General features: G+C 73.6%; 41 protein-coding genes. 27 read left to right on the forward strand and 14 right to left on the reverse strand.

From position 1 onward, the window contains the following. Positions 1 to 154: 154 nt before the first annotated feature. Genes QOZ86_RS13300 through QOZ86_RS13325 form a run of 6 tightly spaced genes read left to right on the forward strand, consistent with a single transcriptional unit; the run spans position 155 to position 5,430 of the window. Positions 155 to 1,078, forward strand: a complete 924-nt coding sequence (locus QOZ86_RS13300) for an ABC transporter permease (RefSeq protein WP_284492453.1) — start codon at positions 155 to 157, stop codon at positions 1,076 to 1,078. After that, positions 1,071 to 2,063, forward strand: a complete 993-nt coding sequence (locus QOZ86_RS13305; RefSeq protein WP_284492454.1) for an ABC transporter permease — start codon at positions 1,071 to 1,073, stop codon at positions 2,061 to 2,063. The genes QOZ86_RS13300 and QOZ86_RS13305 overlap by 8 nt, the downstream gene beginning before the upstream one ends. Continuing rightward, the gene (locus QOZ86_RS13310) at positions 2,063 to 3,091 is read left to right on the forward strand and encodes an ABC transporter ATP-binding protein (RefSeq protein ID WP_284492455.1); all 1,029 of its coding nucleotides are present in this window, start codon (positions 2,063 to 2,065) and stop codon (positions 3,089 to 3,091) included. The genes QOZ86_RS13305 and QOZ86_RS13310 overlap by 1 nt, the downstream gene beginning before the upstream one ends. Next, entirely contained in the window at positions 3,084 to 4,112 is a 1,029-nt protein-coding gene (locus QOZ86_RS13315) for an ABC transporter ATP-binding protein (RefSeq protein ID WP_284492456.1), read from the forward strand. Before QOZ86_RS13310 ends, QOZ86_RS13315 begins: the two co-directional genes overlap by 8 nt. Next, a complete protein-coding gene (mshB, locus tag QOZ86_RS13320) occupies positions 4,109 to 5,005 on the forward strand; it encodes an N-acetyl-1-D-myo-inositol-2-amino-2-deoxy-alpha-D-glucopyranoside deacetylase (RefSeq protein ID WP_284492457.1) in 897 nt (298 codons plus the stop codon). The genes QOZ86_RS13315 and mshB overlap by 4 nt, the downstream gene beginning before the upstream one ends. After that, positions 5,002 to 5,430: a hypothetical protein gene (locus QOZ86_RS13325; RefSeq protein ID WP_284492458.1), complete on the forward strand. Its 429-nt coding sequence runs from the start codon at positions 5,002 to 5,004 to the stop codon at positions 5,428 to 5,430. Before mshB ends, QOZ86_RS13325 begins: the two co-directional genes overlap by 4 nt. Before the next feature lie 46 nt (positions 5,431 to 5,476). On the opposite strand, the gene QOZ86_RS13330 is transcribed toward QOZ86_RS13325, so the two are convergent. Continuing rightward, positions 5,477 to 8,320, reverse strand: a complete 2,844-nt coding sequence (locus QOZ86_RS13330) for a bifunctional diguanylate cyclase/phosphodiesterase (RefSeq protein ID WP_284492459.1) — start codon at positions 8,318 to 8,320, stop codon at positions 5,477 to 5,479. 221 nt (positions 8,321 to 8,541) lie between these two features. Here QOZ86_RS13330 and fdxA point away from each other — a divergent pair, with 221 nt between their 5' ends. After that, entirely contained in the window at positions 8,542 to 8,868 is a 327-nt protein-coding gene (gene fdxA / locus QOZ86_RS13335; protein WP_284492460.1) for a ferredoxin, read from the forward strand. 11 nt (positions 8,869 to 8,879) lie between these two features. Further along, entirely contained in the window at positions 8,880 to 9,986 is a 1,107-nt protein-coding gene (gene dapC / locus QOZ86_RS13340) for a succinyldiaminopimelate transaminase (RefSeq protein ID WP_284492461.1), read from the forward strand. Between the two features lie 24 nt (positions 9,987 to 10,010). Here dapC and QOZ86_RS13345 read toward each other — a convergent pair whose 3' ends face one another. Both QOZ86_RS13345 and dapD read right to left on the reverse strand, forming a co-directional pair. Beyond that, positions 10,011 to 10,691, reverse strand: a complete 681-nt coding sequence (locus QOZ86_RS13345; RefSeq protein ID WP_284492462.1) for a hypothetical protein — start codon at positions 10,689 to 10,691, stop codon at positions 10,011 to 10,013. Positions 10,692 to 10,791: 100 nt separating this feature from the next. Continuing rightward, positions 10,792 to 11,772 (reverse strand): 2,3,4,5-tetrahydropyridine-2,6-dicarboxylate N-succinyltransferase, encoded by a 981-nt coding sequence (gene dapD, locus QOZ86_RS13350; RefSeq protein WP_284492463.1) that lies wholly within the window; start codon positions 11,770 to 11,772, stop codon positions 10,792 to 10,794. Between the two features lie 202 nt (positions 11,773 to 11,974). Here dapD and dapE point away from each other — a divergent pair, with 202 nt between their 5' ends. From dapE to QOZ86_RS13375, 5 genes are all read left to right on the forward strand, one after another. Then, positions 11,975 to 13,087, forward strand: coding sequence for a succinyl-diaminopimelate desuccinylase (dapE, locus tag QOZ86_RS13355; RefSeq protein ID WP_284492464.1), 1,113 nt, complete (start codon positions 11,975 to 11,977; stop codon positions 13,085 to 13,087). Beyond that, the gene (locus tag QOZ86_RS13360) at positions 13,084 to 13,911 is read left to right on the forward strand and encodes an LOG family protein (protein ID WP_284492465.1); all 828 of its coding nucleotides are present in this window, start codon (positions 13,084 to 13,086) and stop codon (positions 13,909 to 13,911) included. Before dapE ends, QOZ86_RS13360 begins: the two co-directional genes overlap by 4 nt. A 1-nt stretch (position 13,912) precedes the next feature. Continuing rightward, positions 13,913 to 14,281 carry a DivIVA domain-containing protein gene (locus QOZ86_RS13365; RefSeq protein ID WP_284492466.1) on the forward strand — a complete coding sequence of 123 codons (369 nt, stop codon included), beginning with the start codon at positions 13,913 to 13,915 and terminating at the stop codon, positions 14,279 to 14,281. Then, complete coding sequence (locus tag QOZ86_RS13370) at positions 14,274 to 14,726, forward strand: SRPBCC family protein (RefSeq protein ID WP_284492467.1); 453 nt, start codon at positions 14,274 to 14,276, stop codon at positions 14,724 to 14,726. Before QOZ86_RS13365 ends, QOZ86_RS13370 begins: the two co-directional genes overlap by 8 nt. A 301-nt stretch (positions 14,727 to 15,027) precedes the next feature. Continuing rightward, on the forward strand, positions 15,028 to 15,930 hold the full coding sequence (locus QOZ86_RS13375) for a DMT family transporter (RefSeq protein WP_284492468.1): 903 nt from the start codon (positions 15,028 to 15,030) through the stop codon (positions 15,928 to 15,930). A gap of 108 nt (positions 15,931 to 16,038) precedes the next feature. Here the strand turns inward: QOZ86_RS13375 and QOZ86_RS13380 are convergent, their stop codons facing one another. Genes QOZ86_RS13380 through QOZ86_RS13395 form a run of 4 tightly spaced genes read right to left on the reverse strand, consistent with a single transcriptional unit; the run spans position 16,039 to position 19,110 of the window. Beyond that, positions 16,039 to 16,557, reverse strand: a complete 519-nt coding sequence (locus tag QOZ86_RS13380; protein WP_284492469.1) for a hypothetical protein — start codon at positions 16,555 to 16,557, stop codon at positions 16,039 to 16,041. Next, positions 16,554 to 17,792 carry a molybdopterin-dependent oxidoreductase gene (locus QOZ86_RS13385; RefSeq protein WP_284492470.1) on the reverse strand — a complete coding sequence of 413 codons (1,239 nt, stop codon included), beginning with the start codon at positions 17,790 to 17,792 and terminating at the stop codon, positions 16,554 to 16,556. Before QOZ86_RS13385 ends, QOZ86_RS13380 begins: the two co-directional genes overlap by 4 nt. Beyond that, the gene (locus tag QOZ86_RS13390) at positions 17,789 to 18,460 is read right to left on the reverse strand and encodes a TIGR04282 family arsenosugar biosynthesis glycosyltransferase (protein ID WP_284492471.1); all 672 of its coding nucleotides are present in this window, start codon (positions 18,458 to 18,460) and stop codon (positions 17,789 to 17,791) included. Before QOZ86_RS13390 ends, QOZ86_RS13385 begins: the two co-directional genes overlap by 4 nt. Then, positions 18,457 to 19,110 carry a glycosyltransferase family 2 protein gene (locus tag QOZ86_RS13395; RefSeq protein ID WP_284492472.1) on the reverse strand — a complete coding sequence of 218 codons (654 nt, stop codon included), beginning with the start codon at positions 19,108 to 19,110 and terminating at the stop codon, positions 18,457 to 18,459. The genes QOZ86_RS13390 and QOZ86_RS13395 overlap by 4 nt, the downstream gene beginning before the upstream one ends. Before the next feature lie 107 nt (positions 19,111 to 19,217). On the opposite strand from QOZ86_RS13395, the gene QOZ86_RS13400 reads away from it, so the two are divergent. Beyond that, positions 19,218 to 20,585, forward strand: coding sequence for a hypothetical protein (locus QOZ86_RS13400; RefSeq protein ID WP_284492473.1), 1,368 nt, complete (start codon positions 19,218 to 19,220; stop codon positions 20,583 to 20,585). A 10-nt stretch (positions 20,586 to 20,595) separates the two neighbouring features. Here the strand turns inward: QOZ86_RS13400 and QOZ86_RS13405 are convergent, their stop codons facing one another. Further along, the gene (locus QOZ86_RS13405) at positions 20,596 to 21,660 is read right to left on the reverse strand and encodes an NAD-dependent epimerase/dehydratase family protein (protein ID WP_284492474.1); all 1,065 of its coding nucleotides are present in this window, start codon (positions 21,658 to 21,660) and stop codon (positions 20,596 to 20,598) included. A 129-nt stretch (positions 21,661 to 21,789) separates the two neighbouring features. Here QOZ86_RS13405 and QOZ86_RS13410 point away from each other — a divergent pair, with 129 nt between their 5' ends. Both QOZ86_RS13410 and QOZ86_RS13415 read left to right on the forward strand, forming a co-directional pair. After that, a complete protein-coding gene (locus QOZ86_RS13410; protein ID WP_284492475.1) occupies positions 21,790 to 22,344 on the forward strand; it encodes a DNA-3-methyladenine glycosylase I in 555 nt (184 codons plus the stop codon). 346 nt (positions 22,345 to 22,690) lie between these two features. Then, positions 22,691 to 22,858, forward strand: a complete 168-nt coding sequence (locus QOZ86_RS13415; protein ID WP_012947303.1) for a DUF3117 domain-containing protein — start codon at positions 22,691 to 22,693, stop codon at positions 22,856 to 22,858. 231 nt (positions 22,859 to 23,089) lie between these two features. Here the strand turns inward: QOZ86_RS13415 and QOZ86_RS13420 are convergent, their stop codons facing one another. Beyond that, positions 23,090 to 23,770, reverse strand: coding sequence for a class I SAM-dependent methyltransferase (locus tag QOZ86_RS13420; protein WP_284492476.1), 681 nt, complete (start codon positions 23,768 to 23,770; stop codon positions 23,090 to 23,092). Positions 23,771 to 23,948: 178 nt separating this feature from the next. Here QOZ86_RS13420 and QOZ86_RS13425 point away from each other — a divergent pair, with 178 nt between their 5' ends. Both QOZ86_RS13425 and QOZ86_RS13430 read left to right on the forward strand, forming a co-directional pair. Beyond that, positions 23,949 to 25,415, forward strand: a complete 1,467-nt coding sequence (locus QOZ86_RS13425; RefSeq protein ID WP_284492477.1) for a hypothetical protein — start codon at positions 23,949 to 23,951, stop codon at positions 25,413 to 25,415. Between the two features lie 34 nt (positions 25,416 to 25,449). Next, on the forward strand, positions 25,450 to 26,214 hold the full coding sequence (locus tag QOZ86_RS13430; protein ID WP_284492478.1) for a class I SAM-dependent methyltransferase: 765 nt from the start codon (positions 25,450 to 25,452) through the stop codon (positions 26,212 to 26,214). Here the strand turns inward: QOZ86_RS13430 and QOZ86_RS13435 are convergent. The 3 genes from QOZ86_RS13435 to QOZ86_RS13445 form a co-directional block, all read right to left on the reverse strand. Further along, entirely contained in the window at positions 26,158 to 27,660 is a 1,503-nt protein-coding gene (locus QOZ86_RS13435) for a phytoene desaturase family protein (protein WP_284492479.1), read from the reverse strand. The genes QOZ86_RS13430 and QOZ86_RS13435 overlap by 57 nt on opposite strands. A 53-nt stretch (positions 27,661 to 27,713) precedes the next feature. Further along, entirely contained in the window at positions 27,714 to 29,375 is a 1,662-nt protein-coding gene (locus QOZ86_RS13440; RefSeq protein WP_284492480.1) for a SpoIIE family protein phosphatase, read from the reverse strand. Positions 29,376 to 29,522: 147 nt separating this feature from the next. Next, positions 29,523 to 30,641: a spore photoproduct lyase family protein gene (locus tag QOZ86_RS13445; RefSeq protein ID WP_284492481.1), complete on the reverse strand. Its 1,119-nt coding sequence runs from the start codon at positions 30,639 to 30,641 to the stop codon at positions 29,523 to 29,525. A gap of 52 nt (positions 30,642 to 30,693) precedes the next feature. Here QOZ86_RS13445 and QOZ86_RS13450 point away from each other — a divergent pair, with 52 nt between their 5' ends. Further along, a complete protein-coding gene (locus tag QOZ86_RS13450) occupies positions 30,694 to 31,470 on the forward strand; it encodes a LamB/YcsF family protein (RefSeq protein WP_284492482.1) in 777 nt (258 codons plus the stop codon). A gap of 4 nt (positions 31,471 to 31,474) precedes the next feature. Here the strand turns inward: QOZ86_RS13450 and QOZ86_RS13455 are convergent, their stop codons facing one another. Continuing rightward, positions 31,475 to 32,203 carry a GAF domain-containing protein gene (locus QOZ86_RS13455; RefSeq protein WP_284492483.1) on the reverse strand — a complete coding sequence of 243 codons (729 nt, stop codon included), beginning with the start codon at positions 32,201 to 32,203 and terminating at the stop codon, positions 31,475 to 31,477. Positions 32,204 to 32,312: 109 nt separating this feature from the next. Between QOZ86_RS13455 and QOZ86_RS13460 the strand changes: the two genes are divergently transcribed. Both QOZ86_RS13460 and QOZ86_RS13465 read left to right on the forward strand, forming a co-directional pair. Then, positions 32,313 to 32,942 carry a 5-oxoprolinase subunit B family protein gene (locus QOZ86_RS13460; protein ID WP_284492484.1) on the forward strand — a complete coding sequence of 210 codons (630 nt, stop codon included), beginning with the start codon at positions 32,313 to 32,315 and terminating at the stop codon, positions 32,940 to 32,942. Then, positions 32,943 to 33,794 carry a 5-oxoprolinase subunit C family protein gene (locus QOZ86_RS13465; RefSeq protein ID WP_284492485.1) on the forward strand — a complete coding sequence of 284 codons (852 nt, stop codon included), beginning with the start codon at positions 32,943 to 32,945 and terminating at the stop codon, positions 33,792 to 33,794. Positions 33,795 to 33,855: 61 nt separating this feature from the next. Here the strand turns inward: QOZ86_RS13465 and glgA are convergent, their stop codons facing one another. Beyond that, a complete protein-coding gene (glgA, locus tag QOZ86_RS13470; protein WP_284492486.1) occupies positions 33,856 to 35,046 on the reverse strand; it encodes a glycogen synthase in 1,191 nt (396 codons plus the stop codon). Between the two features lie 73 nt (positions 35,047 to 35,119). Here glgA and glgC point away from each other — a divergent pair, with 73 nt between their 5' ends. The 6 genes from glgC to QOZ86_RS13500 form a co-directional block, all read left to right on the forward strand. Continuing rightward, positions 35,120 to 36,340, forward strand: coding sequence for a glucose-1-phosphate adenylyltransferase (gene glgC, locus QOZ86_RS13475; protein ID WP_284492487.1), 1,221 nt, complete (start codon positions 35,120 to 35,122; stop codon positions 36,338 to 36,340). 262 nt (positions 36,341 to 36,602) lie between these two features. After that, a complete protein-coding gene (locus tag QOZ86_RS13480) occupies positions 36,603 to 44,516 on the forward strand; it encodes a DNRLRE domain-containing protein (protein ID WP_284492488.1) in 7,914 nt (2,637 codons plus the stop codon). Next, positions 44,516 to 45,334, forward strand: coding sequence for a hypothetical protein (locus QOZ86_RS13485; protein WP_284492489.1), 819 nt, complete (start codon positions 44,516 to 44,518; stop codon positions 45,332 to 45,334). Before QOZ86_RS13480 ends, QOZ86_RS13485 begins: the two co-directional genes overlap by 1 nt. Positions 45,335 to 45,555: 221 nt before the next feature. Next, entirely contained in the window at positions 45,556 to 45,705 is a 150-nt protein-coding gene (locus QOZ86_RS13490; protein WP_284492490.1) for a hypothetical protein, read from the forward strand. A 174-nt stretch (positions 45,706 to 45,879) separates the two neighbouring features. Next, entirely contained in the window at positions 45,880 to 46,479 is a 600-nt protein-coding gene (locus QOZ86_RS13495) for a hypothetical protein (RefSeq protein ID WP_284492491.1), read from the forward strand. 245 nt (positions 46,480 to 46,724) lie between these two features. Beyond that, a partial coding sequence (locus QOZ86_RS13500) for an IS1634 family transposase (RefSeq protein ID WP_431521219.1) occupies positions 46,725 to 47,472 on the forward strand: 748 nt, incomplete at its 3' end.

A 47,472-nucleotide genomic window follows, 5' to 3' on the forward strand; every position in this document is an offset into this window, starting at 1 on the left:
CCCTCCGCCCCCGCGCCCCCCCCCCCCCCCCCGGCCCCCCCCGCCGCCCCCCCCCCCCCCCCCCCCCCCCCCCCCACCGCCGTGTCCGGGGTCCCTAGGCTTTCCCCGCGCCTCACCCGTCCCCGAGGCCCTTCCACGAATCAGGAGGCAGCGCATGGGCCGCTTCGTCGCCCGACGCCTGCTGCTCACCATCCCGGTGCTCATCGGCGCGTCGTTCCTCATCTTCGCGATGGTCTACGCGCTGCCCGGTGACCCCATCCGCGCGCTGGCCGGTGACCGGCCGCTGTCGCCGGCGGTCCAGGCGGCGCTGCGCGACGAGTACAACCTCGACGACCCGCTGTGGCTGCAGTACGTCAAGTACGTCAGCGGCCTGCTGCAGGGTGACTTCGGCACGGATTTCTCCGGCCGCGAGGTGCAGGACACGATCCTCCAGCGGCTGCCCGTCACCGCCAAGCTGGCGCTCGTGGCGGTTATCTTCGAGGCCGTCATCGGCCTGGTGGCCGGCATCCTCGCCGGGATCCGGCGGGGCTCCTTCTTCGACAACCTGGTGCTGATCTCGACGACCCTCATCGTCTCGATCCCGGTGTTCGTGCTGGGCTTCATCGCCCAGTTCCTGTTCGGGCTCAAGCTCGGCCTCTTCCCGACGTCCGGCATCAACGACGGCTGGTTCAGCTACGTCCTGCCCGGTCTGGTGCTCGCCAGCCTGTCGCTGGCCTACGTGGCCCGACTGACGAGGACCAGCCTCGCGGAGAACCTCCGGCAGGACTACGTCCGGACGGCGCGGGCCAAGGGGCTCAAGCCGTCGGTGGTGATCGGCAAGCACACCCTGCGCAACAGCATGATCCCGGTGGTGACCTTCATCGGCGCCGACATCGGGGCGCTGATGGGTGGCGCCATCGTGACCGAGTCGATCTTCAACATCCCCGGCCTGGGACGAGCGGTCTACGACGCGGTCCTCCGCCAGGAGGGTGCCGTCGTCGTCGGCATCGTGACGCTGTTCGTCTTCTTCTACATCTTCTTCAACCTGCTGGTGGACGTCCTGTACGCCCTCCTCGACCCGAGGATCCGTTATGACTGACAAGTCCTCCGACGCCGCGCGGCGGGCCGGGGAGCTGGACCACGGGCCGGAGCCGATCGGCAGCCGGTCGGGAACCGTCCAGCGGACCGACGAGTGGGCGGACACGACGTTCGAGGCCAAGGCCGCCGGTCCGGAGATCGGCGAGGCCAGCCTCTGGTCGGACGCCTGGAAGAGCCTCCGCCGGAACCCGTTCTTCATCGTCGGCGCGGTCCTGCTCACCGTCTTCCTGGTCATGGCGCTGTTCCCGCAGCTGTTCACCAATGCCGACCCGCGGGACTGCGACCTGTCGCGGTCGGCGCAGGGCCCCAGCGCGGCGGCGTGGTTCGGCTTCGACGTGCAGGGCTGCGACTACTACGCCAACGTCGTCTACGGTGCCCGCATCTCGGTGGCGATCGGCTTCCTGGCGATGCTCGGCACCCTGGTCATCGGTGTCGTCGTCGGGGCGCTGGCCGGCTACTACGGCGGCTGGATCGACGGCCTGCTGGCCCGGATCACCGACATCTTCTACGGGCTCCCGCTCATCCTCGGTGCCTTCATCCTGCTGGCGGTCCTGCCCGACCGGGGGATCAAGGAGGTGGCGCTGGCGCTGGTGGTGTTCGGCTGGATGACGGCGATGCGGTTGGTCCGCTCGACCGTGGTGTCGGTGAAGGAGGCCGACTACGTGCAGGCAGCGCGGGCGCTGGGCGCCTCCACCCCGCGCATCCTGCTCCGCCACATCCTGCCCAACGCGATCGCTCCGGTGCTCGTCTACTCGACGATCTTCATCGGGACGCTCATCGCGGCCGAGGCGACGCTGACCTTCCTGGGCATCGGCCTGCAGCTGCCGGAGATCTCCTGGGGGCTGCAGATCAACTCGGCGCAGAACCGGCTGCGGGACGCCGCGCACCTCATCTTCTTCCCGAGTGCGTTCCTGTCCCTGACCGTCCTGTCCTTCATCCTCATCGGCGACGCCCTGCGCGACGCCCTCGACCCGAAGCTCCGGTGATGACAGCAGTCGCGGCGACGTCCGCCAACCCCGTTCTCCAGGTCGACGACCTCACCGTCGAGTTCCGCACGCCCAAGGGCGTGGTGAACGCCGTCAACGGCATCAGCTACGAGGTCCACCGCGGTGAGACCGTCGCCATCCTCGGCGAGTCGGGGTCCGGCAAGAGCGTCAGCGTGCAGGCGGTGATGGGCATCCTCGACTCGCCGCCCGGCTTCGTCACCGGTGGCCGCGTGCTGTTCGAGGGGCGGGACCTGCTGACCGCCTCGGCGGAGGAGCAGCGCGCCGTCCGCGGTCCGGGCGTGGCGATGATCTTCCAGGACGCGCTGTCCTCGCTGAACCCCGTCTTCACCGTCGGCCACCAGATCGCGGAGATGTTCCGCGCCCACCGCGGCGCCAGCCGCAAGGAGGGGAAGGCGGCCGCCGTCGAGCTGCTGGACCGGGTCAACATCCCCGAGGCCCGCCAGCGGGCGAACGCCTTCCCGCACCAGTTCTCCGGCGGCATGCGCCAGCGCGTGATGATCGCCATGGCCCTCGCGCTCGATCCCAAGCTGCTCATCGCCGACGAGCCGACGACGGCGCTCGACGTGACCGTCCAGGCGCAGATCATGGAGCTGCTGAAGGACCTGCAGCGGGAGACCGGCATGGGGCTGCTGCTGATCACCCACGACCTCGGCGTGGTCAACGAGGTCGCCGATCGCGTGGTGGTCATGTACGCCGGCAGCGTGGTGGAGACCGGCACGGTCGACCAGGTCTTCACCCGGCCCTCGCACCCCTACACCGAGGGCCTGATGGCCTCGATCCCGTCGGTGGAGAGCAAGGGCACCCGCCTGCGCCCCATCGTCGGGACCCCGCCGGACCTGTCCCGCATCCCGGCCGGCTGCTCCTTCCACCCCCGCTGCCCGCGCCGGGTGCTCGAGAACGCGCCGCCCGGCAAGAACTGCCGGGACGACGTGCCGCTGCTGCTGCCGGTCCGGATCCCCGGCCGGGACAGCGCCTGCCACTACCGCGAGGAGGTTCTCGGTGCCTGACGTGGTCCGGACCCAGGGCGAGGCGCCCCTGCTCGAGGTCGACGGCCTCGTCAAGCACTTCCCGCTGACCTCGGGGATCATCGCCCGCCGCGTCGTCGGCCACGTGCACGCCGTCGACGGGGTGAACCTGGTCCTGGAGCGGGGGGAGACCCTCGGGCTGGTCGGCGAGTCCGGCTGCGGCAAGTCCACCGTGGCGAAGCTGCTGATGGGCCTCGAGAAGCCGACGGCCGGGCAGATCCGCTTCCACGGCAAGGACGTCGCGGCCATGAGCGCGCGGCAGCTCAAGGACTACCGCCGGCGGGTCCAGATCATCTTCCAGGACCCCTACTCGTCGCTCAACCCGCGCATGACGGTCGGTGACATCGTCGCCGAGGGCTGGGACGTGCACCGCGACATCGTCCCGGCCAAGCAGCGGCGCGCCGAGGCGCGGGCGCTGCTGGAGCGGGTCGGCCTCAACCCCGACTACGTCAACCGCTACCCCCACCAGTTCTCCGGCGGGCAGCGGCAGCGCATCGGTATCGCCCGGGCCCTCGCGCTGCGCCCGGAGATCATCGTGTGCGACGAGCCCGTCTCGGCGCTCGACGTCTCCGTCCAGGCGCAGGTGGTGAACCTGCTGGAGGACCTGCAGAAGGAGATGGGGCTCTCCTACATCTTCATCGCCCACGACCTGTCCGTCGTCCGGCACATCTCCGACCGGGTGTCGGTGATGTACCTGGGCAGCGTCGTGGAGGAGGGCACCCACGAGGAGGTCTACGGATCGCCCTCGCACCCCTACACCCAGGCGCTGCTGTCCTCGGTCCCGGTGCACGAGCCGCACCTGCGCGGGCAGAAGGAGCGGATCCTCCTGCAGGGCGACCTGCCCAGCCCCGCCAATCCGCCTTCGGGCTGCCGGTTCCGCACCCGCTGCTGGAAGGCCGAGGACATCTGCGCGCAGGAGCCGCCGGCGCTGGTGGACCGCGGGCAGGGTCACCCGTCGGCGTGCCACTTCGCCGAGGCACGCCACGTGGTTCCCACGGAATGACGGGGGTGTCCCGGCGGCTGCTCCTCGTCCACGCGCACCCGGACGACGAGACGATCACGACCGGGGCCACGATGGCGCGCTACGTCGCCGAGGGTGCTGCGGTCACGCTGCTCACCTGCACGCTGGGCGAGGAGGGCGAGATCATCGTCCCGGAGCTGGCCCGGCTGGCGGCCGACCAGGCCGACCAGCTGGGCGGCTACCGGATCGGCGAACTGCGTGCCGCGATGGGCGAACTCGGTGTCGAGGACGTCCGGTTCCTCGGCGGCGCCGGTCGGTACCGCGACTCAGGGATGATCGGGACGCCGGCCAACGACCACCCGCGCGCCTTCTGGAACGCCGACCCGACCGAGGCGGTCGGGCACGCGGTCGCGGTCGTCCGCGAGATGCGACCGCAGGTGGTGGTCACCTACGACCCCGACGGCGGCTACGGGCATCCCGACCACATCCAGGCCCACCGCGTCGCCATGCGCGCGGTGGAGGCCGCCGCCGACCCGGCGTTCCGGCCCCACCTGGGTGCGCCCTGGGAGGTCGCCAAGGTGTACTGGTCCTGCGTCCCGCGGTCGGTCGTCCGGGAGGGGGCCCGGGCGCTGGCCGCCGCGGGGGAGCAGGTGCCGTTCCAGCGCTCCGACGCCGTGGAAGACGCGCCGTTCGCGGTGCCCGACGAGCAGGTGACGACGGCGGTGGACGCCGATCAGCACGTCGGGCGGAAGGCCGCCGCCATGCGGGCGCATGCCACGCAGATCACCGTCGACGGGAAGTTCTTCGCCCTGTCGAACGACCTGGGGCAGCAGATCCTCGGCACCGAGTACTACCGGCTGGTCCACGGGGTGCCCGGGCCGGCCGGGACCGGGCACGGCTGGGAGGACGACCTGTTCGCCGGGCTTCCTGGATGACCGGAGCGCGGTGGGCGGTGGCCGGCTGGGGGCTCTGCGCCGTTGCCGTCTCCTCCTGGCTGGCGCTGGTGGAGGTCTTCTGGCTCCCCCTCCGGGTGGGGGGAGTGCTGGTGCCGGTGTCGGTGGCCGCCGCCGTGGTGGGGAACCTGCTGCTGGTCTCCGCGGCCCTGAGGCTGTCCGGATCGAAGGTGGCCGCCGTCCTCCCCGCCGCGAGCTGGCTGTTCGTGGTGGTGGCCGCGATGGTGCGCCGGCCCGAGGGGGACCTCCTGCTGGTCGCCGGGGGTGCCACCGGGATGGTCAACACGGCCTTCCTGCTCCTGGGGGTGCTGGCCGCCGCCTTCGGTGTGGGTCTGGTCCTCGGGGCCCCGCGGCGGCCGGCTCGGGTGACGGCGCCGTCCGGTAGCGGTAGCGGCGGTGCCCGGTGAAGCACGCCCGGGCGTAGCGCCAGGGACCGGTCTCCGCCCCCTGGGGTCAGCCGCGCGGCTTCAGGGCGGCCGGGACGGGACGGCTGGTCAACCAGGACGGCACCCGCTCGGCCGGCATGGGCCGGGAGATGTGATACCCCTGCGCGATGTCGCAGCCCCACTCGCGCAGCGCGGCGAGGGAGTCGGCGTCCTCCACGCCCTCCACCACCATGCTCATGCCCAGGTCGCGGCTGAGCTGGAGGGTGCTGCGCACGATCGCGGCGGCGCGCGCATCCGTGGTCAGGTGCGTGACGAAGCTGCGGTCGAGCTTGAGCTCGTCGACCGGGAGTGCGCGCAGGTAGGACAGCGAGGAGTACCCGGTCCCGTAGTCGTCGATCGACAGCCGCACGCCCAGCCGGCGAAGGCCGGCCATGACCTGCTGGCTGCGCGCGGCGTCGGCCATGAGGACGTCCTCGGTGATCTCCAGGACCAGCGCCCCGGCCGGCACGTCGCAGGCGTCGAGCAGCATCTCCACCTGCTCGGGCAGGGCGATGTCCTGGAGGTTGGAGACCGACAGGTTCACCGCGACGGAGATGGCGTGCCCCTGGGCCCGCCAGGTCTGCAGGTCGCGCAGGGCGCGCTCCAGCACGCGCAGGGCCAGCCGGCGCATGAGCCCGGCCTGCTCGGCCAGGGGCAGGAAGACGCCGGGGTACAGCAGGCCGCGGTCCGGGTGGTTCCAGCGGACCAGCGCCTCGACCCCGACGACCGCACCGGTGCGCAGGTCGAGCTGGGGCTGGTAGTGGTTGTCCAGCTGCTCGCTGTCGAGCGCCGCCCGCAGCTGCTCCAGGGTCTCCAGCCGGTCCCGCGAGGCAGGGGTGCCGTCGGGCGCCCACATCTCGTAGCCGTGCTTCCCCCGCTTGGCCGCGTACATCGCGGTGTCGGCGCGCGCGAGCAGGAGGGACCGGTCACGTCCGTGGTCGGGGCACAGGGCGATGCCGATGCTGGCGTCGACGTGCAGCGCCATCCCGTCCAGGACGAAGGCGTCGCGCAGCCCGGCGCCCAGGCTTTCCGCCACCTCCCGCGCGCGTCCGGCGTCCGCGTCGGGCAGCAGGACGGCGAACTCGTCACCGCCCATGCGGGCGAGCAGGTCCCCGTCGTGCAGGACGTCCTGGAGCCGGGGGCCGACGAGGCAGAGCAGGTCGTCGCCCACGCTGTGCCCGAAGCTGTCGTTGATCTCCTTGAACCGGTCCAGGTCGATCATCAGCAGGGCGCACCGGGGTTCGCCGTCGGCGTAGACGGTGGACTCGACCTGCTCGATGAACCGCCGCCGGTTGGCCAGTCCGGTGAGGGGGTCGTGGTGCGCCTCGGTGGCCAGCTGCACGAGCCGTCGCTGCTCGGCGGCCCGCAGCTCGGCGTTCTCCACCACCAGCGAGCCCTCCAGGGTCACCTGCCGGACGGCCTCCCGGACCGCGGGGCTCCAGACCCGTCGTTCGGTGACCGCGCCCGTCACGATCATGCCGAGCAGGCGGTCACCGGAGAGCAGCGGAACGCTGGCGTAGGAGGCGAGGTCCAAGTCGCGCACCAGCCGTGGGCCGAGGAGGTCGCTGCCTGCTGCGTCCTCCACGAAGACGGGTCGCTGCTGCTCGGCGGTCAGCCGCCACAGCGGGATGTCACTGGCGGCTCGGCCGATGACCTGGTCCCGGATCACCTGCTCGTGCCTGTCGGACCAGTCCACGTGCCGAACCTGGCTGAACAGGCCGGCCTCGTCGACGAGGTACGCGGCGCTGCGGTCGGTCCCGGCCAGCCGCTGGACGGCGCGGGCGAGCACCTCGGCCGCCTCCGCGGCCCCGGTGACCGCCGAGCCGTCGACGAGCAGCTGCCGGACGATCCGGGCGGTGGTCAGGGAGGCCGCCCGCGCCTGGCTGGTGCGGGCCTGCTCGACGACGCCGCCGAGGTGGGCCCCGGCCGCGGCGGCCAGCCGGCGCACGGCCTCGGAGAACGGGCGGACCTGGGTGCTGTCGAGTGTCAGCACGCCGGCCAGTTCCTGGCCGCGGCCCAGGGGCACCGCCAGCGCGGAGGCGATCTGGAAGGAGTCCACCCACCAACCCGCGACCAGCTCGGACGATCGGTCGGCGGTCATGACGGTGCCGGTGCGAAGGACCGTCTCGGCCAGCTCCAGGGCGACCGGTGCGTTGCGGAACTGCTGCCAGGTGGCCAGATCCCGCCGGCCGTCGGCGTAGGCGGCCATCCGGGGGACCAGCCGGCCGTCCTCGAGCAGGAAGATGCAGGCGCGCTCGACCTCGCCCAGCTCGGCGAGCTGCCGGCAGGCCGAGCCGAGCAGATGGTCCATCGACTGGGCCTGGGCGGCGGACTCGATGAGCCGGAGGAGCACCGTTCCCTGCTCCAGCCGGCGCTGCTCCGAGCGGCGGGTCCAGGCCTCGGTGAGGGCGGCCGCCAGCTTCGGGAGGACCTGGCGCAGCAGGTGCGGCGCGGCAGCGGCCGCGGGTTCGACGGTCAGGACGCCGACGACCTCGTCGTCGAGGACCAGGGGTTCGCCGTGGGCGGAGCGGATGCCGACCTCGGCCAGCTGGCGGTCGGCGGCCCGGCGCCCGTCGGCGCGGGCGACGACGGACTGGCGGCTGGTGATGACGGCGGAGAGGAAGGGGGAGTCGGAGACGAACGCGGGCGTGCGCAGCGCCGGGTGCATCGGGACCTGGGGACCCGGGCACGACGCCTGCCGGAAGGGAACCACGAGCTCGGTGCTCGATTCGTGCACCCACACGGACACCCGTGTGGCCCCGGACGACGAGCGCAGCCGGCCGAGGAGGTGCTCCAGCGCGGACTGGGCGTCGTAGGGCGAGGCGGGCGAGCGGCGTCGCGGCGCAGCCGGGGGATGCGACGTCTGGGACACATGATCACGATCGGCGTCCGAGCCTGGTGCTTGAGCCGGGCCCCGGAGCCTCCCCCCGTCGGGGGAGGTCGACGTCCGCAGCCCGCCGTGCCCTCCCCGGCCGGGGGACGTCCCGGTGGCCCGTCGAACGGCGTCGGGCGGGAGAGGTGATACTAGGTGTCCATCCTGCTGCTCCGGTTCCGGCCGGTTGCGCTGCCCGAACCTCCCCCGGAGGGAACTTCGTGACCTACGTCATCACCCAGGCATGTGTCGACGTTCTCGACAAGGCGTGCATCGACGAGTGTCCGGTGGACTGCATCTACGAGGGCGACCGGATGCTGTACATCCACCCCGACGAGTGCGTCGACTGCGGGGCGTGCGAGCCGGTGTGCCCGGTCGAGGCGATCTACTACGAGGACGACGTCCCGGACAAGTGGAAGGACTTCTACAACGCCAACGTGGATTTCTTCTCCGATCTGGGGAGCCCCGGCGGGGCCGCGAAGACCGGCAAGATCGGTAAGGACCACCCCCTCGTGGCCGCCCTGCCGCCGCAGGGCGAAGAACACTGACGGCTGCGCCGGTGGGGCCTTCCCGGGCCCTGCCGGACTTCCCGTGGGACTCCCTGGCGGGGGCGCGCAGCCGGGCGGCCCGGCACCCCGGCGGCGTGGTCGACCTGTCGATCGGCACTCCGGTCGACGACACCCCCGACGTGCTCCGCGAGGCTCTCGCCGACGCCGCTGACGCACCCGGCTACCCGACCGCCCTGGGCACCGCCGCACTTCGCACGGCTGCGGCGGGCTGGCTCCTGCGGCGCCTGGGCGTCCAGGTCGCCGATCCGCTCGGTGCGCACCCGTCGCTGATCCCGACGGTCGGCTCCAAGGAACTCGTGGCGCTGCTGCCCACGCTCCTGGGCCTGCAGGGCAGTGCGAGCACCGTGCTCGTCCCGGAGGTCGCCTACCCCACCTACGAGGTGGGTGCGGTGCTGGCCGGGTTGGCGGTGCGCCGTGCGGACACCCCGCCGGCCGAGGCGGCCGGGATCTCCCTGGTCTGGCTGAACTCGCCGGGGAACCCGCACGGGCGGGTGCTGACCGACGGGCAGCTGCGCGCGTGGGTGGCATGGGGGCGTGCCCACGGCGTCCCGGTCGTGGCCGACGAGTGCTACATCACCCTCGGCTGGGACGTGGCGCCGCGGTCGATCCTGCACCCGGCCGTGGCGGGGGAGGACCACACCGGCCTGCTGGCGGTGCACTCGCTGTCGAAGCAGTCGACCGCGGCCGGGTACCGCGGTGGCCTGCTCGCCGGCGACCCGGTGCTGGTGCGCCGGGTGTGGGAGGTGCGCCGTCACCTCGGTCTGCTGGTGCCGGGTCCGGTCCAGGCCGCGATGGCCGCCGCGTTCGGCGACGATGCGCACGTCGACGCGCAGCGCGAGCGCTACCGCAGCCGACGGGAGCGGCTGGCGGCCGCGGTGCGGACCGCCGGCATGCGGATCGACCACTCCGAGGCCGGGCTGTACCTGTGGGCCACCCGCGACGAGGACTGCTGGGTCACCATCGACCGGCTGGCCGCCCTCGGGATCGTCGCCGCACCCGGCAGCTTCTACGGTCCCGCGGGCGCCCGGCACGTCCGGCTGGCCCTGACCGCCACCGACGAGCGGATCGACGCGGCGGTCGAGCGGCTGGCCAGCTGACCCGTCCAGCGTGGCCGAGGTGGGTCAGGGGCAGATCCCGGCTGTGCCTGCCGACGGGGTCAGCGCGGCGGCGAGTTCCGTGGCCAGCGGGCCATGCTTCTCGTACGCCTCGGGGAAGGCCGAGCGCTGCACGGCATCGGCGGCGGCGGTGAGCCGGGCGGTCTCCCAGCCGGGCACCTGCACCAGCCGGTCGTAGAAGATGCCGGCGGCGTAGACGGGGTCCTGCACCTGCTCCGGCGTCCCCCAGCCCTGGGAGGGGCGCTGCTGGAACAGGCCCAGCGAATCCCGATCGCCGTAGTCGAGGTTGCGCAGCGTCGACTCCTGCATCGCCGTGGCCAGCGCGATGACGACGGCTCGTTCCGGCAGCCCTCGAGAGCGTCCCACCTCCGCGATGGTGGCTGCGTTGGCCAGCTGCTCGGCGGTGAGGGTCACCGACGAGCCGGGCAGGGGGCACGCACCAGCGGCCGGGGCTCGCTCCGTGCCCCAGGTGGCCCCGGCGACGAGTACCGCCGCGATCAGCAGCGCCGGCCACCAGCGGGCGATCCCGCCGACGCCGCCGCGGCGGGGCGAGCGGCGTCGCTTCCGCGCCGGCCGCCGGACCGGCTTCCGGCGCGCCGAACCGCGGCCGTGCGCACCCGTGCGCGGGCGTGGTCGGGACCCGGTCCGGGCCGCGGCGGGGTGCGTCGCAGAGCGGGCGCTGGTCATCGTCTGCGACTGTAGGTCCGGTTCCTGGACGGTTCCTGGAACGGCCGCCCTTCAGGGTCCGCGCCGAGCCTGCCAGGCGGGGGGAAAGGGCGGTCCTCTCTCAGTTGGCGTGCAGCTCCGCGTTCAGCGCGCCCCAGGTGCCCTCGCGGACGACGACCTCCAGCGCGCCGCTGACGCTGTTGCGGCGGAACAGCAGGCCGTCGCGGCCGGACAGCTCCTTGGCCTTGACCACCGAGCCGTCGGGCAGCGACACCCGCGATCCGGCGGTGACGTAGCAACCGGCCTCGACGACGCAACCGTCGCCGAGCGAGATGCCGATGCCGGCATTGGCGCCCAGCAGGCACCCGCTGCCGATGGAGATCACCTGGGTGCCGCCCCCGGACAGCGTGCCCATGATGGAGGCCCCGCCGCCGATGTCGCTGTCGGGCCCGACCACGACCCCGGCGCTGATCCGGCCCTCGACCATCGACGGGCCGAGCGTGCCGGCGTTGAAGTTGACGAAGCCCTCGTGCATGACCGTCGTGCCCTCGGCGAGGTGCGCGCCCAGGCGGACGCGGTCGGCGTCTGCGACGCGTACCCCGGACGGGATGACGTAGTCGACCATCCGGGGGAACTTGTCCACCGAGAAGACGGTCACGTGGCCGACGGCCGCACGCAGCCGGTGCGCGTTGAACCCGGCGGCCTCCACCGGGCCCGCGCTCGTCCAGGCCACGTTCGGCAGCAGCCCGAAGACGCCGGTCATGTTCGCCTGGTGCGGCTTGATCAGGCGGTGGGACAGCAGGTGCAGCCGCAGCCACACGTCGTGGGTGTCCACCGGGGCGGCGGAGAGGTCGGCGATCACCGTGCGGACGGCGATGACCTCGACCCCGCGCGCCTCGTCGCGGCGCACCAGACCGCCGTAGTCGGGGCCGAGCTCACCCGACAGCTCCAGTGCGCCCAGCCGCGTCGTCCCCGGGGTGACACCCGCGGGCGCGCCGAGCCGGGGCTCGGGGTACCAGGTGTCGAGCACGGTGCCGGAGGGGGTGACGGTCGCGAGACCGGCGGCTACGGCGGAGAAGGGAGCGGACGCTGCGTCAGTCACGACGACGACGCTACCCAGCCGCACTCCGCGCCAGGGTGGCCGGCCCGTGACGTGCTGGAGCGGCCCTTGCGCAGGGACCCGCCGCGAGCGTGCGAGGGGCGGGGGGCGGGTGACGTGCTGGAGCGGCCTGGCTGCAGGGACCCGGGGCGAGCGGCAGCGGGTCTCGGGGGGCAGCCAGGTCCTTTCACTAGGCTCGGCAGCCGTGAGCGCCCAGCCAGACCTCGACCTCTCCTCCGACGTCCTCGCGCTGACCCGAGCCCTGGTCGACGCGCCCTCGGTGTCCGGCAGCGAGACCCCGCTCGCCGACGCGGTGGAGGCCGCGCTGCGTGCCCTGGGCGGGCTGGAGGTGGAGCGGGTCGGCGACGCGGTCCTCGCCCGCACCGACCTCGACCGGCCGACCCGGGTGGTGCTGGCCGGCCACCTGGACACCGTGCCGATCGCCGACAACGTGCCCAGCCGGCTCGACGAGGCCACCGGCCGGCTCTACGGCTGCGGGACCAGCGACATGAAGTCCGGCGACGCGGTCATGCTGCGGCTCGCAGCGGTCTTCGGCGTCCCCGGCGCGCAGCCCGCGCACGACCTGACCTTCGTCTTCTACGACAACGAGGAGGTCGAGTCGGTCAAGAACGGTCTCGGCCGGGTGGCCCGGGAACGCCGCGGCTGGCTCTACGGCGACCTCGCCGTCCTGCTCGAGCCGACCGACGGCGAGATCGAGGCCGGCTGCCAGGGCACGCTGCGCGCGGTGCTGGAGACCAGGGGCCGCCGCGCCCACAGCGCACGCAGCTGGCTGGGGGAGAACGCCATCCACGGGCTGTCCGGAGCACTGGCCTCCCTCGCCGCCTACCGGCCGCGGGAGGTGGAGATCGACGGCTGCACCTATCGCGAGGGCCTCAACGCGGTGGGCATCTCCGGCGGGGTCGCCGGGAACGTCATCCCCGACGAGTCGTCCCTCACCGTCAACTTCCGCTACGCCCCCGACCGGGACGAGGACGCCGCGGAGGCGCACGTCCGGGAGGTCTTCGCCGACGCGATCTCCTCCGGCGCCACGCTCACCGTCGTCGACAACGCCGGGGGAGCGCTCCCCGGCCTGGCCGAACCGGCCGCGGCCGCGTTCGTCGCCGCGGTGGGCCGCCCGGCGCGGGCCAAGCTCGGCTGGACCGACGTCGCCCGGTTCGCCGCGTTCGGCATCCCGGCGATCAACTACGGGCCCGGGGACCCCCAGCTGGCCCACACCCGCGAGGAGCACGTCCTGGTCGATCGGCTGCAGCCGGCCGTGGACGCGCTGACCGCCTACCTGTCCGGGAGCAGCTCATGACCACCCCGCCGTCCGACGGCCACCGCTCGCGCCGGATCCGCCACAAGGGGCCGGTGATGCTCCGCGGGAGCGAGCCGGACCCGCAGAACCAGGGCACGACCACCGACCAGCGGCTGCTCGACCGCAGCGGCGGGGCGGACTTCGTGCACACCGATCCGTGGCGCGTGATGCGGATAACCTCCGAGTTCGTCGAGGGCTTCGGTCTCCTCGCCGAGCTGCCGCCGGCGGTCAGCGTCTTCGGCAGCGCCCGGACACCCCGCGACCACCCGCACTACGCGGCCGGCGTGGAGCTCGGCGCCGCGCTGGTCGAGGCGGGTTACGCGGTGATCACCGGTGGCGGCCCGGGCGCGATGGAGGCCGCCAACCGTGGCGCCTCCGAGGCAGGTGGCATGTCGGTCGGCCTGGGCATCGAGCTGCCGTTCGAGCAGGAGCTCAACGAGTGGGTCGACGTCGGCATCTCGTTCCGCTACTTCTTCGTGCGCAAGACGATGTTCGTCAAGTACGCGGAAGCCTTCGTGATCCTGCCCGGCGGTTTCGGCACCCTCGACGAGCTGTTCGAGGCGCTCACGCTCGTGCAGACCCACAAGGTCACCCGCTTCCCGGTGATCCTGCTGGGAACCGCGTACTGGTCGGGCCTGGTGGACTGGATCCGCGACACGATGCTGGCCGAGGGCACGATCAGCGCGGGCGACCTCGACCTGTTCACCGTGACCGACGACGTCGCCGAGGCCGTGGCGACCATCCGGGCGGCGGACGCGGCCCGTCGCGCCGGTTTGAACGGCAGCGGGGGACAGGGCCCGGCCACCGGGCCCTCCGACGCCTGAGGTGCTGTCCTTCGTCGTCTTCGTCGTCGCCGTCCTGCTGGTCGGCGGGGTGCTGTTCCTGGTCGCCGCGCTGCTCCTGGGGCGGGGGGAGACCCAGCCGCCGGCCGAGCCCGACCGGTCACCGGTCGAGCTGCCCGAGGACCGTCGGGTCACCTCCGACGACGTCCGGGCGCTGCGCATCGCGGTGACGGTCCGGGGATACCGGATGGTGGAGGTGGACTGGCTGCTCGACCAGCTGTCGCAGACCCTGGACGAGCGGGACGCGGAGCTCGCCGCGCTGCGCGCCGAGCTCGCCGCGCGCACCCAGCTGGAGACACCGACCGACCCCGGGGTCGCGTCGTCGGACGGAGAAGGAGACCGCGATGCGTGAGGTCGTCGAACGGATCGACGTGGACGCGCCGCCGGAGCGGGTGTGGGCGGCGCTGACCGCGTGGTCCCGGCAGGGCGAGTGGATGCTCGCGACCGATGTGCGGACCGTCGACGGGCCCGCCCAGGGGATCGGCGGCCGGCTGGCCGCGCGGACCGGGCTCCCCCTGCCCGGCGGCAGCCACGTCGGCTTGCTCGACACCATGGTGATCACCGAGTGGGACCCGCCGCGGCGGGTCGTCGTCCAGCACACCGGCCGGCTGGTGCGCGGCCCCGGGATCTTCGAGATCGAGCCCCGCGGCGAGCACAGCACCTTCGTCTGGACCGAGCGGCTGTGGCTGCCGTACGGCCTGCTCGGGCAGCTCGGCTGGGTGCTGGTCAAGCCGTTCGCCCTCGCGGGGATCCGGTTGTCCCTGAAGCGCTTCGCCGCCTTCGCCCGCACGTTCTAGGCATAGGAAGCTATGCCTACGGATTCGGGATCGAATCCATAGGTATAGCTTCCTATGCCCGGTGGGGCGGGGCAGGCGGTCTCGAGCTGTCGCAACCGCTGGCTGATCACCCCGGTGATCCCGTCCCCGCGCAGGCTACCGCCGTAGCCGCCTGCGGGGCGCCGTCCCCGGTCGGTGAGGATGGGGGGCGTGCACAACGGTGTCGGAGCCCCGGCGGCAGGGCAGTGAGCGAGCTCGTGAGCTCACTCAGAGACACAGCAGCTCCGCGAACGCGGCCGACGAGCGCCCGGGAGGGGGACTCGTGAGCCGGCGCGGATGGGTGCTCTTCCTCACTCTGTCGGTGATCTGGGGCGCGCCATACCTGCTGATCAAGGTGGCGGTCGGCGAGGTCTCGCCGGTGTCGGTGGTCTTCGCCCGCTGCGCCATCGGCGCGGCGTTGCTGCTGCCGTGGACCATCTACCGGGGGCAGCTGCGCCCGGCCCTGCGGCACTGGAAGCCGCTGCTGCTGTTCACCGTGCTGGAGATGACCGGGCCGTGGTTGCTGCTGTCGTGGGCCGAGCAGTCGCTGTCCAGCTCGCTGACCGGCCTGCTCGTCGCCGGGGTGCCGTTCGCCGCGGCGCTGGCCGCGCGGCTGGCCGGTGAGGAGGAGCGGCTGACCCCGGTACGGCTGCTCGGCATGGGGGTCGGCGTCGTCGGCATCGCGGTGCTGCTCGGGCTGGACCTTGAGGGCGCGCAGCTGCTGCCGATCCTCGCCGTCGCGCTGGTCGTGGTCGGCTACGCGACGGCGCCGCTGATCGTCTTCCGGGCACTTCCGGATGTCCCGGGGGTGGCCGCCAGCTCCGTGGCGCTGTTCGTCACCGCCGTGGTCTACGCCCCGTTCGCCCTCCCGCGGCTGGACGAGGTGGCCGGCGCGTCCACCGACGCGGTGCTCTCCCTGCTCACGCTGGGGGTGCTCTGCACGGCGATCGCCCTGGCGCTGTTCTTCGTGCTCATCCGGGAGGTCGGCCCGCAGCGGGCGCTGGTCATCACCTTCGTCAACCCGGTGGTGGCGGTCCTGCTGGGGGTGTGGCTGCTGGACGAGCCGTTCACCCTCGGCATCGGGCTGGGCCTGCCGCTGGTGCTCGTGGGCTGCGTGCTGGCCACCCGGCGCAGCGCACCCCGCCCCGAGCCCAGCGTCGAAGCCGTGGACGCCGCCGCGCGCTGATCCACCACGAGCGGCGCTGCGTCGGTCAGCTGTCCGCCCAGCGCACCTGCCGGCCGGGGGCCGGCCACACCGTCCGACCTCCACCGGCAGGCCGCAGCGCCCGGACCGTCACTCCCGATGAGCCCGCCGCGTCCTGACGACGGCCCAGACCGTTGCCACGGCCATGACGCCGGCGACGATCAGCAGCAGGTTCCGGCTGTAGTCCTGCGGCAGGAAACCTGCTTCCTGCACGTCGCCCGGGTCCAGCGCGAACGGCAGCGCGACCACGGTCAGCACCCCGCTGACGACCAGCCCGATCGCGATCGGAGGCCGGGCCGGGCGGGGCAGGACGCGGGTGAGCACGGCGCCTCCGGCGATGACCAGCGGGGCGATCACGACGTCGTGCAGCAGCGCGCTGCCGATGAACCACGGGAACCATCCCGAGAGCGGGACGTCGTCGCTCGCGCCCAGCAGCCCCAGGACGCCCCAGCCGACCGCGGCGAGACCGGGGACCAGGAACAGCCACCGCCACCACGGGCCCGCGGCCGACGCCAGCGGCCGGGCGGGATCGGAGGCGTAGGAATCGCCCCGCCCGCCCCGGCCGACGCGTGCGGCCGCGCGGTCGTCGCGGGAGATGCCCGTGCTCATGCCGGCCGCACCAGGGCAAGCCACTTGGTCTGCATCACGCCCGGCCGGTTGGGGGCGATCAGCCGCACGGGATACCCGTGGTCGAGGTCGAGCGGGGCGCCCTCCAGCTGCAGGGCCAGCAGCGTGCGCGGGTCGGCGGCGTGCGGCGGTGCCACGACGCTGCTGCGGAACAACCCGCCGGTCTGCAGCGACTCCACCACCACCCTGGCGTCACGCGACAGCCCGGCCTCCTCGAGGAGGTCGGCGAGACGGACCCCGGTCCACCGGCCCGACGCGCTCCAGCCCTCCACGCAGGTGATCGGCAGCGTCTCGGTGTGCTGCGGCCGCGCCATCAGGTCGGCCAGCGAGAGCTCCAGCCGGCGGGGCCCGTCGACGACCAGCCGGTAACCGGGGTCGGTGGCGGACTCCTGGACCTGCGCCGCCTCGGCCGTCTTGTTGACCGGCAGGTCCTGGGGGCCGGCGTGCGGCAACCGCGGCGCCAGGACCGACACCGGCGCCAGCGGGGTGACCGACTGGCCCAGCGTGGTGACCGTGACGGCGGCGACGCCCAGCCCGGACGCCAGGACGAAGGTGCGGCGGTCGATGGCGCCCTCCTCCGCGGCCGCCTCCGCCGCACGCAGCTCCTCGACCTGCTCGGGGACCAGCCCGGCGGTGGCGGCGGGGGAGCCGCGGCGGGCCAGGCCGCGCCGGATCTCGGGCGCCTTGGCGCCGATGTGCACCGCGATGGCGCCGATGGCGATCCAGCCGGTCCAGTAGTGGGCGGTCGGGAAGAAGAACCCGAACGGGTACCACTGCGCGATGTTGATCAGGCCGGTCACCAGCTGCATCGCGGCCGTGCCGACGAGCACCAGGATCGACAGCCGGCCGACCAGCCGGGCGAGCGAGCCGGCCGGCGGCCACTCGAACAGCAGCGGGTAGACCGTCCACAGCTTCACCAGCAGCAGCGGGATCGCGGCCAGCCCGGTGGCCACGTGCAGCCCCTGGGTGAACCCGTACAGCCAGACCGGGGACGAGGGCCAGTAGAACCACGAGGGCCCGCTCTGGATCAGGTCGCTGATCACGCCGGTGAGGAAGCACACCAGGAAGGCCAGCCCGAGCCAGAGCCCCACCCGCGCCGCGCGGCGCTCGGAGTGCAACGGGCTCGGGAACGCTCCCTCGCGGAACGGCCCGCGGCGCAGCCCCTCCGGGGGGTCCGCCAGGCGGGCGCCCAGCAGGCGGTCGATCCGGCTGGTCACGATGCCGGCCCCACCGCGGCGGACAGCCCGGTCACCACTCGGCGGGTGCGGGTGCCGGGGCCGCACTGCGCGGCGACGGTCACGGCGTCGGGGAAGTGGTCGATGTCGGTGAGCTCGGGGAGATCCAGCACCGTGAGGCCGGCGTCCTCCAGCGCCGCGCGGGTGCGCACGCCGGTGTCGTCGCGGGACATGGGCACGCCGGTCAGCACCCGGGCCGGCTCGGGGGAGTGCAGGCCCAGCGCCCACCAGCCGCCGTCCGGGGCGAGGCCCAGCACGGCGGAGCCGGGACCCGCCTGCACCAGGCGGTCGAGGCAGTCGGCGAGCAGCTCGCCGGTCACCTGCGGGGTGTCCATCCCGATGAGCAGGGTGGGCAGTGCCCCGTCCGGGCCGGCCATGGCATCGACGAACGCGGTCGCCAGCCGCACACCCAGGTCGCCGTCGGCCTGCGGGACGACGACGCAGCCGGTGAGGTCCAGCCCGCCCGGGGCGCCGTCGAGCGCGACCACCCGGCGGGCAACCGGCGCCCCGCGGACGGCGTCGAGCGTGTCGCCGACCGCCGCCCCGGCGACGGCCGCCGCCTGTTCGGGGGTGCAGGGCGGCGAGAGGCGGGTCTTGCTGCGACCGGGCACGGGCGCCTTGGTGATGACGAGCAGCTGCGTCGCGGTCACGAGGACAGCACCTGCCGCATGTCCCGGATGGTGCGCACCGTGCCGAGCACCGTGCCGGTCACCTTCGAACGGGTTCCCTCGGCCCGCGGTGCGTACCGGACGTCGACCTCGTGCACCCGCCAGCCCTCGTCGGCGGCCCTGGTCACCATCTCCAGCGGGTACCCGAAGCGGCGGTCGGTGAGGCCGAGCCCGACCAGGGCCTCGCGCCGGGCGGCGCGCATGGGGCCGAGATCGTGCAGGGCCAGGCCGGTGCGGCGGCGCAGCATGACGCTCAGCGCCACGTTGGCGACCCGGGCGTGCGCCGGCCACGCGTTCCGCCGCGTGGGACGTCGTCGGCCGAGCACCAGGTCGGCGGTGCCGGCGAGCACGGGGTCGGCGACCAGCGGTAGGTCGGCGGGGTCCATCGAGCCGTCCGCGTCGCAGAAGCAGACGACGTCGTCGGTCGCCGCCTCCAACCCGGCGTGCGCGGCGGCGCCGAAACCCCGCTGCGGCACGGAGACCACGGTCGCCCCGTGGGCCGCTGCGATCGCCGGGGAGCCGTCGGTCGAGCCGTTGTCGGCCACGATGGCGCGGTATCCGGCCGGGAGCCGGCCGAGGACCCAGGGCAGCGCGCCCGCCTCGTCGAGGCAGGGCAGGACGACGTCGGGCACCCCAGGACACAACCACGGACTCACCGGGCCTGCCAGGTGACGATCACACCCCGGACCTGCTGCGGCCGGGGGAGCGGGCGCGCGGGCGGGGCCCTACTGTCCGGCTGATGACCCGCGCTCCCACCGAGGCCCCCCGGGTGGCGGGGCCGGCGCCGCGGTCCCTCCGCCGGCGACCGGTGGCCGGCCTCCTGCTGGCCGTCCTCCTCGTGGCCGGAACCGCGCTCGTCGGGTGGCAGCTGACCCGTGACGGCGTGGTGCTCCACCTGCTCGGGGGATACGTGCTGCGGGGTGCCTGGGATCCCCTGCTGTCCGCGCGGGTGCTCCTCCCGGTGGCCGTCGCGCTCGCCGCCGTCCTCTGGGGGCCCGCGGCGGCCCGGACGGCGAGCTGGCGGGTGCTGCTGGCCGGCTCGGCCGCGGCCACGGCGGGCTGGGCGGTCTCCCTCGCGCTGGCCAGCGGCTGGGCCCGGCTGACCGAGCCACTGGGGAGCGTCTACGAGTACCCGCACGACGTCGGCCGGGTGGGCGGCGTCGGCGAGCTGCTGCGCACGTTCAACGACTCGGTCCTCGCCGACTCCGCCGATCCCTGGACGACGCACGTGTCGGGGCACCCGCCTGGGGCGCTGCTCGCCTTCGTGCTGATCGACCGGGCCGGCCTGGGCGGCCTGGGCTGGGCCGCGGCGATGTGCATCGCCGCCGGGGCGCTGGCCGTGCCCGCGGTGCTGGTGACCGTGCGGTCGGTCGCGGGGGAGGGGACGGCGCGGACGGTCGCGCCCTTCCTCGTGCTCGCGCCCACCGCGCTGTGGGTGGCCACGAGCGCCGACGCGCTGTTCGCCGGGGTGTTCGCGTGGGGCGTCGCCCTGCTGGCCGGCGCGGCGGCGCCGAGGTGGGGGCGGGGCGCCGCCGCCCGGGCGCTGGGCGGGGGGCTGCTGCTCGGTCTGGCGCTGCACCTGTCCTTCGGGCTGGCGTCGCTGGGGCTGCTGGCCCTCGCCGTCGTCGTGGTCCACCGGCAGCGGCTCGGTTGGGGCGGGATCGTGCGGGTCCTGGCCGTCGCCGCCGTCGGCGTCGCCGTGGTCTTCGCGCTCTTCGCCGGGGGCGGCTACGACTGGTTCGAGGGGCTGTCGCTGACCGCCGAGCGGGTGCGGTCCGGCCCGTCCTACGCCGACCGGCCGCTGGCCTTCTTCCTCGTGGCCAACCTGGCCGCGGCGGCGGTGGCGGCGGGGCCCGCGGCGGTGGCCGGGCTGGCCTGCCTGCGCCGGGTCGGGCTGGCACTGGTTCCCCTGGCGGCGCTGGCCGGGATGCTGGTCAGCGACGTCACCGGGCTGGTCCGCGGGGAGACGGAGCGGATCTGGCTGCCCTTCACCGTGTGGCTGCCCGTCGCGGCGGCCTTCCTGCCGGTGCGGCAGCGCCGGTTCTGGCTCGTGCTGAGCGCCGTGACGGCGATCGCGGTGGAGGTGGCGGTCCGGACCGAGTGGTGACCGGCGCGGGTCAGACCTTGGGGGCCGGGCGCAGGGGCGCGGTGGCGAATTCGCGCATGCCGTCCCGGAAGTCGACCTCGGCGCGGAACCCGAGCTCCGTCGCCGCCCGTGCCGGGCTGGCCACCACGTGCCGCACGTCGCCGAGCCGGTAGTCCCCGGTCACCACCGGGTCCGGCCCGCCGAAGGCGTCGGCCAGCGCCCGGGCCATGTCGCCCACCGTGTGCGGCGTACCCGAGGCCACGTTGTAGGCCCGCAGCGTCGACTCCGGGGCCGGCGCCTCCAGCGCCCGCAGGTTCGCCGCCGCCACGTCGGAGACGTGCACGAAGTCGCGCTGCTGGCCACCGTCCTCGAAGACGGCCGGGGCGCGGCCGGACTCCAGGGCGCTGCGGAAGATCGACGCGACGCCGGCGTACGGGGTGTCCCGTGGCATCCGGGGGCCGTACACGTTGTGGTACCGCAGCGCGACGACGCTGCCGCCGGTCATCCCCGCCCAGGCGGCCGAGAGATGCTCCTGGGCGAGCTTGGTGGCGGCGTAGGTGTTGCGCGGGTCGAGCACGGCATCCTCGGTGACCAGGTCCCAGCCCAGTTGCCGTGCGCAGTGCGGGCACGGCGGTTCGAAGCGTCCGGCGTCGAGATCGGCGCGTCGGCGCGGCGCCGCCGGCACCGGACCGTGGTCCGGGCAGGAGTAGCGGCCCTCGCCGTAGACGACCATGGAGCTGGCCAGCACCAGCCGGCCGACGTCTGCGCGGGCCATGGCGGCCAGCAGCACGGCGGTGCCCAGGTCGTTGATGCCCGCGTAGAGGGGCATGTCCTGCACGTCGACGCCCAGGCCGACCATCGCGGCCTGGTGGCAGACCGCCTCGACGCCGTCGAGCGCACCGTCGACGGCCGCCGCATCGCGCACGTCACCGACCAGCAGCTCCACCCCGGGGGGGAGCGGCGGGCCGTCGGGATACGCCGGGTGGACGGCGGGCAGCAGCGCGTCGAGCACCCGCACCTCGTGGCCGGCGTCCCGGAAGGCGGAGACGACGGCGGAACCGATGAAGCCGGCACCGCCGGTGACGAGGACGCGCACGAGCGGCGACGCTACTGGCGCCGGACCGGCGCCGCCGGTCGGGCGGTGGCGCCGGCGGCTCGCTGCCGGCTGGGCCGCACCGGCACGGCGGATGTCGGAGGCCGGCGCTACGTTCGCTACGTTCGCCACGTGGAGGACCGGAGGAGCCGGTGCGGCTGGGCGACGAGCGCCCCGGAGTACGTCCGCTACCACGACGAGGAGTGGGGCACGCCGTTGCGCGGCGACGACGCGCTGTTCGAGCGGCTCAGCCTGGAGGCGTTCCAGTCCGGTCTGGCGTGGATCACGATCCTGCGCAAGCGGCCCGCCTTCCGCGCCGCGTTCGCCGGCTTCTCCATCGACGCGGTGGCTGCCTTCACCACCGGGGACCAGGCCCGGCTCGTGGCGGACGTGGCCATCGTGCGCAACCGCGCCAAGATCGCCGCCGCCGTCACCAACGCACGGGCCGCCCAGCAGCTCCCGGAGGGCCTGTCCTACCTGCTGTGGTCCTTCGCGCCCACCGGACCGCGAGCCCGTCCGGCCACGCTCGCCGACGTCCCGGCGACCAGCCCCGAGTCGGTGGCCATGGCACGGGCGCTCAAGCGGCGCGGTTTCGTCTTCGTCGGCCCCACCACGGCGTATGCGTTGATGCAGGCCACCGGCATGGTGGACGACCACGTGGCCGGGTGCTTCCGGGCCACTGCTTGAGGACAGCCCCGGGAGCATCGCAGCGAGCGCCAGCGAGCGAGGAGCGGACCGGGGCGTGGATGGGGGCACCTCCCGCTTGCGGGGGACAGGCAGGCAGCACTGCCTGAGGACAGCCCCGGGAGCATCGCAGCGAGCGCCGGCGAGCGAGGAGCCGAGCGACCGCGGAGGCGCCGTCGGCGTGGACGCGAGGAGCGGACCGGGGCGCGGAGCTGGCACGAAAGCGTGGCCCGGTGGACCTCGTGTTGGAGGACAGCCGCCCATACGGGATCATTGCTGCGGAGCTCACAGCATCGGACACCACGCGCCTGTTCACGAAGCAGGGGAGTGGCTGGCGAAGGAGGCACGCATGGCGGCCATGAAGCCGCGCACGGGTGAAGGTCCCCTCGAGGTCACCAAGGAAGGGCGCGGCCTGGTCATGCGCGTTCCGCTGGAAGGCGGCGGTCGCCTGGTGGTGGAGCTGTCGCCGGACGAGGCGGCCGCGCTGTCGGAGGCACTGAAGGGCGCGACCAGCTGAATCACTCCGGGGAACTGCCTCACGGCACCCCGTTCACGACGACGCGGCCCCGGGGGGCGGCCCACCGCCCGCCGCCCGGGGGCCCGCGGTGGCGCGCCGGGGGCCCCCCCCCCCCCCCCCCCCTCCCCCCCCCCCCGCCCCCCCGGCCCCCCCCCCCCCCCCCCCCCCGGGGCCCGCGTCGTTCCGAACCGGGCGCACCACCGGTGGTGGCCACCTGCCGACGGCGGCGGGTCAGCTGATCCCGGGAGTCGGGTCCCGGCGCAGCGCCGCGAACCAGCGGCCACCGTCCTCCCAGGACTCCGTCAGGCGCAGCCCGGCGCCGCCGGCCAGCTGCTGGATCGCGTCGCAGCCCACGTGCGCCCAGTCGAACCAGGCGCTGACCGCGCCGGCGCGCTCCAGGCGCAGCCGGGTGGTCCGCTGACCGACGCCGGGGCGCTCGGTCTCCACCAGCACCAGGCCACCGGGCGCCACCAGCGCTCTGCAGCGCCGCAGCAGCGCCGCCGGGTCTCCGCCGATGCCGATGTTGCCGTCGGCCAGCAGCGTGGTGCCCCAGAGGCCCTCGGCGACGACCGGCTCGAAGACCGATCGGCGGATGACCGTGGCTCCCGACCGGCGGGCCAGCCGGAGCGCGGTGGGCGAGATGTCCAGGCCGAGTGCGTGCACCCCGCGGCGGGCCAGCTCGGCGGTCAGCCGGCCGGGGCCGCAGCCGACGTCCAGGACGGTGCCACGGCTGCGGGTGAGGAAGCCGCGGTCCACGTCGTCGGCCTCCCCGGTCCACCGGTCCAGGGCGTCGGCGAGCGAGTACGTCCGGCCGGCGGCGTCGCGCACCGACCACGGCTCGGGAGCGGGAGCATCACCGGTCCCGGTGGACTTCAGGGCCGCCGCGTAGAAGTCGGTGGCTGCAGGGGGCATGGCGGTCTCCGTTCCGGATGCACGGCGGCAGGGTGCGGTGACCGTGTGGCCCCGCCCATAGCCAGAATCGGAGGTGCTCAACCCAGTGGTGCGGTCGGTGCCCGTCCGGGCGGGCATGCTCCTGCCCTGGCCGATGGCTGGCCCGCCGGTGGAAGCTGGTCTGCGTGGGAAGGATCCGATGAGCGAGCACGAGCAGGGTGTCTTGTTCCCCGCCGGACCGGACGGACGGCGCAGCACGGCGGCGCTCGGCCGCGCCGTCGTCGCGGACGCGCTGCGTCCCGTCGACGCCGCCGGGGCGCTGGCCGCCGAGCACGAGACCAACTGGCGGGCGGGCTACCTGACCCACTTCCGCCGGCTCGTGGAGGCCGGGCTGCCCTCGGCCGAGGGGGCGCGGTCCATCGCCGACTCGGGGCTGACCTCGCTGCACGCGCGCATGCGCGTGGTGGGCGCCGACGGCGAGACCGGACTGGACGCCCTGACCACCGCACCCGCCGGCCGGTCGCTGCACACCGCTGAGGTCACCGGCACCGCCGAACCCGAGCGGGAGCTCTCGCTGCCTTTCCACGGGGACCGGTTGCGCGGCGATGCGCTGCTGCGCCGGCTGGACCGCTGGGTCGAGGGCGGCGTCGTCGAGCCCTCGTGCGCAGAGGCGGTCCGTACCGTGGCCGCCCATCCCGAGTGGCTGTCGATCCCGGGCAGCACCGTCGTCGTGCTGGGCGCCGGCGCGGAGATGGGGCCGCTGACCGCCCTGCTGCGCTGGGGTGCCCGGGTGGCCGGCGTGGACCTGCCGCGGGCGCCGCTGTGGGAGCGGGTGCTCGACACCGCCCGCGGCGGAGCCGGCACTCTCCTGGTGCCGATGGCCGAGCCTGGGGCAGCGGCCGATCCGCGCGGCGCGGGCGGTGACCTGATCGCCGAGGTGCCGGCGATCGCGAACTGGGCCGCCGAGTTGCCGGGGCGGCCGGTGCTCGGCAACTACGTCTACGCCGACGGCGCCACGAACGTGCGGGTGTCGACGGCCGTGGACGCGCTCACCATGCGGCTCGCGCAGGCGCGGCCCGACGTCGCGCTGGCCTTCCTCGCGACGCCGACCGACGTCTTCGCCGTCCCCGCCGAGGCCGTCGAGCAGTCGGTGCGGGCCTACGCCGGCCGGTCCCGGTCGGCCAAGCTGCTCGGCCGGCCCCTGCGCACGGTGTCCGGCGGGCGGTTGCTGCGGCGCGCCTACGTGCCGGGCACCGACCCTGGGATCGCCGACAGCCTGGTCGCCCAGCAGGGCCCGAACTACGCGCTGGCCAAGCGCCTGCAGCGCTGGCGGGCGACGGTGGCGCGGGCGTCGGGCAGCACGGTGTCGATGAACGTGGCCCCGCCCACGCGCACCCGGTCGGTGCTCAAGAACCGGGCGCTGGCCGCGGCCTACGCCGGCGCGCACCGGTTCGGCGTCGAGATCTTCGAGCCGGCGACGGCCAACGTCCTCATGGCCGCTCTGCTGGTGCACGACCTGCACACCGGCGGCGGACCCGCGGGCGAGCACCCGTGGCAGGACGAGGCCCACGAGGCGGCGCACGGTGGCCTCTGGCGGGCCGCCTACGCGCCGCGCAGCGCGCTCGGGCTGGCGGCGCTGCTGGGCTACGGGGCCGCCCGGGCCTGACGCGACCGGCGGCCTGGTACTGGCCGACGTCCTGGTGCGGGCCTCGTACGAGGCGTTCGCCGGCTTCCACACCGGCCTCTACCGGGAGCTGGCCGCGGTGCTCGCCGGCGGGCCGGGGCGGCGCGACGTCGCCGAGCAGGGGGGCGTCATCGCGCGGATCTCGGCCGCCTTCGAGCCGTTCGTCGGCGACGTGCTGCGGGAGATCGTGGCCGAGGTGTCCCCGGGAAAGGTGCTCGACGTGGGCTGCGGCGCGGGGCTGCAGCTGGCCACCATGCTCGAGGCCGCACCGGGAGCCGAGGGCGTCGGGGTGGACGTGGACGAGGCCGCCGCCACCCTGGCGCGGCGGACGCTGGACGAGCGGCACCTGGGCCGGCGGGGCCGGGTGCTGCGCACCGACGTCCGGGAGCTCACCGGCGAGGCGGCGGGGCCGTTCGACCTCGCGCTGATGGCGAACGTCGTCTACTACGTGCCGGTGGCGGAGCGGGCGGCGCTGCTGGCCGCGGTCGGAGCGCTGCTCGCGCCGGGAGCAACGCTCGTGGTCGTCACCACGGTGGCCACACCACAGTTGTCCAGCCGGCACTTCGACCTGCTGCTGCGCGCCCAGGACGGGCAGATGTCGCTCCCGGACGCGGGCGCGCTGGGAACCGCGCTGCGGGCGGCCGGGCTGCGACCGGGGGAGCCGCGGCGGATCGCGCCGGGGGCCCCGCTGGTCGCGGTGGCTGCCACCCGACCCGTCCGGCAGTCAGGCCGGCCCGACCAGCCCGGCCACGATCTCCGCCGAGAGCCCGACCAGCGGTAGCCCACCGCCGGGGTGCGCCGAGCCCCCCACCAGGAACAGCCCGGGGACCGGTGAGGCGTTGGCCGGCCGCAGGAACGCCGCCCGCGAGCCGTTGCTGGACGTTCCGTAGATGGACCCGCCCACGCTGCCGGTGTCGCGGGCCAGGTCCGCCGGTGTCCGGATCTCGCGCCGGCGCAGCCGGCCGCGGACGTCGAGGCCACGACGGGCCATGACCTCCAGCACCCGGTCGGCGTAGCCGGCGGCGAGCCCGGGGGCGTCCCAGTCCATCCCGGCCGCGGGGTCGTGCCGCGGCGCGTTGACCAGGACGAACCAGGACTCGCTGTCGTCGTCGGGGACCAGTGCGGGGTCGTCGGGGGCGCTGACGTAGACGGTCGGGTCGGGCACCGGACCCGGCCGGCCGGCGTACCGGCCGGTGCCGAAGACCGCGTCGAACTCCGCGTCGTAGTCGTCGGGGAACAGGACCGTGTGGTGGTCCAGGCCAGGTGTCCGGCCGCGCAGGGCCAGCAGCAGCACGAAGCCCGACAGCGACGGCGTCGTCCGGCCGAGGGCCCGGCGGACACCCCGGGTACGGGGTTCGCCGGGGAGCAGGTCGGTGTGCAGGGCGGTCGCGTCGACGCCGGAGACGACGACGTCGGCCCGCAGCCGCTCACCGTCGGCGAGCTCCACGCCGGCCGCCCGGCCGTTCTCCACCAGGACCCGGCGCACCGGGCTGCCGGTGCGCAGCACCGCACCGTGGGCGACCGCCCGGTCCAGCACTGCCAGGCCGAGCCGGTGCAGCCCCCCGCGCACGTACCAGGAGCCGAACGCCTGCTCGGCGTAGGGCACCGTCGCCAGGACGGCGGGCGCGCGGCGGGGGTCGGAGCCGGAGTAGGTGGCGTAGCGGTCCAGCAGCGTGCGCAGGTGGGGATGGGCGAGGTAGCGGCGGCCGAGCCCCCGCAGCGACTGCCACGGCGCGACCGTCGCGACGTCGCGCGGGCGCCGGGCGAGCCGGGCCAGCGTCGCCGCTCCTGCCAGGGGGGTGCGCAGGAAGGGGTCCTCGCTGATCCGCCACATGGCTGCGGCGCGGTCCATCAGCGCGCTCCACTGCCGACCCGCACCTGCGCCCAGCGCGTCGTCCAGTGCGGCAGGGACGGCGTCCGGCCGCCCGGGCACGGTGAGCCGGGTGCCGTCCGCGAACCGGTAGCCGACGGCGGGATCCAGCCGGACCAGGTCGAGCGCGTCCTCCAGCCGGCCCCCGGTCGCGGTGAAGAGGTCGCGGTACACCTGCGGCAGCGTGACCAGGCTCGGACCGGTGTCGAAGGAGTGCCCGTCGCGGCTGAACCACCCGAGCTTGCCGCCGGCCCGCGGGCCCTGCTCCACGACGGTGACCGCGTGCCCGAGCGCGGCCAGCCGGGCGGCGGCCGCGAGGCCCCCCAGGCCCGCGCCAACGACCACCACCCGTGCCACCACCCCACCGTAGCCAGCGCGTCCCGGCCGCTCACGGTGAGACGGGGTGGAGGTCAGCGGGGCACGGCGAGCGCCAGGACGGCGAGGTCGTCCGGCTCGTGTCGCGAACCGGCCAGCTGCGCCTCGACGGCAGCGGACACCGCGGCGACGACGGCCTCGGCGTCGGCCACCGGGGCGCCGGCGACGATCCGCAGCAGCGCGTCCTCGCCGAACTGCCGTCCGGCGTCGTCCCGGGCCTCGGTGACACCGTCGGTGTAGAGCACCAGCGTGCTGCCGGGCGGCAGCTCGAGGGAGGTCTCGGTGAACTCCACGTCGGCGTCGATGCCCAGCGGCCGGCCGGCGGTCCCGACCGGGCGGGCGACGCCGTCCGGCCCGGCGATCAGGGGCAGCGGGTGCCCGGCGACGGCGAGGCAGACGCTGTGGCCGCGCTCGCCCGGTTCGAGCACCAGGCAGCAGGCGGTGACGAAGCGCAGCGGTGCCGAGCCCTGCTCGTGCAGCAGCGCGGCGTTGACCGCGCGGAGGATCTCCACCGGGCTGCCCGTGGCCGCGGCCCGTGCGGTGTGCCGGGTGACCGCGGTGACGGCGGCGGCCTCGGCCCCGGTGCCGCAGACGTCGGCGATCAGCACCATCCACCGCCCGTCGGGCAGCGGGGTGACGTCGTACGTGTCTCCCCCGACCAGCGCGGATTCCCCACCTGCCCGGTAGCGGGCCGCCAGCCGGACGCCGGGGATGGCCGGCAGGTGCGAGGGCAGCAGGCTGCGCTGGAGGGTCTCGGCGAGCTCATGGACCACCGACTCGGCGCGCAGCCGGGCGAGGAACTGGCCGATCTGCCGGCCGGCGTGCCCGAGCACCTCCAGCAGCTCCGGGGGCACCGGGCGGGAGTCGGTCGAGAACAGCTCGCAGACGGCCAGCAGCGTGTCCCCGCTGAGCACGGGGAAGGCGACACCGGTGCTCAGCCCGTCGGCCCGGACGGCGTCGCGGCGGACGACGCGGGGATCGGCCACGAGCTCATCGGCGACGATCGGTGTCCGCTGCAGCCACGCCCGGCCGGGCAGCCCCTCGCCGCGGTGGAAGACGCGCCGAGTGGCGTCGGAGGCCAGGGCGGGGACCTGCGCGTCAGGGGCCGCCCAGGTGGCCGCGTGCACCAGTCGCCCGTGCTCGGTGTCGGCCTGCCACAGCAGCGCGGCGTCCCAGTCGAGCTCGGTGCAGAGGGTCGGCAGCAGCTGACGGAACGCCACGTCGGCGTCCGAGGCCTCGGTGAGCGCGGCGGTGACCCGGAGCGTCGCGGCGAGGTAACGGCTGACCTCGAACTGCCGCTCCAGCAGGATCGTGGTGCTGGCGTCGCGGAGGACTCCGACGACGAAGGCGTCCTGCGTGCTGTGCTCAGGCGCGGGCGTCAGGCGGGAGAGGGTCAGGTCGACCGCCACCTCGTGGCCCGCGGCGTGCAGAGCCGGTACCTGGGTGGTGGCCCCGACGAGCTTGCCCTCCCCGGTGGCGCGGTACCGGGAGAAACCTTCCCGGTGCCCCCCACGAAGACGCTCGGGCATGAGCACCTGCAGTGGCTTCCCGACCAGTTCCGCAGGGTCGTGCCCCAGGAGCACGGTCACCGCGGGGCTCACGTAGGCGATCCGCCCTTCGCCGTCGGCGACGACGACCGTGTCCGGCAGGGCGGCCAGCAGCGCAGCCGCCGGCAGCCCGGAGTGGAACTCAGGCACCCATCCCCCTCGGGTCCGACATCCCCCGTGGACGGCGACCCGTGGCAGAGGATCTCACACGACCGGGACGGGAGCGGATGTCGAACGGCGACATGTGGCCATGTCGACACGGCGCCCTGTCGACCCGGCGCCCTGTCGACGGCCAGGTCAGAAGGCGTAGCGGACGGTCAGCCACGGCGCACGCCGGGCGATCAGGGCACGCAGCCGGGTGACCGCGGCGCGCTTCACGTCGGCCCGGTAGCGGACGTTGTCCTGCCCGTTCTGGCTTCGCTTCGGCTCCTGGAGGTCGGGGCGCCACAGCAGCTGCTCGGCCGTGGGATGCCAGCCGAGGTTCACCTCGTGCAGTGCCTCGTTGTGGGTCAGCAGGATCACCTCGGCTGCGGCCTCCGACTTCGCGGCCGGACCCAGCTCGTCGCCCAGCCGGTCGAGCAACCGTCCCCAGTCCTCCTCCCAGCCGGGACGGAGCACGACCGGGGAGAAGTTCAGGTGCACCTCGTACCCGGCCGCCACGAAGTCGTCGATCGCGGCGATCCGGTCGGCGATCCGGCTGGTGCGCACGTCCAGCACCCGGGCGTCGTCGTCGGGCATGAGCGAGAAGCGGATGCGGGTGCGCCCGGCCGGGTCCAGGTCCAGCAACTGCCGGTTGACGTACTTGGTGGCGAAGGAGGCCTTCGCCGTCGGCAGCTCGCGGAAGGTGGCCACCAGGTCGGCCACGTTGTCGCTGACCAGGGCGTCGACGGAGCAGTCGCTGTTCTCCCCGATGTCGTAGACCCAGCTCTCGGGGTCGCACTGGTCCGGCTCGGTCTTGGGGCCCTGCCGGGCGACGTGCCGGCGCAGGTGGGCGGTCATCTGCTCGATGTTCGTGAAGACGGTGATGGGGTTGGCGAAGCCCTTGCGCCGGGGCACGTAGCAGTAGGCGCAGGCCATCGCGCAGCCGTTGGCGGTGCCGGGCGCGATGAAGTTCGCCGAGCGGCCGTTGGGCCGGGTGGCCAACCCCTTGCGGACGCCGAGGACCAACGTCTCCGTCTTCACCCGTACCCAGCGGTCGGCGTTCCCCGCGTTGCCGTGGAGATCGGGGATCTGCCAGTGCGACGGCACCTCGACGACCTCGGCATCGCTGAACCGGCCGAGCACCTGCCGGCCCCGGGGGGAGTCCACGGCGGCGGGCTCGGCGTAGATGCGGCGGACCTGCAGGAGGTGGTTGGGCGGCATCGGCGTCGGCGGCGGACCGACGTCGAAGAGGGTGAGCGGCTCGGCGGCTGCCATGCCGGGTCCAGCGCCTCCGGGGCGGCCGCCATTCCGGTGCCACACTGCCCGGGTGAGCGCACCGGGCACGGGCCGCATCGATCTCAATGCCGACCTCGGCGAGGGCTTCGGCGTCTGGCGCCTCGGGGACGACGACGCGCTCCTCGGGCTGGTGACCAGTGCCAACGTCGCGTGCGGCTTCCACGCCGGCGACCCGGTGACCATGCGCCGGGTGTGCGGCGCGGCCGTCGCCTCGGGGGTATCGATCGGCGCGCAGGTGTCCTACCGCGACTTCGCGGGATTCGGCCGGCGCTTCGTCGACGTCGCCCCCGACGAGCTCGCCGCCGACGTGCTGTACCAGCTGGCCGCCCTCGACGGCATCGCCCGGACGGCCGGGGGGCGGGTGTCCTACGTCAAGCCGCACGGCGCCCTCTACAACGCCGTCGTGCACCACGAGGCGCAGGCGCGGGCGGTGGTCGACGCCGTCGCCGGCTACGACCCCGGGCTGGCCGTCCTGGGCCTGCCGGGCTCGGTGTTCCTGCGTACCGCGGCGGCGGCCGGCCTGCGGACCGTGGGGGAGGGCTTCGCCGACCGCGGCTACACCGCCGCGGGCACCCTCGTGCCCCGCGGCGCCGCGGGCGCACTCGTGTCCGAGCCCGCCGCGGTGGTCGAGCGGGCCGTCCGGATGGCCACCGACGGGGTGGTGGCCGCCGTCGACGGCACCGAGGTGCGGACGGAGGTGTCATCGATCTGCGTGCACGGCGACACCCCCGGCGCGGTGCAGCTGGCGCGGTCGGTGCGCGCCGCCCTGGAAGGGGCAGGTCTGGCGCTCGCCCCCTTCGTCGGCTGAGCGGTCAGTCGACGGAGCGGAGCTCCTCCGGCGGCCGGCGGCCGGCGAGCAGGTCGGCGGCCACCTCGTCCACCGTCCGGCCGGCCGTGTACGCGTCGGTGCGCAGCAGCGCCAGCGCTTCGGTGGGGCCGATGTCGAGGGCGACGCCGACCGTGCCGATCGCCTCCCACACCCCGGCGCGCCGCCGGGGGGCCGGCCCGTGCAGCCAGCCGGGGCCCTCGGCGGGAGACCAGCTCGACCAGACGGCCGCATCGCTGAGGGCGGACGTGACCAGCTCGCCCACGGCGACGGCGGTGAAGACGTCCAGCTCGGCGACGGCGGCCGCCCGGGTCACGTACAGGTCCAGCGCGCCGTCGCCGTAGGGCGCCGGTCGCAGCGGCAGGGCGACGACCCCCCGGAACGGCGTTCCGCCGAGCAGCAGCTCGGCGAACATCGGCCAGCTCCGTCGCAGGTCCTCCTCGACGGCGAACACCGGCCGGCCGGTGCGCTGGGAGGTCGTGCACGGGCCCTCGCCGGCCGTGAACTGCATCCGCTCGGCCGTGGACGCGACCGCGCTGCTGCTGCCCAGCGGCACCCGGCGGCCGCCGGCGTCGGCCGTGCTCAGACCCGCGCCGTCGACCGCCAGGACCGCGGCGCAGGCCAGGCTGAGCCGCACCGGCAGCAGCTCCGGCCCGGCGAGGTCGGGGTCGGACACCGCCGCGAGCGCGGTCGCGAACCGGCCGGCGATGGTCACGCCTGAGTGTCCGCCCACGCGGCCGGGTGCACATCCTGTGCCGCCCGATCGCCGGGAGTTCGGTCCGCCGGGCGTTCGGACCGGGCGACCGATGGCCGATCATGGTCGGGTGGCAGACCTCGGGGACGTCGTGGACGTGGTTCGCTACGGCGACCGCGCGCTGCTGGTCGAGGCTGCCGGGGCCGCGACCGTCCCCGGGTTGCGGGCCGCGCTGGCCGCCACCCCGCTGGCCGGGCAGGTGGACCTGGTGCCGGCCGCACGCACCCTGCTGGTGGTCCTCGACCGGCCCCCCACCGACCAGGACGTCGCGGGGCTGCGCCGCCTGGTGCCCGCCGCGCCGGATGCCGGGCAGACGCCGGCGCCGCTCGACCTGCCCGTGGTCTTCGACGGCCCCGACCTCGCCGACGTCGCCCGGCTGACCGGCCGTTCACCGGCCGCCGTCGTGGCCGCGCTGACCGGCACCCGGTTCACGGTCGCCTTCGGCGGCTTCGCGCCGGGATTCGGGTACCTGACCGGGTTGCCGTCCGACCTGCACGTGCCGCGCCGGGCGACCCCGCGCACCCGCGTGCCGGCCGGAGCCGTCGGCCTTGCCGGCCCGTACGCGGGCGTCTACCCCCGCCCCTCGCCCGGCGGCTGGCAGCTGGTCGGCCGCACCGACGCCGTGCTCTTCGACGTCGACCGGGACCAGCCGGCGCTGCTGGCGCCCGGGACCGATGTCCGGTTCCGGGAGGTGGGCTGAGTGCTCACCGTCCTGACGCCCGGGCCGTTCTGCACCGTGCAGGACGGCGGTCGCCCCGGCTGGGCCTCGATTGGGGTCACCTGCTCCGGGGCCGCCGACCGGCCGGCCGCCGAGCTGGCCAACCGGCTGGTGGGCAACCGGCCCGCCGCGGCGCTGCTCGAGGCGACCGCCGGCGGGCTGCGGGTCCGGGCCGAGCGGGCGCTCCTGGTGGCCGTGACCGGGGCACCGGCGCCGGTCACGGTCGACGGGCGGCCCGCGCCGTTCGCCGGCCCGGTGCCCGTACCGGGGGGAGCCGTGCTGGGACTGGGCACCCCGCCGGTGGGCCTGCGCAGCTACGTCGCGGTGCGGGGCGGCATCGACGTCCCGCCCGTGCTGGGCTCGCGCAGCACCGACTCCCTGTCCGGCCTCGGGCCCGCACCGCTGACCGCGGGCGTGCGGCTGTCGGTGGGCACGGAATCGGGGGAGGAGCCGTTCGTCGACATCGCGCCCGTCGGCGCCCCGTCGGACCGGCCGGTGCTGCGGGTGCTGCCCGGCCCGCGACGGAACTGGCTGGCCGACGGCGCGTGGCCGGTGCTGCTGGGCGCGGAGTGGCGGGTCGGTGCGGACAGCGACCGGGTGGGCCTGCGGCTGGCCGGCCCGCGGCTGCGCCGGGCGCGGGAGGACGAGCTGCCCAGCGAGGGGCTGGTGCCCGGCGCCGTCCAGGTCCCGCCGGACGGGGCGCCGGTGCTGTTCCTCGCCGACCACCCGGTCACGGGCGGCTATCCAGTGCTCGCCGTCGTGGTCACCGCCGACCTCGGCGCGGTGGCGCAGCTGCGGCCGGGGGACGTCGTCCGGTTCCGTGCGGCGCGCTGAGCCGCCGGGTCAGCACACCGCCGGCGCCGGGGCCGTGATCACCTCGAGAAGTCCCGACGGCTCACCCGCGGGCGGCCAGCACCGCCTCGTACACCTCGACGGTCTGCTGGGCGATGGCGGCCCAACCGAACTCGGCGAGCACCCGCTCCCGGCCGGCGGCGCCCATGGCGGCGGCGCGCTGCGGATCGGCCAGCAGTTCGCCGGTGCGGGCGGCCAGGCCGGCGGCGAAACCGGCGGGGTCGTCCGCGTCGTAGGGCACGAGCAGCCCGGTGCGGCCATCGTCGACGACCTCCGGGATGCCGCCCACGGCGCTGGCGACGACGGCGGTGCCGCAGGCCGCCGCCTCGAGGTTGACGATGCCGAGGGGCTCGTACACCGACGGGACGACGAACACGGTGGCCCCGCTGATCAGCGGCACCAGCTGCTCACGGGGCAGCATCGTCTCGATCCAGACCACGCCGCTGCGGCGGGACTGCAGCTCGGCGACCGCGTCCGCCACCTGCTGCCGCTCGCCCGGGGTGTCGGCGGCGCCGGCGCAGAGCACCAGGCCGACGTCGGCGGGCAGGTGCTCGGCGGCGGCCAGCAGGTGCAGCACGCCCTTCTGGCGGGTGATCCGCCCGACGAAGAGCGCGTAGGGGCGGTCGGGGTCCACCCCGAGGCCCCGCACGACGTCCGGGTCGTGCACCGGCCGGTAGGCGTCGGCGTCGACTCCGTTGCCGACGACGTGCACCCGGGCCGGGTCGAGGTCGGGGTAGGCGTCGAGGACGTCGGTGCGCATGCCGCGGCTGACCGCGATCACGGCGTCCGCCGCGAGGTAGGCGGTGCGCTCGACCCACGACGAGAGCCGGTAACCACCGCCCAGCTGGTCGGCCTTCCACGGGCGGCGCGGCTCCAGCGAGTGCGCGGTGACCACGTGCGGGATCCCGTGCACGAGCGCGGCCAGCATCCCCGCGCCGTTCGCGTACCAGGTGTGGCTGTGCACGAGGTCCGCGTCGGCCAGCGCCGCGGCGATCTCGACGTCGACACCGAGCGCCTGCAGCGCGCCGTTGGCCTCCCGCAGCGTGGGCGGTACCGGATGGCCGGTGGCCCCGTATCCCGCCATGCCCGGATTCCGCGGGCCGCCGAAGCAGTGGACGTCGAGCTGCGGCGGCGAGGGCAGCGCCCGCAGCGCCGCCACGAGGTGCTCGACGTGCACCCCGGCCCCGCCGTAGACGTCCGGCGGCCACTCACGCGTGACGATCCCGATGTGCACGCCGTCACCCTAGGGGGGCGGATGCGGGCCGCGCAGGGCGCCGGGGCTCCCGCCAGCGGATACGGTGCTGTCCATGCGCGGCGGTCCACGGGTGCTCGGCATCGTCCTGGCGGGCGGTGAGGGGAAGCGGCTGGCTCCGCTGACCCAGGACCGCGCCAAGCCGGCAGTTCCCTTCGGGGGGAATTACCGGCTCATCGACTTCGTGCTCTCCAACCTGGTGAACGGCGACGTCCGGCAGATCGCCGTCCTCACCCAGTACAAGAGCCACAGCCTCGACCGGCACATCACCCAGACCTGGCGGATGTCCCAGCTGCTCGGCAGCTACATCACCCCGGTGCCGGCCCAGCAGCGGCTCGGCCCGCGCTGGTACACCGGCAGCGCCGACGCGATCTTCCAGAGCCTGAACCTCATCTACGACGAGCGGCCGGACATCGTCGTCGTCTTCGGGGCCGATCACGTGTACCGGATGGATCCGGCGCAGATGATCGACCAGCACCTGCAGACGGGCGCGGGGGTCACCATCGCCGGCCTGCGGGTGCCGCGGCGGGAAGCCACCGAGTTCGGGGTGATCGACTCCGACGCTCAGGGCAAGGTGCGTGGCTTCCTGGAGAAGCCGGCGGACCCGCCGGGGCTGCCCGACTCGCCGGCGGAGAGCTTCGCCTCCATGGGCAACTACGTCTTCAGCACCGACGCCCTGCTGGAGGCGCTGCGGGCCGACGCCGAGGACGTCGACTCGGTGCACGACATGGGTGGCTCGATCATGCCGATGCTGGCCGGCTCCGGTGAGGCGTGGGTCTACGACTTCTCCACCAACGTGGTCCCCGGGGCGACCGAGCGCGACCACGGTTACTGGCGCGACGTCGGGACCATCGACTCCTACTACGACGCGCACATGGACCTGGTGTCGGTGTCGCCGGTCTTCAACCTCTACAACGACCGCTGGCCGATCTACACCCTGCCACCGCAGCTGCCGCCGGCGAAGTTCGTCCTGGGCGGGCGCGCGGAGGAGTCGATGGTCAGCGCCGGCGCGATCATCGGCGGCGGCGCGGTGCACGGCTCGGTCATCTCACCCGGGGTCCGGGTGGAGCGCGGGGCCCGCATCGAGAACAGCGTCGTGATGGACGGTGCGTACATCGGCGACGGCGCGCACGTGCGCCGGGCGATCCTGGACAAGAACGTCGTCGTCCCGGCGGGCGCCCGGATCGGCTTCGACCACGAGTTGGACCGCGAGCGCTACCACGTGAGCGCCGGCGGGGTCACCGTGCTCGGCAAGGGCACCCGCGCCTACCTCTGAGGGCATGTGGGCATAGCAAGCTTTGCCTATGGTTTTCGGGCTCGCACCGCAGGCATAGCTTCCTATGCCTGGTCGAGTCAGCTGCGCCGATACCGGGACGCCGCCATGGGGCAGGTGCTGCGCGTGATCCACTTCGATACAAGATCGATACACAGAGCACTCTTGCCCCTACGCAGCGCACCTGCCAGGTTGTCGGAGAACGCCCGGAACGGTCGCGTTCTGAGTCGCATCGACTCGTGGATCGGCTCGCGGGTGGGTGTCCATGGACGTTCGGCACGGCTTCAGCGCGGTTCCACGGTGGCGGAGCAAGGGTGTGCTCGGGGTCGCGTTGGCTGCGGCGCTGCTGGCCGAGACGTTCGTGGCCACCCACCAGGCGCGTGCTGTGCCGTTCCCGGCGGCTCCGGTGCAGGAGCAGCCGGTCCGCGGGCCGGGCGGGCTGGAGGCGCCGGACCTGGCCTCGGCGGCGACCATCGCCCGGCTGGAGGGGGAGCGGGTCGAGGTCGTCGGCGAGCGGACCGCGACGTCGTCGACCTGGGCGCTACCGGACGGTTCGGTGGCGAGCGGGTTGGCGACTGTCCCGATCTGGGTGCGCCAGGGCGACGGGGACGGCACGTCGTCGGCGGACTGGGCGGCGGTGGACCTGACCCTGGAGCTGCGGTCGGACGGTGGAGTGCGGCCGAAGGCGCATCCGTTCGAGCTGACGCTCGCGGGCGGCGAGGCCCCGGAGACGGGGGTGCTGCTGTCGGCTCGCGGTGGGGACGGGCAGTTCCTGGCCCTGGAGTGGCCCGGTGAACTTCCGGCGCCCCGGCTGGCTGGTCCTCGTGCGGTCTATCCGGAGGTGCAGCCCGGTGTGGATCTGGTGGTGGAGGCGACTCGGACCGGTTTCGAGCAGTTCTTCGTCCTGACCCGCCGCCCGGCTGCCGGGGCGGCGCCGGAGCTGTCGCTGCGGGTGCGGGCCGAGGGGCTGACGGCGTCGGTGGATGCCGACGGGGGCGTGCAGCTCGCCGATGCCGAGGGTCGGGTGGTGGGCTCGTCGGGGACGCCGCTGGTGTGGGACGCCGCGGTGGACGCCGAGCGGCTGCACCCGGTGGCGACGCCGTGGACGGCGGCGGGAGAGTCGGCGATGGCGCTGGCACCGCATCCGGAGTGGCAACTCCCGGAGGAGGGTGCCGTGGGGGAGCCGCCGGTGGGTGAGCAGCCTGCGGTGGCCGACCCGTCGGCGCCGGGGGCGGTGCAGCTGCCTGTTCCGACTCCGCCGGCCGGGGTGGCGTCGGGTTCGGAGGCGCCGGGGCGGGCGGGAACTGCGGCGGCGGTGGCGGCGAAGGCCAGTGCCGCGCTGCCGATGACGAGCGCTGCCCGGGTGAGCGGGCCGGGGGTGGTGGAGCTGGCGTTGACGCCGGGGGAGGCGTTCCTGCTCGACGAGGGCACGCAGTACCCGGTGGTGGTCGACCCGGAGTACAACTTCGGCGACTACTTCGACACGTTCGTGCAGACCGGCTATTCGAGTGACCAGTCGGGCGCCACCGAGTTGCGGTTGGGCACCTACGACGGCGGGGCGAACGTGACCCGGTCGTTCCTGAACTACGACCTGACCGACCTGCGGTACAAGACCATCCTCGAGGCGCAGCTGTATCTGTGGGAATGGCATTCCTACTCGTGTTCGCCGCGGGACTGGGAGGTGTGGAACACCGAGCCGGCCACCACGAGCGCTCGCTGGACGGCGCAGCCGGGCTGGTTCCACCGGCAGAGCACGTCGTCGCAGACGACCGGCTACTCCTCCAGCTGCGGGGACGGCTGGGTGGCGGCGAACATGACGAATCTGGTGCAGGCCTGGTCCACGCACGGCCACACGTTGGTGGGGATGGGGCTGAAGGCGGCCAACGAGGCCGACAGCTACGGCTGGAAGAAGTTCAACTCGGGGAACGCCGGTGGGGGAATCCCGACGCTGTACGTGCGGTGGAACACCAAACCGGATCCGGCGACGGGGCTGGCCGTGGTGGGCTCGGTGGACAACGGCAGCAACGGCGGTATCTGGACCAACGATGCCACGCCCCGGCTGTCGGCGGTCGCCAACGACGTGGATGCCGGCGCGCGGGTCGACATGCATTTCCTGGTGTACGACCAGGCCACCGGTGCCGAGGTGTGGCGCGGCGGCGCGGGCGGTGTGGCCAGCGGCCAGGTCGGGTCGGTCGAGGTGCCGGCCGGCAAGTTCGCCGACGGCGGCCGGTACAAGGTGCACGTCCAGTCCCACGACGGCATCGAGTGGAACGCCGGGCCCTCGGCCTGGCTGCCGTTCACCGTCGACACCGTAGTGCCGGCGGCCCCGGCGGTCTCCTCCACCGACTACCCCGCGGACGGGCAGTGGCACGGTGACGCCGGGAAGGCGGGCAGCTTCGCGCTGACCCTGCCCGCGGCCGACGGAACCCTGGCCGGTTACGAGTGGGGGCTGGACAAGACCCCGGCCACCCGGCACGCCGCGACGGGGAACACCACCATCTCGGTCACCCCGCCGACAAACGGCCGGCACGTGCTGCAGGTCCGTTCGATCGACAAGGCCGGCAGCCGGTCACCGGTGGTGAGCTACGCCTTCTACGTGGGCCGGGCGGGGTTGACCTGGCCGCGGGAGGGCTCGGAGGTGGTCCGGCGGGTACGGCTGGTACCTGTCGGGGAGGCCGTCTTCACGCATGTGAAGTTCCAGTGGCGGCGGGGTCCGGACGCCGCCACGACGCAGTCGGTGGGGCTGCCGATGCTGACCACGGCCGACGGGCGGGCGTTCACCACCGAGTGGACGGCGCTGACTGATCTCGGGAAGTACGCGACCTGGGACGCGGGGCTGACCCTCGGGCACGTGCCCGGGCCGGTGCAGGTGTCAGCGGTGATGGCCACCGACGCGGCCGGCACCGGGGCCTACCAGACGCCGTGGGTGACGATGACGGTCTCCCCGGACGCCGCCAACGCCGCCACCGACGCGGTGGGTCCGGGCTCGGTGAACCTGCTCACCGGTGACTACAGCCTGGCGAACACCGACGTGGGGGAGTTCGGGCTGACCCTCGGCCGGACGGCGTCCTCGCGCAAGCCGCGAGCCGGTTTCGAGCCGCAGGCCGAGCTGCTCAGCCCCGGCCAGCAGACGATCGCCTCCACGGACGGGTTCGGGGTGAACGCCGCGTCGATCTCCCGGGTCACCAATCGGGGCCACGGCGGGATGGACTCGCTGCGGGTGGTCTCCGGCGGGGGCACCGAGGACTCCTTCGCCGCCGTGGGCCTCGGCCAGTCGCTGCGGCCGGGCGGTACCTACCGGATCACCGGCTGGGTGTACGTGCCGGCCGCCACCGGACTGAAGCCCGACAGCGGGCGGGGACTGCGGATCGTGGGCTTCTACAAGGCGGCCAACGGCAGCTACCCGGAGTTCCGCTCCAACGCCCCGGTGATCACTGACGGCTGGCAGCACCTCAGCGTCGACTTCACCGTGCCGGCCGACGCCGGCTCAGCGGGGTTCGTGCGGCTCTACAACGGTTTCACCACGGCCGGGAAGGAGGTGTTCTTCGACGACCTGTCGGCGCGGGAGATCTTCGCCCCGCTCGGGCCGCAGTGGAGCCTGGGCACCACCGATGAGATCGCCGGCACCGCCTACAGCCACATTTCCCTGCCCTATCCCGACGTCGCCACCCTGCACCTGGCCGGCGGCGGCGAGGTGTGGTTCACCGGCGCCTCGGGCGACACGGTGTGGTGGCCGCAGCCGGGCGCCGAGTCGCTGACCCTCACCAAGGTCGACGCCGACAACTGGAAGGTGACCGAGCTCGACGGCACCGTCAGCGAGTTCAACCGCCATCTGGGCGAGACCACGCCCAAGTTCGAGCTGGTGCGCACCTCCCCGCCGGCAGCCAGTGGCAAGACGCGGCTGGTCTACGCCAAGGACAGCCTCGGTCGGCTGCGGCTGACCCGGATGATCGCTCCGGTCGAGCCAGGCGTGGACGGCTGGCCGACCAACGGCGCGGCCTGCACCACGGCCACTCCCGCGGTGGGCTGCGAAGTCCTGGAACTCGTCTACTCCACCTCCACCACGGCGACCGCCAACGCGTTCGGCAGCTACGCCGAGCGGCTGGAGAAGGTGAACCTGTACGCCTCCGAGGACGGCGCCGCGGTCACCGCGGTGGAGACGGCCCGCTACGCCTACGACGCACAGGGCCGGCTGCGCGAGGTGTGGGACCCGCGGATCTCCCCGGCGCTGAAGACGTCCTACGGCTATGACGCCGATGGTCGGGTCGTCGAGCTGGCCCCGCCGGGGGAGTTCCCGTGGCGGTTCCGCTACGGCACCGGCGGGGCAAATTCCGAGATCGGGGCCGGAGACCTGGTCGACCGTTCCTCCGGCCGGCTCTACGACGTCTCCCGCGCCTCGCTGATGCCGGGCACCATCGACCAGCCGGGTCCGGACACGACCAGCACCGTGGTGTACGCCGTGCCCTTGAACCGGGCCGCGGGAGGACCGTACGACCTGAACCCGGACTCGCTGGCGACGTGGGACCAGGGCAGTGCCCCGACCGATGCCACGGCGATCTTCGGGCCGGAGGACCCGCCGGGGCTGACCACCGCGACCGCGACCGCACCGGGACCGGACGGCTACCGGCCGGCGACGGTGCACTACCTGGACGCCTCCGGCCGGGAGGTGAACACCGCCAGCCCGGTGGGGCCGGACGCGCCGGCGGCCGGCTTCATCGACACCGCCGAGTACGACGAGTACGGCAACGTCATCCGGTCGCTGGACGCCACCAACCGGTTGCTGGCACTGGGACAGCTGCCCTCGGCGGTCGATGATCTGGCGGCGCTGAACCTGACCCAGGCCGACACCGCGACCCGGGCCGTCGCGCTCTCCAGCTACTCCACCTTCGGAGCCGAGGGCATCGACCTGCTGCGCACCCGCGGGCCGCTGCTGCGCCTGGCAGTCGGCAACGACCCGGCCAACGTGCAGCTGGTGCACGACCTGAGCACGTACGTGTACGACGAGGGCAAGCCCGACGGCGTCGCCTACCACTTGGTGACCACCCAGACCGACGCGCTGCTGCTGGCCGGCTCGAGCCCCGAGCAGCTGGTGGACGTGATGGTCAGCCGGAACCGATACGCCCCGATCGACGGGGCGTCGGCGATCGGGCCGACGTCGGGATGGAAGATCGGCTCCCCGACCGAGGTGGTCGCCGACGCCGGCACCGGCGGCGCCAACATCACCGCCCGGGTGCGGTATGACGCGCAGGGCCGGGCGGTGGAGTCGCGCAAGCACGGCTCGACCGGCACCGACGCCGGCACGACCCGGGCGGCGTACTACACCGCCGGGGCGCACCCGGAGCGGGCCGAGTGCGGCGGCAAGCCGGCCTGGGCCGGGCTGCCCTGCACCACCTGGGTCGCCGGCGCGGTGACCGGCCACGACCCGGCCCGGATGGCCGACCAGCTGCCGGTGAAGACCGTCACCGGCTACAACCGGTACGGGTCGGTGGAGACGGTCACCGAGACCGCGACCGGCCCGGTGGCCGGGGCCACGGTCACCCAGTCGCGGACCACCACCACCGCCTACGACGCCGCCGACCGGGTGACCTCGGTCCTGGTCACCGCCGACGGTGCGGGGGCGTCGGTGTCCCCGATGGCGCGCACGGTCAACACCTATGACGCGGCGACCGGGCACGTCACCGTCATCTCGGCGGTGGATCCGGCGACCGGCACGGTGCAGTCGGCGGTGCGCAAGACGCTGGACCGGCTGGGGCGGATGACCCGGTATGAGGACGGAGCCGGTGGATGGACGGCGAGCGTGTTCGATCAGTTCGGCAAGCCGACCGAGGTCACCGACAGCATCGGGTCGACGACGTCGTTCGTCTACGACCGGGCGAAGGAGCCGCGTGGGTTCGTGACGTCGGTGACCGATTCGGTGGCCGGGACGATCAGCGCCTCCTACGGGCCGGACGGGGAGCTGCTCGAGCAGGTGCTGCCCGGTGGGCTGGCGTTGCGGATCGGTTATGACGCCAACCGGACGCCGACCTCCCGGACGTATGTGCGCACCGCCGACGGGGTCGAGGTGGCGACCTCGTCGATGCTGGCGAACTCCGCCGGGCAGATGGTGACGCACACCACCGCGGCGTCGGCGAAGCAGTACAGCTATGACCGGCTGAAGCGGTTGACCGATGTCCGTGACAGCGTGGCCGGGTCCTGCACGTGGCGGCGGTATGTGTCCAACGACCGGGCGGGGCGCACGTCGCTGGCCACCTCGGTGTCGGCGACGGGCACCTGTGTGGACCCGGCCGACCCCGCGTCGGGGGCTTCGACCACCGGCTACAGCTACGACTCCGCTGATCGGCTGGTGTCCGACACCGCCACCGGCGCCGCCGACTGGGTGTATGACCCGCTGGGGCGGATCACCACCGCGCCGGTGCGCGGCTCCCCGGGCGCCACCGTCACCAACGCGTTCTGGGCCAACGACCTGATCGCCTCCCAGACCATCGCCGGCGTCGCCCGCCAGACCTGGTCACTGGACCCGATCGGCCGATTCTCCTCCTACACCAACGAGGCATGGGCGGTCGGCGCCGACGGGGTGGCCGGCTGGCAGGAGGCGGTCACCAAGGTCAACCACTACGACTCCGACTCCGACTCGCCGGCGTGGATCGCCGAGGACGCGTCGCTGCCGGATGAGATCACCCGGTACGTCGATGGCCTCGACGGGGTGCTGGCGGTGCAGACCGGCAAGACCGGGGCGCGGGTGCTGCAGCTGGTCGATCTGCACGGCGACGTGATGACCACCCTGCCGATCCGGGATGGCGAGGCGACCGCCACCTGGGCGGAGCTGCGGCATCAGGCGGCCGATGAGTTCGGCCGACCCACCGACCTGATCACCGGCGCGGTCCAGGCCACCGACGGGTCCGCACCGGGCAAGGACGGCCGCTACGGCTGGCTGGGCGGCGCGCAGCGATCGGCCGACGCCCTCGCCGGGGTCCTGCTCATGGGCGTGCGGCTGTATGACCCGGGCACCGGCCGCTTCTGGTCACCCGACCCCGTGCCGGGCGGCAACGCCACCGCGTATGACTACTGCTCGGGCGACCCGGTCAACTGCACCGACCTGGACGGCAGATGGTCGTGGGGTGGGCTGCTGAAGAAGGTCGCCGTCGTCGCCGAGATCGCCTCGATAATCCCCGGGCCGGTGGGTGCCGCGGCCGGGGCGATCTCCGCCGGCGCCTACGCCGCCACCGGCAACCGCGCCAAAGCCCGGCAGATGGCCGTCGTCTCCGCCGCAGCACTGGTCGGCGCCGGCGGCGCGGTCCGCGCCGGCTTCGCCCTGGCCAAAGCCGCCGGAAACACCGCCGCCCGCGTCGGCAAAGCCCCCGTACGGATGGTCAAGGCACGAGGCGGTGGGTGCAACAGCTTCACCCCCGAGACGCCGGTGCTCATGGCCGACGGCACCACCCAGCCCATCAGCGAGATCGAGGTCGGCGACTACGTCACCGCCCGCGACCCACTCACCGGCGAGACCTCGGCCCAGCCAGTGCTGGACGTGATCGTCGGGTTCGGGGACAAGCACCTCATCGGCGTCACCACCTCACGAGGGCCTCCCGCCGCTGGAGAGACCGCCTCCCTCCCGGCGGAGGATGACACCTGGATCGCCACCGCCAACCACCCCATCTGGATCGAGGGCTCCGGCTGGACCGACGCCAAGGACCTGCAGCCGGGACACAGCACGGTCGGGGCGAACGGCGAACGGCGCGTCATTACAGGCGTCGTCGACTACGGCTGGGTGACCGGCCAGACAGTCCACAACCTCGCGGTGGTCAACGTCCACACATTCGTTGTGGGATCAGCGGAACTTGGAACACTGGTCCACAACAACTCCGTGTGCAGCATGGTGGCACGTCATATCCCCCGGCGGACTAGTGGGGTGTACACAATTTATCTGAAGGACGGCAGCACGTACGTAGGGTCATCCTGGGGCGTACGCGGAGCGCGATCACGGATCAATTCCCACTTCCATGTGAACGGAAAGTTGTCGCGCCACGAAAACCGTTATCAAAGGAGGGACGTAGCCGGTATCAGCTTCGCGGCGGTGTCAGGTGGCAGGGGGGCGGTTCGACGGGCGGAACAGGCGCAGATCAATAAGATGGCCGACTGGAACCGCAAACTCCTGAATAGGCGAAACGAGAGACGATGATGAGTAGGATCGAAGTCATCGAGACGGGCACTCTTGCGGAGAAGTGGATACGTCGCGTCGAGGTCAACGGCGACTGGGATGCTGCATGTGATCGGATCTACCGGGAGGTCGAGGCGAACGCGATCTCATGGCGCCCTCCCCGACGAAAGGGCCTGACGTGTGACATACTTCTCGAGTATAAGGAAAGCTTGAGAGATCTCACGGTCGTGACGAAGAAGTCGCCGGTCGAGGACTCCGCCATCTCCAAGCTGACCAATCTGTCGCGCCTCGCAGCGCTGACGAGGGCCAGGAACCCGCTAGATCTGTCTCGGCTTGAGCGCTTGGTGAAGCTGGAGCTGGATGACCGGGAGACCGTACGCGGGCTGAGACATCCCTCGCTGCTCAACGTCCACATCTTCGGCAGCCAGCGGCAGCTCGCCGATTTCGCTGGCGCGCACGCGCTGCAAAGCCTCACGCTTGAGGGAGGGCCCCCCGAAGGCGTCGATCTCGAGGTCGACCTTCCCTCCCTCCGCTGGCTCAAGGTCGTTGACGGTGGTGTGGAATCGTTTGCCGGCCTGGAAGCGCCGCGACTCGAATGGTTACGGGTCGCCGACCGAAAACCTGTCTTTGGCGGGCTGGACCTGGCTCCTCTCGGCAAACTGCGCGAGCTTCGAGGAATAACCTTGACGACGGCCGGAAAAGTCAAGAATCTGCCCGCTATGGCGGGCAACACTCAGGTTGATCTGAGACTGGGGCCACACGTGGCCGTGGATCAAGCCGAGCTCGATGCTCTCCCCCCAGCGTGGAGGTCGAACAATCTGACAATCTACGACCGATGAGACGACGCTGCGTTTGCTAATTCCGTCTTGCCTGGCGTTGTTGCAACGGCTATAGCCGCAATTGACTGGTTGGGTGAGGGATCTGTGGTTTGGCCCCGACCTCACGCCTCCAGACGCTCGGGGTGTGAGACTTCACGTCGAGAATCGGGTCCTGGTACTCGGGCCGGCCATAAATATCCTCGGTATTTCCGGCCGGTGTGGTCTCCGGGTCAGGCGGTGAGGTGAGAAACTTCGTGCTCGCCTTGAGCGCGGCAGGCTACGAGGAAATCCTCGTTATGGATGAAAAATCGTCAGACTTTCTTTTGCTGGATGGCGATGAAGGGCGGGTCGCCGCGGAAGTCAGCGTGACGTCGTACTCTATTCGGGAGTAGAGCGCCAGGACAGATGCCTTACCTGGGTGGCGATCGGCATGAAACGCGCCGGCGGCCGGGCATCTCGACACCGACGAGTACGACGCGCACGGCAACGTCATCCGCTCGCTGGACGCGACCAACCGGCTGCTGGCGCTGGGGCAGCTGCCGTCGGCGGCCGATGATCTGGCCGCGTTGAACCTGTCCCAGGCCGACACCGCGACCCGGGCGGTGGCGCTGTCGTCTTACCACACCTGCGCCCGCGACGGCATCGACCTGCTGCGCACCCGCGGCCCGCTAATGCGCCTGGCGGTGGGCAACGACCCGGCCGACGTCCAACTGGTGCACGACCTGTCCACCTACGCCTACGACGAGGACAAGCCCGACGGGGTCACCTACCACCTGGTGACCACGACTACTGACGCCCTGCTGCTGGCCGGCACCGCGCCCGAGCAGCTGGTCGACGTGGTGGTCGCCCGGAACCGGTACGCCCCGATCGACGGGCCTCGCCGATCGGGCCCCCCTCGGGATGGAGGATCGGGTCGCCGACCCAGGTGGTCGCCGACGCCGGCGCCGACGGGTGCCATCTCCACCGGCGCCTACGCCGCCACCGGCAACCGCGCCAGAGCCCGGCAGATGACTATCGTCTCCGCCGCCGCATTCGTCGGCGCCGTCGGCGCTGTCCGCGCTGGCTTCGCCCTGGCTGAAGCCGCCGGCAACACCGCAGCCCGCGTCGGCGAAGCTCCCGTGCGGATGGTCCAGGGCGCGAACCGGTCCGGCGGTCAGGGCGCGTAGTCGGACGATGGCGTCGCGGACGACGGTGGCCCACGGGTGGTGTTCGTCGGACGACGGCGTCGCGGACGACGGTGGCCCACGGGTGGTGTTCGGCCAGGGGTCGGCGGCGTCCGCTGCGGGCCAGGGTGGCCGCCTGACTTTGATCAGGGTTGCATGATCATTTCTGCTGCGGCTCGCTGAGCTGCGGGAACGCTCTGGACTCGGCGTGGTTTCACGCACTAACGGGCTCGGCCTAGGGTCGGGGTGTGGCGTTCATCCGGCGGGTGCGGACCGCCTCGGGGGCCACGGCCGTGCAGATCGCGGCGTACCGGGCCGGGCGGCAGGAGATCGTCAAGCACGTGGGGTCGGCGCACACCGATGCCGAGCTCGGGGTGCTGATGGAGCGGGCCCGGGAGCTGCTGGGCGACCCGGCCCAAGGCGTGCTGGATCTGGGGGTCGAGCCCACGCCGCGGGTGCTGCCGCTGGCCGCGGCCCCGGGCGGACAGGGCGTGCTGCCGGCGATGCCGGCGCCACCAGCTCGCCGGTCGGCGGCTGCGCGGGACCGCGGAGGCCGGGTGCTGGCGACCGGGTCGCGGCTGCTGTACGACGCCCTGCTGGGTGTGGCCACCGCGCTGGGATTCACCGCGGCCACCGATGAGGTGTTCTGCGACTTGGTCATCGCCCGGATCGTGGAACCGACATCACTGCTGGACGCGGGGCGGGTGCTCACCGACCTGGGGCGCCGGCCGGCCAGCTACCCGACGATGAACCGCACCCTGCGGAAAGCGGTGAAGGGCGACTACCGGGACCGGGTCGCAGCGGCGTGCTTCGCGCACGCCAGCACGGTCGGGGATCTGACCTTGTGCCTCTACGACGTGACGACGCTCTACTTCGAGGCCGAACACGAGGACGACCTGCGGAAAGTCGGCTACTCCAAGGAACGGCGAGTCGACCCGCAAGTCGTGGTCGGGTTGCTCGTCGACCGCCAGGGCTTCCCGCTGGAGATCGGCTGCT

It is taken from the genome of Blastococcus capsensis, assembly GCF_030165005.1.
In the GTDB taxonomy this organism is placed as follows: Bacteria; Actinomycetota; Actinomycetes; order Mycobacteriales; family Geodermatophilaceae; genus Blastococcus; species Blastococcus capsensis.

Excerpts from the sequence above, each read along its gene's own strand:
- QOZ86_RS13300 (WP_284492453.1), top strand. The coding sequence starts at position 155 with ATGGGCCGCTTCGTCGCCCGACGCCTGCTGCTCACCATCCCGGTGCTC.
- QOZ86_RS13305 (WP_284492454.1), top strand. The coding sequence starts at position 1,071 with ATGACTGACAAGTCCTCCGACGCCGCGCGGCGGGCCGGGGAGCTGGAC.
- QOZ86_RS13310 (WP_284492455.1), top strand. The coding sequence starts at position 2,063 with ATGACAGCAGTCGCGGCGACGTCCGCCAACCCCGTTCTCCAGGTCGAC.
- mshB (WP_284492457.1), top strand. The coding sequence starts at position 4,109 with ATGACGGGGGTGTCCCGGCGGCTGCTCCTCGTCCACGCGCACCCGGAC.
- QOZ86_RS13325 (WP_284492458.1), top strand. The coding sequence starts at position 5,002 with ATGACCGGAGCGCGGTGGGCGGTGGCCGGCTGGGGGCTCTGCGCCGTT.
- QOZ86_RS13345 (WP_284492462.1), bottom strand. The coding sequence starts at position 10,691 with ATGACCAGCGCCCGCTCTGCGACGCACCCCGCCGCGGCCCGGACCGGG.
- QOZ86_RS13360 (WP_284492465.1), top strand. The coding sequence starts at position 13,084 with ATGACCACCCCGCCGTCCGACGGCCACCGCTCGCGCCGGATCCGCCAC.
- QOZ86_RS13370 (WP_284492467.1), top strand. The coding sequence starts at position 14,274 with ATGCGTGAGGTCGTCGAACGGATCGACGTGGACGCGCCGCCGGAGCGG.
- QOZ86_RS13380 (WP_284492469.1), bottom strand. The coding sequence starts at position 16,557 with ATGAGCACGGGCATCTCCCGCGACGACCGCGCGGCCGCACGCGTCGGC.
- QOZ86_RS13400 (WP_284492473.1), top strand. The coding sequence starts at position 19,218 with ATGACCCGCGCTCCCACCGAGGCCCCCCGGGTGGCGGGGCCGGCGCCG.
- QOZ86_RS13415 (WP_012947303.1), top strand. The coding sequence starts at position 22,691 with ATGGCGGCCATGAAGCCGCGCACGGGTGAAGGTCCCCTCGAGGTCACC.
- QOZ86_RS13420 (WP_284492476.1), bottom strand. The coding sequence starts at position 23,770 with ATGCCCCCTGCAGCCACCGACTTCTACGCGGCGGCCCTGAAGTCCACC.
- QOZ86_RS13425 (WP_284492477.1), top strand. The coding sequence starts at position 23,949 with ATGAGCGAGCACGAGCAGGGTGTCTTGTTCCCCGCCGGACCGGACGGA.
- QOZ86_RS13445 (WP_284492481.1), bottom strand. The coding sequence starts at position 30,641 with ATGGCAGCCGCCGAGCCGCTCACCCTCTTCGACGTCGGTCCGCCGCCG.
- glgC (WP_284492487.1), top strand. The coding sequence starts at position 35,120 with ATGCGCGGCGGTCCACGGGTGCTCGGCATCGTCCTGGCGGGCGGTGAG.
- QOZ86_RS13480 (WP_284492488.1), top strand. The coding sequence starts at position 36,603 with ATGGACGTTCGGCACGGCTTCAGCGCGGTTCCACGGTGGCGGAGCAAG.
- QOZ86_RS13485 (WP_284492489.1), top strand. The coding sequence starts at position 44,516 with ATGAGTAGGATCGAAGTCATCGAGACGGGCACTCTTGCGGAGAAGTGG.